Here is a 57,671-nt window from a genome sequence, read left to right on the forward strand (position 1 = left end):
CAACATGCGCGTGTACGACAAGATCGTCGCGGCCCGTCCCGGCAGCGAAGAAGCCCGACTCGCATCGGCGCTCCGCGCGCGCGAGGAAGAGCGCGGCGAGGTCGAGGAAGCCGTCGCGGCAGTCATCGCTGGCGACACCGGCAAAGGCTTGCAGGCGTTGCGGTCGCACCGAAACACGATGCGCAAGCCCGTCTGGTCGTTTGCCTTTGCGCTGTGGCGTGTCTTTCCCCGGCTCGCGCCGCCGATGCTCGCCTGGCGCCAGAAGCGGCACGCCACGACAATGACGCCGTCCCCCGAATTCCGCGCGGGCTGATCCGGGCATGTCGGTCCGCAAAGCCATCGCCTGGGCGAGCGCCAGCAAATTGCTGAGCTTCACGATCGCGTTCGCGAGCAGCATCGTCGTCGCGCGGCTGTTCCTGACCCCGGCCGAGGTCGGACTCTTTTCGATCGCTTTCGCGGCAACCGCGCTGATCGCCGTGCTCCAGGAATTCGGGCTCAACCGCTACATCGTCGGCGAAGCCGAGCTCGGTGAGGAAAAGCTCCACACCGCTTTCTCCGTGTCGCTCGCCGTGGCGTGGGGCGTCGCGCTGGTGATTCTCGCGGCCGCGAAACCTCTTTCCTGGCTCTACGGCGACCCCAAGCTTTTCCCGCTGATGCTGGTGATCGGTTCCTCTTATCTGTTCGTGCCGCTGGCGATCGTGCCGACCGCGCTTCGCCAGCGTGCGATGGATTTCCGGTCGGACTTCATGATCGAGGTCGCCGCCGCGATCACCAATGCGGTCGTGACGATCAGCCTTGCCGCAGCGGGGAAAGGTCCGATGGCGCTCGCATGGGGAGCGCTCGCGCAGCAGGTCGCCCGCGCGCTCGTCAGCCAGTGGCGCAACGGCTGGATCTTTCCCTGGCCGCTGCGCTTCGCCGGCGCGTCGCACGTGCTGCGTTTCGGCGGCGGGTCGACCTTGCTCCAGATATTCGATTCGGTCGGCACGCGCTCGCCCGATCTGATCGTCGGCGGCATCGCCGGCAACACCGCGGTCGGCCTGTATTCGCGCGCGAGTGGGCTCGCGGTGCAGCTCGTCAATCTGATGACCGGCGCGGTGAACAGCGTCTTCTATCCCGCGCTCGCGCAGATGCGGAACGAGGGCAAATCGCTCGCCGAACCCTATCTGCGGCTCGTCGGCGGCTATACTGGGATCGTCTGGCCAGCGCTCGCCGGGCTCGCTGTCGCATCCTATCCGTTGGTGAACGCCCTGTACGGGCCGCGCTGGACCGCCGTCGCGCCGATTCTCAGCCTGCTCGCGATTGCCGAGATGATTTTTGTCGCGCTGCCGATGAGCGTCCAGGTTCCGATCCTGCTCGGCCGCCTCGACGGGGTGCTGAAGCGCACCGGCATCGCGACGGTTGCCGCGGTGGTGCTTCTGTTTGTCGGCGCGCGCTATGGCGGACAGGCAGCAGCTGCGGCCTATGTCGCCTATGCCGCCTTCTGGTTCTGTATCTATGTCGTGTTCCTGCGCGGCCTCACCGGGTTCCGCTGGCGCGGCTTGCTTGCCGACTATGGCCGCAGCCTGATCGGCGCCGCTGCAGCGGTCGCGCCGCTGCTTGCGTGGTACCGCTGGATCACGCCGCCGACCGCGATGGGCTTTGCCGAATTGCTGGCGCCGGTCGGCACCGGCGTCCTGCTCTGGCTCGCCGCGCTGTTCGTGACGGGCAATCGGCTCGCAGCCGACGTCCGGCTGCTGATCGCCACCACGCTTGACCGAATCGGCGTGCGCCGAATCGCGTCCGAACACCCACTGCCCTGATCATGGAGCCATCGCCTGCCATGCAATTCACCGTTCTGATCGTGACCTATAATCGTGCCGACCTGATCGAACGCTCGCTCGACAGCATCGCGCGGCAGACATTTTTGCCTGCCGAAATCGTCGTCGTCGACGACGCCTCGACCGATAATACTGGCGAAGTGGTCCAGGCATGGGCGACGCGGAACTCGGTGCCGGTCAGGTATATCGCGGCGGAAAAGAACGGCGGCGAAGGCGTCGTTCGCAATATCGGCATGAAGGCGGTGACGACCCCGCTGATCGCCTTTCTCGATTCGGACGACGAGTTCCGCCCCGATGCGATGGAGCGGCTGATCGCGCCGCTGATCGCCGATTCGTCGCTCGCGGTCAGCTTTGGCGACGCCTTCGTCCTGCCCGAGCCCGGCCCCGGCCTGCCGCCGCGGCTCGTCGAAAGCCGCCTTCGGGCGGACGAGACAAGCCCGATGGAGGGCGCTCCCGCAGGAACGGGCTGGCGCCAGCTCAACGACCCGCAATCGACGCTGCTGCTGATCAGCATGATCCCGACCTGTTCGGCGATGTTCCGCCGCGACGCCGCTGAAGCCGTCGGCTGGTTCCCCGAATATCGCCGTGCCGGCGACTGGCTGTTCTGGCTCAAGCTCACCGATCAGGGCGGCTTCGCGGTCCAGTTCTTCGATGCTGCCAATGTTTATCGGCAGGGCGACAATCTGACGAGCGCCGGCACCGACGCGCTGTGGGCGCAGCAGATGCTGCACGTCTATCTGGGCCTGCGAGACGGTTCCATCCCGCTCCGGCTGACGTCGGCGAATCGGGCTCGGCTCGAAACCGCGATTGCCGAGAAGAGCGGCCATTATCGCTATTGGTATTCGCGCAAGGGATGGCGCGGCTATTGGCAGGCGCTCGGCGAAACCGAGGCGCGCGCGAGCGGAAGCCGCCTGACGCATTTGCTGCGGGACCCCAAGAGCGCGGCGCGCGCGCTCTATTCAAGTTTCCGGTCTTAGCGGATCAGGACGCGATATAATCGCGCATCGCCGCGGCTTCGGCCTCGATACGATCGATGCGATATTTGACGAGATCGCCGATCGACACGAAACCGACGAGCCGGCTGCCGTCGACGACAGGCAGGTGCCGGATGCGCTTTTGCGTCATCTGCGACAGCGCGCCCATCACCGCCATGTTCGAATCGCACGTTACCGGCGACTTGGTCATGACCTCGTCGAGCTTTCTGTCGAGCGCCTCGGGGCCATAGGACGACATGAGGCGAACGAGATCGCGCTCCGAAAAAATGCCGACGATGATATCGTCCTCGACCACCGGTACCGCGCCGATCCGATGTTGTGCCAGCAAGTCGATCACCGCGCGCACGGTGTCGGCCGGCCGCGCCGAAATCACCGCGCCTGTGCGCCCGTGAAGAATCGCTCCGATCGTCATAGGTGCCGCTCCCATTTCTTTATCCGTTGCCGGACGAGCCTATCATGATTCGCCGCCAAGCCAAAAGGGGCGGCTTTCACGCTTGGACTTGTCCGGCGGTTGGTTCATGGAGGCGCCCATGGTCAAACCCTCGCCCCTCGACGATCACCGCACATCGGATGTCGCCTGGGCGCGGTATCGCCGGCTGATGACGGGCATGGCGCTCGTATCGTTTGGCGCGGTCATCCTTGCGCTCGGCTGGCTGCGTTATACGCTCGGCGACCAGCTCACCATCCACATGATCATTGCGACCGCAGCGGGCGTCGGCCTGTCGGTGATGCTCGGCGCGGCATTGATGGGCCTTGTTTTCCTGTCGAGCGGCAGCGGCCATGACGAGGCGATCGAGGACCCTTTCGAAGATGATCCGGATATGAAACATGACCGATAAACTTGCCGACTGCCCACGCGAGCCGATCCTGCGCGTCGTTCCCGCGCCCGCCGACATCAACAGCAACGGCCACATATTCGGCGGCTGGGTACTGAGCCAGATGGACATTGCCGGGGGAATCGTCGCGGCGCGGATCGCGCAGGGTCCGACCGCCACCGTGGCGATCGAGGCGATGGAATTCATTGCCCCGATCCTGCTGCGCGACATCATCTCGGTCTATGCGAATCTCGAGCGGCGCGGCCGGACGTCGATGGGGATCCGGATCGAGGTCGTGGCGACGCGCGGACGCGGCGAAGAACAGGTCAAGGTCACCGAAGGGCTGTTTACCTTTGTCGCGCTCGACGAGAATCACCGGCCACGGCCGCTGCCGCCAGTCTGACGGGGCTTATTTTACGCGAAAATTTTGGACTAGCCGGTCGTTCGCGGGGACGCGCACGCGCCAGACCCAGCTGTCGCCGCGGCGCTCCCACCCTTCGGGCTCGGGATCGAGCTTGAGCGGAACCAGCATCTCGACTTCGGCATCGAACGGCCGCGCGTTGGTCAGCGTGACCTGCCACAACCGAACATCCTTGTTGGCGGGATCGACCTGGATTGCGGTCTGGACCTGGACCGCGGGGCTGGTTCCGATGTCATAATCGACGCGCTCGTCCTTTGCCTTGTCGCCGACCTTCGCTTCGCCGACGAGCAGGCGGCGGTCGCCGATCGTCTCGAACACCGTGACCATGCCCGCAGGCAGCGCAAAGCCGAGCCCGTCCGTTTCGCGATTCTGGACACGCAGCCGCGTCATCAGCGGCACGGGGCTGCCCCCATAGTTCTGATAAAGCGTACCCGCGTAAAGCTGTTCGACGGCAACCCTGTTGCTCGCCAGCAGCGCGACCTGCTTTTGCCCTTTCGCCGACACATCGACGCGGAACGGGACGCGATAGAATTTGAGATCGCCCAAATCTTCGGGCGGCGGCGGCGGCGGCGGCGGGGGCGGCGGTGCGGGCGCCGGAGGCGGTGCCATCGCATAGCCGCGGTTGCGGCGACTCGCGGTCACGACGACGTCCTGCATCGATTCCTCGGCAAACGCCTCTTCGAACGCAATGATCGGCGGCAGTTCCCACAACGGATGCGTGCTGGTGATGTCCATCGGCCAGCAGCGGAGGACCAGCGCGCCCGGCGTGCTGCGCGGCAGCGGCGGGCTGTACATCTTGTTGAGGCGACCGGCGATCACGTTGAGCTGTGCGTTCGGAAAGCTTGTGACGCCGCCATTGGCGACAGTGATCCAGCCGGTCAGCCCCAGCGTCTTTCCGTCGGCACCCCGATCAGCAACATAGTTCGCCGCCCAGTCAAACCCCTCGGCGAGATAGAGAAGCTGCACAGTGACCGTCCGCGCAGCCTTGCTTTCGACCAGCACCGACAGAGTCGGTTTCGCCGAAAGGTCTTTCGGCAAGCGGGCATAGAGCATCCGCTCGGGAAGCCCTGAGCAACCAAGCGCTTCATAGCCTGTGGCGGTCTGAAGGATCACACCGCCGTTGGGGCCAGCCTGGATCAGCGCTTCCTGTTCGACGACCTTTCCCGTCGCGCGGTCGGTACGGCGCACGGTCACGCTGCGCTTGAGATAGGCGTCGACCAGCCCCGCGGGCGAGAGAAGCCGCGCGTCGCGATTCTTTTCGATCACGCCCTCGGGCAGGCCGCTCACGACCGCGGTTTCGGGAAGCAGTCCTTCGGCCACCCCCTCGAAGCGCAATATCGACACGCCCGCGGGCAAGGTCACCTTTCGCGTTTCGGTTATGAACGCGAAGCCTTGCGGCCAGTTCGGGTTGATTCCTCCGCCACCGCGATCGGGCGCGCGGTAGACGGTGACGGCGGTGTTGGCGATCGACGACGAAACGACGACCGGCGGTTCGGCCTGGGCATGCGCCAACATCGGCGCAAGCAGCGCCGCGACGAACATCAGCAGGGGCCAAGCCCGCGCCACGGCCGCGTCTCAGTAGCGCGTGTCGAAAGTGGCGGTCAGTTCGACCTTGCCGTTGGCGGGCACCGGCACCTGCCATTCGACACGGTCGGCCGAAACGCGTTCGCTCTTCAGGCTTTCGTCCGTGATCCGAACATCGCCATAGAGCCCGTCCTGTGCGACCAGCACGGTCGCCGCGTCGGGCCGCGCGTTGGTGACGACATATTTCATCTTCGTCACCCAGCGCGAATCGCCCTTGCGCGTCCGCGAGACGACGGTCGTCTGGACCTTCACGTCAAAGGCGTCGCCGGTCCGCAGCGACATCGCCGAGCCGATGGGGGTGTGGGGGATGCTGTTTTCTCCAATGAACTGCGGATCGCCGCGCGCGTCGCGCATGTAGACGCGGATCGTTCCCGCGGGCAGCTGGTCGCCGAGTCCGCCCTGTTTCGACGTCGAAAAGCGCAGCACGCTCGCGGTGCTCACCGGATCGGTGCTGCTGCCGAGCCAGCGGTTGACGAACTCGTATGTCGAACGCGCAGGCGCGCCTTTCACGTCGAGAAAGCTGACCTGCTTCTGCTGTGCGTTGGCGATGGTCGTGCGCTCGGCAAGCGGATAGAGGTAATAATCGCCCAGCCGTTCGCGATTGTTGCTCTCGGTCCCGGCCGAATCCATCGCGCCGCCGAGCTGGCGGAAACCGCCGCCCCCGCCAGGGTTGCCCGCGACCAGAAGCGTGCGGGCATTGGCGAACGTCGTGCCGGTGCTGTTGGTCAGCGTCACCCAGCCCTGAATATCCATCGCGCCCTTCGCGGCGTCGAACAGGGCCACATAGTCCGCGGTCCAGCCGAGGTTGGGCGTGAGATAGGATAGCCGCGCCGGAATCGTCCCCGCATCGGCCGCATCGACGGTCACCGACAGCGTCGGGCGCGCGCGCAAATTGGGCGGCAGGCGGTCGAACACCGCGCGCACCGGCAGGCCGTCGTCGCGCAGCACCTCGATCCGCTCGCCGACCTGCAGCACGATACCGCCGTTCGCCGCGAGCACTTTGGCGCGCTCGCTGCGTTCGACGCCGGTGGCCGGATTGGTGCGGATGAGCGTGATCTGCTGACCGACCGCCTTGTCCATCAACTTGTCGGGGGTGAGCAGGTCGAAGTCGAAATTCTGTTCGACGATACCGATGCCGGGACCCGACAGCGTCACCGTTTCGGGGCGGATGCGCGCCGAGACGTCGGGAAATTCGATGCGGTTGCGCCCGCGCGTGACGCTGAGTTGCCGGTCGTCCTGAACGAGCGACTGGCCATTGTTATAGATGGTGACGGCGACGTCGCCCTGCGCGTTGCCGAACGCGCTTTCCTGCGCCGCGAGCGGGGTGGTCGCCGCCCCGCCGACAACCAAGCAAATCATTGCCAAAGCGCGCATAATTACCTCCCCGCAAGCGTGTTGCGGGGAGGCTATGTCATGTCGAATCCAAAGGCTAGCCGAAAACGAAAGCCCTATTCGGCCGCTTCGACTCCGGGACCGCGCGGAGCGAGCGTACGGCGGGTGCGGCGCGCCTTGGGCGCCGGTGCATCGTCGTCTTCGCTCGTCTCGGGTTCGGCCGGACGGCCGATCGCCGGCGGCAGGACCGAGGTGTCGATGCCGGCATTGCCGCCATCGTCATTCGCATCGGCTTCGGGACGCGCGCGGCGCGGACCGCGACGATTGGCACGCGGTGCCGGCGCCGCTTCTTCGGCGACCACGTCGGTCTCGTCGCTTTCATCGGCCTCGACCGCATTGCCGCGATCGTCGTCGCGGTCGCGACGGTTGCCATTGCCGCGCGGCTGGCGATTGCCGCGATTTTCGTCTTCGCCGCGGCCACTGCCGCTGCGCTGGCCACCGCCGTCGCGCTCACCACGTTCGTTACGATCGCGGCCGCCATCGCGGCTGTCTTCGTTACGCTCGGGTTCGATCTCGGTGTCGAAGCCGCTGTCGTCATGTCCGTCGAAATCCTCGACGCCGCGAACGTCGCGCTGGCGGTCGTAGGGACGTTCCTGTCCGTTCTGCGCGGCCTTTTCTTCCTGCCGGATGCGGAAATCGCTCACGACGCGGAAATAATGGTCGGCGAACTGGAGATAATATTCGGTCTGGACCCGATCGCCCGCAAGCTGCGCATCGCGCGCCAGATTACGGTATTTCTCGATCATCTGTGCCGCATTGCCGCGGGCACGGCTGTCGATGCGGTTGGCCTGATCGACTCCGCCGCGTCCGCCACCGGACTGCGAGCGATTATTGTTGTTGCTGTTGTTGTTATTATTGCGGCCGCGACGGCGACCGCTCTGTCGGTTGTTCATGTTCAACTGAGACATCCTGTCGATAAGCTAATAAGCTACGCCAACCCCTTTTGGCCGACCGCGCTTGTCTAGCGCGTCGCGCCCGCGCCTCGCGCGCGGTTCTTGCCCTTTACCGCTTGCGCCGAGCCAAGGCCCTGCACCAGCATCGTAAGTGGGAAGCAGACCAGCCGGACCAATAAAGGTACCCGTGCCGGGTCTGTGAGCCGCCCCTACAGCGCTTTGCTGCGGAAACCAAGCAAATTCTTGTGCGGGCGATCAGGGGCGGGTCAGCAAAAGCGCCCTGTCGCGGCCGCCCAGATCCTGGCGGCAGGCAACGGAAAATCCCGCTGCTTCGGCAATCCCGGTCACCGATATGCGTTGCCGATGGCCGATTTCAACGACGGCCACCCCGTTCGGCGCCAGAATATGCGGCAAATCGGGGATGATCCGGCGGTAGTCGCCCAGGCCGTCGGCGCCGGCGAAAAGCGCGGCGGCGGGTTCGAAATCGGCGACGTCGGGCATCAACGCTTCGCTGTCGGCGATATAGGGCGGATTGCAGAGAATGAGGTCGAAGCGCCGATCGAGTCCCGATGCCCAGTCGCCCGGCCTGAATTCGGCGCGATCCGGCAGGCCCAACGCGTCGGCATTGACGCGCGCGCAGGCCAGTGCCGCGTCGCTGGCATCGACACCAAGGCCGCTGGCATTCGGCCATTCGGAAAGCGCGGCGAGAAGCAATGTCCCCGGCCCGGTACCCAGGTCGAGGATGGACGCAGGGCCGACCGCGCCGAAATATCCGACGGCCGCTTCGATCAGCGTCTCGCTGTCAGGACGCGGGATCAGCACACCGGGGCCGACAGCCAACCGGATCGTCCAGAAATCGCGATAGCCGACGATATAGGCAATGGGTTCGTGCGCGAGCCGCCGCTCGACAAACTTCGCAAAGTCGTCAGGCACCGTAAAGCGCGCGGAATCGAGCAGCAGCCGATCGCGCTCGACGCCGAGCGCATGCGCCATCAGCAATTCGGCATCCAGGCGCGGCGTTTCGGATATCGCGGCTAGCCGCCTCGCTGCTTCGCGCAGGGCGACGCCAATTCCCCGCTCTCCTTCAGGGGAGGGACCGGGGGTGGGGTCTAGAAGCATGGTGCCGCACCTCGACACCCCGCCCCAACCCCTCTCCTGAAGGGGAGGGGCTTTTCAGCCATCACCCAGCCCCGCCAGCCGCTGCGCCTGATCCTCGGCGATCAGCGCGTCGATCAGCTCGTCCATCTGTCCTTCGATGATTTCGGGCAGGCGGTGGAGGGTCAGGTTGATGCGGTGGTCGGTGACGCGCCCCTGCGGGAAATTATAGGTGCGGATGCGTTCGGAGCGGTCGCCCGACCCGACCATCGACTTGCGCGCCGATGCCTCGGCGCTGTGGATCTTCTCGCGTTCCAGGTCATAGAGCCGGGCGCGCAGCACCTGCATCGCCTTCGCGCGGTTCTTGTGCTGGCTGCGCTGGTCCTGCTGGATCACGACCAGGCCGGTGGGCAAGTGGGTGATGCGGATCGCGCTGTCGGTGGTGTTGACGTGCTGGCCGCCCGCACCCGACGCGCGATAGATGTCGATCTTGAGGTCGCCGTCGTTGATCGCAACGTCGACTTCCTCGGCCTCGGGCAATACCGCGACGGTCGCCGCGCTGGTGTGGATGCGGCCCTGGCTTTCGGTCGCGGGGACGCGCTGGACGCGGTGGACACCGCTCTCGAACTTGAGCTTGGCGAAAACGCCCTGCCCGCTGACCGACGCGACGACTTCCTTGTAACCGCCGACTTCGGTCTCGTTCGCCGAGATGACCTCGACCTTCCAGCCCTGGCCGTCGGCATAGCGGCTGTACATGCGGAGCAGATCGCCCGCGAACAGCGCCGCCTCGTCGCCACCGGTCCCGGCGCGGATTTCGAGCATCGCGGCGCGCTCGTCGGCGACGTCCTTCGGCAGCAGCTTGATCGCGAGGTCATGTTCGGCGGCGGGCAGCGCTTCGTCGACAGCCGCGATTTCCTCGGCCGCCATCGCCTTCATTTCGGGATCGGCGAGCATGTCGGTCAGCGACACGCGTTCGCCGCGCAGGCGCACGACTTCCCGCGCGGCGATCGCCACGGGCTCAAGCTCGGCGAATTCCTTCGACGCCGCGACGAAATCGGCGGGCGCCATATCGCCCGTCGCCATGCGCGCCTGCAACGCGGCATGGCGTTCGATGATGGCGTCGATCTGCTTTTCGGAAACGGAGGTCATCTTGTCCAAAACGGTAATAACTACGTCATGCTGAACTTGTTTCAGCATCCATGGCGCCGCATAGAGGCCAACATGCCGTCGCGGCAACCCTGCACCTATATTCTCGCCAGCCAGAAGCAGGGCACGCTTTATATTGGCGTCACGTCCGACCTGGCGGCACGGCTGTGGCAGCATCGATCCGGCGTCGTGCCTGGTTTCACGCGCCGATACCGGGTTTATCGACTCGTACACGCCGAGTTATTCGACGACATGCACACTGCGATCGCACGCGAAAAGCAGCTAAAACGATGGCATCGCTCATGGAAAATCAATCTGATCGAGGCTGACAACCCCGACTGGAAGGACTTGGCCGTTGCCTGGGGCGTCGCCGATCCCATTCAGAAACCGTCATGCTGAACTTGTTTCAGCATCCATGGCGCGACGCCGAGACTTCAGTCCATGGACCCTGAAACAAGTTCAGGGTGACGATTGTGTGATCCATGCTCAGTGGCATCAAATATTCTTCAGAACGCTCTGCACTTTCTCGGCAATCTCGTCTGGAGTGGCCGACTGAGTTCGAACGACCGGTTGACCGTCAACCCACCGCACCGACATCAAAACATGAGCGTTGATTTTCGTCGCCTTGTCATAGCGTTTCCGGGCAGATCCGGTGGCAATCATGTCGGCCGACAATTTGTTCTGCCTCAAAGTTGCGGCGATCTTCTGCGCAGCCGGAATAGCGAGGTCATCCTCGACGGCCATTATGACATTCAAGAGTTCGGTTTTCGGCTCTTCCACCAACATCGCCAACCGCTCGATCCCGGCCGCCCAGCCGACTGCCGGGGTCGGCGGGCCGCCGAGATTTTCGATCAGCCCGTCATAGCGGCCGCCGCCGAGCACGGTGCCCTGCGCGCCCAAGCGGTCGGTGACGAATTCGAACGCGGTGTGGCGATAATAGTCGAGGCCGCGCACGAGGCGCGCGTTGCGGTGCCATGCGACGCCCGCGGCGTCGAGGCCCGCGGTCACGGCGCCGAAGAAATCCTGTGCCTCGCTGGTCAGATAGGCGTCGATATCGGGCGCGCTGTCGGCGATCGGGCGGTCTTTGGGGTCCTTGCTGTCGAGGATGCGCAGCGGGTTCTTGTCGAGCCGTGCGAGGCTGTCTTCGCTGAGGTCGCTGCGGTGCGCCTCGAAATGTTCGACGAGCGCCGCGCGCCATGCGTCGCGGCTTTCCGCGTCGCCCAGCGTGTTGAGCGTCAGCGTCACGCCCTCCGAAATCCCCAGCTCCTTCAGAAGCTGATCGGCGAAGACCAGCAGTTCGGCATCGGCGAGCGGGCTGTCGCTGCCGAGCACTTCGGCGTCGAGCTGATGAAACTGGCGATAGCGGCCCTTTTGCGGGCGCTCGTAGCGGAACAAGGGGCCATGGGTCGCGACCTTCAGCGGCGCGAACTGCTGCCAGCCGTTGGTCACATAGGCGCGCGCGATCCCGGCGGTGAATTCGGGGCGCAAGGTGATCGATTCGCCGCCGCGATCCTCGAACGAATACATTTCCTTCGACACGACGTCGGTCGTCTCGCCAAGCGAGCGCGCGAACACGGCGGTGGGCTCGATCACCGGCACCTCGACGCGCTTGTACCCGTAAAGGCGGCGCACCCGATCAAACGTGTCGACGACGTGCTGAAACCGGTCGGCGAAATCGCCGAGCATGTCCTGCGTGCCGCGCACGGCCTGCGGCGTCGGAATTTTGGCGGATTTGTCCTTGCTCATGCGCCGCGCGTCTAATGCTTTTTCGCCGAAAGGCAAAGCGGGCTTGCGCGGCTTTCGCTCTCGGCTAGGCTCGCGCCATGGCCCGCACCATCGGCAACCGCATCGCGCCCCCGCGCTTCATCGCCTATGCGGCGGGACTGATCGCCGCCGCGGCTTATGCGGCGGGCCAGGACGGATCGGCGCTGCGCGATTTCCTGATCGGCTTCGACATCGTCACCGCGCTGTTCCTGTTGTCGACGATCCCGCTGTTCCGCACCCGCGACCCGAAGGTCATCGCGCAGCATGCGGCCCAGAATGACGCCAATCGCGCCGCGCTGCTCGTCATTTCCTTCGCGGTCAGCGCCGTGGTGCTCGGCGCGCTGGCGCTGCTCGTCGCGGGTACCGGCCCCTATCCGAAACCGCTGGTCATCGTCACGCTGGCGCTGGCCTGGCTGTTCGCGAACCTTGTCTATGCGATCCATTATGCGCATCTTTATTACAGCCCCGACAAAGTGCACGGCGGCCATGCCGGCGGACTTGCCATCCCGAGCGCAAAGGCGCCCGATTATTTCGACTTCCTTCATTTCGCGCTGATCCTGGGCATGACCTTTCAGACCGCCGACATCGACATCACCAGCCGTGCGATCCGCCGCGTTTCGACGGGGCATTGCCTGGAAGCCTTCATCTTCAACATCGGCATTCTGGCTTTCTCGATCAACATGATCGCCGGGGGCTGACGGAGGCGCTTTGTCGAACAGCGCCGCCCGCTGGCAGACCGCTGGCTGGACCTCGCGCCATTTTGGCGGCAGAGATTGCCGATGAAAAAGACATTGTTCGTCGCATCCGCCCTGATCGCCGTCACAACCCCTGCCTTTGCGCAGGAGGGCAACAGCCGCCCGCAACCGGTGGTTCAGCCGCACAGCATCCCGCTGCCCGCCGACCGGCCCTATCCGGGGACGATGCTGCTCAAGGTCGATGCGAGCGATTTTGCGCGTGGCATCTTTCGCGTCCGCCAGACGGTCCCGGTCGCGAAGAGCGGCAAGTTCACGCTGCTCTATCCGCAATGGCTTCCCGGCAAGCACGCGCCGCGCGGGGCGATCGCCGAGATCGCAGGCTTCAAGGCAAGCGCGGGCGGGAAGCTGCTGACATGGATGCGCCAGCCGACCGACGTCTATGCCTTTGACGTCGACGTGCCTGCGGGGGTGAAGAGCATCGACGTCGTCTTCGACTTCCTGTCGCCGACCCGCACGACCGAGGGCCGCGTCGTCGTCACCCCGGCGATGATGAACCTGCAATGGGAGCAGGTGAGCCTGTATCCCGCGGGCTATTTCACCCGCGGCATTCCGGTGCAGCTCGACGTCACGCTGCCCGACGGGTGGACCGGCGCGGCGGCGCTCGACGGATTGAAAGTCTCGGGCAATCGCTACAGCTATGCGCCGACGAGCTATGAGACACTGATCGACAGTCCGATGTTCGCGGGGCTTCATTTCCGCAAATGGGACCTCGGCCAGAATGTCACGCTGAACGTCGTCGCCGACGAAGCCAAATTTCTCGACGCCAAGCCCGATCATATCGCGCGCCACGCCGCGATGGTCGCCGAGACGATCGCGCTGTTCGGGACGAAGCATTTCGACCGCTATGAATTCCTGCTCGCGCTCAGCGACGAGCTTGGCGGGATCGGCCTCGAGCATCACCGGTCGAGCGAGAACAGCCGCAACCCCGACTATTTCACCGAATGGGACGACAATGGGTCGGAGCGCGGGCTGCTGCCGCACGAATTCACCCACAGCTGGAACGGCAAATATCGCCGCCCCGACAAGCTGTGGACCCCCGATTACCGCACCCCGATGCAGGGCAATCTGCTGTGGGTCTATGAAGGTCAGACCAGCTTTTGGGACCTGGTTCTCGCTGGCCGCTCGGGCATGCAGTCGAAGGAGATGGTCCTTGGCGAATGGGCCAATCTTGCCGGCCTCTACAGCGTGCAGGCGGGGCGTGCGTGGCGCTCGGTCGAGGATACGACGCTCGATCCGGTGATGGCGGCGCGCAAACCCCGCCCCTTTCCGACCGCGACGCGCACCGAGGATTATTACAACGAGGGCTCGCTGATGTGGCTCGAGGCGGACATGATCATCCGCACCTCGACGAACAATGCGAAAAGCCTCGACGATTTCGCCAAGGCCTTTTTCGGCGGCAAGAGCGGCGACTGGGGCGAGGTCACCTATGATTTCGACGATGTCGTCGCGGCGCTGGATGCCGTCCACCCCTATGACTGGGCGAAGTTCCTCCGCGATCATATGCAGGCGCCCGGCCAGCCCGCGCCGACCGCGGGGATCGAGCGGGCGGGCTATCGGCTGCTGTGGCGCGACGCGCCGAACGCCTATGACCGCGACCGCATGGCGCAGGCCAAGAATTACGACCTCACCCATTCGCTGGGCATGGTGGTCGACAAGGATGGCAGCGCGGGAAGCATCCTGTGGGACGGGCCGGCCTTCAAGGCCGACATCGTCAACGGAACGAAGATCGTCGCGGTCGACGGCATGAGCTATAGCAAGGACCGGCTCGAGGCAGCGATCAAGACGGCGACCGACGGCAAGACGCCGGTGAAGCTGCTCGTCGAGCGCGGCGGGCGGTATCGCCAGGTCGATATCGACTATCATGGCGGACTGCGCTGGCCGCATATCGAAAAGGCGGGGGCCGGACCCGACTGGTTCGACCAATTGTTCGCGGCCAAGCGCCAGCTCTGATCCTGCGCCAAGCTTAACGGCCTCGACTTTGCGCCGGTTCCGGCGCTAAAGGCGCGCGCGATTCAAAAACACACAAGGACATCTCCCATGCGCATCGACCTGATCCCGGCCGGCGACAGCCCGCCCGACAGCCTGAACGTGCTGATCGAAGTGCCGATCGGCGGCGAGCCGGTGAAATATGAGTTCGACAAGGCGTCGGGGGCGCTGTTCGTCGACCGTTTCCTGCACACGCCGATGCGCTATCCCGCCAATTACGGCTTCGTCCCGCACACGCTGGGCGAGGACGGCGATCCGCTCGACGCGCTGGTCGTCGCGCGGTCGCCGATCGTCGCGGGCGCCGTGGTGAAATGCCGCCCGATCGGCGTGCTGCTGATGGAAGACGATGCCGGCGGCGACGAGAAACTGCTCTGCGTCCCGGTCAACAAGACCTTTCCCTATTATGCCGATGTCGCAAGCTACACCGACATGCCGCCGATCGTGCTCCAGCAGATCGAGCATTTCTTTACCCACTATAAGGACCTCGAGCCCGGCAAATGGGCAAAGCTCAACGGCTGGGGCGACGTCGACGAGGCCAAACGCATCATCGTCGAATGCATCGAGCGGGCAAAGAAAGTGGGCTTTTAGCCTCTGCGATCGTCGTCGCGGCGCGCGCCGCGACGGAGTTCAGGGGGTCGGCGCCGCGCTCGGCGTTCCCAATATCCGCACATCCTGCCGCGGATAGGGAATCGCGATCCCCGCTTCCTGGAAACGGTCCCAGATCCCGAGGAAGACCTCGCCCTGGATGTTGCCGAGCCCCGCTTCGGGGTCCGAAATCCAGTAGCGGAGTTCATGTTCGACCGCGCGTTCGCCGAAAGCCGTGATCCACACGGCCGGCTCGGGTTCGTCGAGGATGCGCGAATTGGCCTTGGCCGTTTCGACGATCAGCCGCTGCGCGAGGCGCAGGTCGCAGTCGTAACCGACCGGCACGCGCATCCGCACGCGCACCTCGGGGCTGGCATAGCTCCAATTCTCGACCGGTTGGGTCATCAGAAGCTCGTTCGGGATCAGATGCTTCTTGCCGTCGCGGGTGATGACGTTGACCGCACGCACCCCGATCTTGGCGACGCGGCCGACATTGGGCACGCCGCCGGGAAGCGCCGATCCGCCCATCGAACTGCCATCGCCGACGACGATGATGTCGCCGGGCTCGATCGAGCGGTCCATCAGCAGGATGATCCCCGCGATCAGATTGCCGACGGTCTTTTGCAGGCCGAAGCCGATCGCGAGTCCCGCCGCGCCCGAAAACACCGCGAGTGCCGTCAGGTCGATGCCGAGCAGGTCGATGCCGAAAAGCAGCGCGAGCGAGAAGAGCGCGATCGCGATCAGCTTTTCGGCGAGCAGCCGCTGCGTCGCGTCGATATGCGTGTTGCGGCGAAGCAGCCATTTGATCGCGCGCAGCGCCAGCTTGACCGCGATATAGAGCAGGACCGCGACGACGATCGTCGAAAAGAGGCTGTAGAGCGAGAGGCGATAGGCGCCGACATCGAGCCCGATCGCCTTCATCGCCGCGACCGTACCCTCGAACCCCTCGCGAAGACCGCCGCGGACGGTCATAGCGCGGCGAAGCCGCGTTCGAGATCGGCGATCAGGTCGGCCGGATCCTCAAGCCCGATCGACAGCCGGACGAGGGGATCGGGGTCGGTCCATAGCGTGGCAGAGCGGATCGTTGCCGGATCGCTGGGGACGACGAGGCTTTCATAGCCGCCCCAGCTGAACCCGATGCCGAAATGCGACAGCGCATCGATGAACCGCGTGCGCGCCGCTTCGTCGACGCCCTTCAGCGTGAAACCGAAAAGGCCGCTCGTGCCATTGAAGTCCCGCTTCCAAAGCGCATGGCCGGGATCGCCCGACAGCGCGGGATGCAGCACACGGCCGACCTCGGCCCGCGCTGCAAGCCAGTTTGCGACAGCGAGGCCGTTTTCGCCATGCCGCGCCATGCGCACGTCGAGCGTGCGCAGCCCGCGCAGCATCATCGCGCAATCGTCGGGCGAGACCGCCTGCCCAAGCTGATAGGCCGCGCTTCGCAGCTTCGGCCACACCGCGCGGGTCGCCGTCAGCGAGCCCATCATCGCGTCGCTGTGCCCGCCAGCATATTTGGTGAGGCTCATCATCGCCACATCGACGCCATGCGCCAGCGCGGGGAACAGCAAGGGTGTCGCCCACGTGTTGTCGAGCATCGTCACGATGCCGCGCCGCCGCGCGATCGCGGTGATCGCCGGAACATCCTGCACCTCGAACGTCAGGCTGCCGGGCGATTCGAGGAAGATCAGTTTCGTCTGGTCCGTCAGCAGGTCGGCGATGCCGGCCCCGATCAGCGGATCATAATAGGTCGTCCGCACCCCCATCCGGGCAAGCATGCCGTTGCAGAACGCCCGCGTCGGTTCATAGGCGCTGTCGACCATCAGCAGATGATCGCCCGGCGAGAGCAAAGCGAGCAGACCCGCCGAATTCGCGGCGACCCCCGACGGATAGAGCAAAGTCCCCTCAGCCCCGGGCTCGAGATCGGTCAGCGCGTCGGCGAGCGCCCACACGTTCGGTGTCCCGCGCCGACCATAATACAGCTTGTCGTGGGTCGCATGCCCGCGCGCCTTCAGGTCGGCGACATTGTCGTAGAGGATCGTCGATGCCCGCCACACCGGCGGATTGACGACCGCGCCGCCGAGCCGCGGATCACCCGTCCATTCGGGCCGCCGCCCGCCCTGCACGAGCCTGGTCGCGGGGCGGAGGCTCTCTTCGTCATTCTTGCTCATCGAGCCTTGTTAGCGGAGCAGGGAGCAAAATCCAGTGGCCGGGAACTACGCCCGCGCCGAGGGCCTTTCATTATCTCACGCAAAGACACAAGGATGGCAGTTCGCGCACACACGATATGCGCGAGAACTGCCATCCTTGTATCTTTGCGTGAGTCAAAATAGCGCTACGCGCGGGGGACTGAGCCGCCCCCCGCGTCACGCCACCCGGTTCAAGCCGCGCCGGTCGCTTTCGGCGTCGCGGCGTCGGAGCCCCATTCGAGCCAGCTGCCGTCATAGACCGCGACATCTTCCTTGCCGAGCAGATGCGCACCGAACGCGACCACGGTCGCGGTCATGCCGCTGCCACAGGTCGTGACGAGCGGCTTGTCGAAATCGACACCTGCCGCGCCAAAGGCCGCCTTCAACTCGTCGCCGCGCTTCCAGGTGCCGTCGGCGTTGAAGAGGTCGCCGAAGGGCAGATTGCGCGAATTCGGAATATGGCCCGGCGCAAGGCCCGGGCGCGCATCACGCTCTTCGCCCGTGAAGCGCTTGGCGTCGCGCGCGTCGACGACCTGTTCGGCGCCGCTGTCGATGTTGGCGAGAATCTGGTCTTTCGTGCGCACGGCCTTGGCATCGCGCCACACGGTGAAGTGGCGATGGCGCATCGTCTGCTTGCCCATTTCGAGCGGGCGGCCTTCGGCTTTCCACTTGGCAAGACCGCCATCGAGCAGCGCGACATCGTGCGCACCGAACAGTTTGAGAAGCCACCAGGCGCGCGCCGCGCTTTTCAGCGGGCTGTCATCGTAAATAACGATGCGGCTGCCGTCGCCGAGGCCGAGCGACTGCATGCGGCTCGCAAATTTCTCGGCCGGAGGCGCCATATTGTCGATCGCATTGTTCGCGTCGGCGAGTTCGGCGAGATCCATGAACACCGCGCCCGGGATATGGCCGGCCTCATATTCAGCGCGCGCATCGCGCCCCGCGTCAGCTGTGAATTTCGTTGCATCGACGACCCGCAGGTCCGATGCCCCCAGTTCGCTTTCCAGCCAGTCGGTTGAGACCAAGGCGTCCATGTCATGCTCCTGTTGCGACCGAGCGGAACCTGTTTTGCCTGTCCCGCCCCGGCCATCCTGCTGTGGCTCTGTTTTTCCTGGGGATGGCAAGCCTATGCCCCGGCGTGCCCTTTTTCAAGCACGGTGGCGTGCCTGCCTCAGCTAATGCTGCGCTGCAACAAAAAAGCAGCCGTTCGGATCGATTGGCTTACTGCGCGCGCTTGATCGCGGTCGTGCGCGCCGCCGGGCGGTTCACGACGAAAGTCGGATGGTCGAGCGGCAGGGGCGCCAGCTTGACGCTGCCACTCACGCCCTGCTCGCGGCCGAGCACGAAGGTGCCGGCATTCTGGCCGAACGCCTCGCCGTCGCCGTCCCAATGATAGGTGACGTCGAACGCGAGCACCGGAACGAGCATCGGCTTTCCGCCGATGATCAGCGGCTCCACGGCCACGCGCGGCAACATCACTTCGGTGCTGAGCTGCTCGCCCGCTCCCGCTTCCAGGACCATGTCGTCGCGCAAGACGCTGCCGCCGGCACCGTCGAAGAAGCGCGCCAGCACCGGCTCGGTCATCGCCGAACCCTGATTGAGCGCGATGCGCACCATCAGCCCCGTTGCGGCGACTGGCCCCTGGTTCATCAGGTTGAGCGAGAAAGCGACGACAAGCTGCTCGCGCGTCATCCGGATACCGCGAATGTCGAGCGCCATCGATACGATCGCACGTTGTTCGTCGGCGGGCCGCGTGACGAGCGGCGACGCAGGCTGCGACGCGGGTCGCGCGGCCGGGACAGGAGCGGCGCGGGGCGCCGGTTCGGCGGCGCGCGGCAACGGCTTCGGTAAAGGTGGCGGCGGCGTCGGCTCGGCATAATCGGCAGGCACATCGCCCGCGACGGCGGGTCGGCGGCGCCAATACCAGAGGCCCGCGCCAAGGGCGGCAAGGCCGGCCAGCAGCCACGCCCAGACCGGCGTGCCGTCGCCGCTCGCAGGCGTCGGTGCGGCGCCATCGTCCGCGACGGGCGCCGCGACAACGGGCGCGGTGGGATCGTTTGAAAAGCCGGGAGCGGCAGAAGGAGCCGCATCGCTGGCCGGAGCGGCCTCCGTCCCGGCCGGAAGGGCGGGCGCCGTGGTGCCCGGCACCGCGTCGATGGCGCGCGGCGCCGTTTGGGTCGTTGCCGTCGCGGGACGGCGAGCGGGCGCCGATCCGGAAGGCGCCGGCGCCGACGTCGCGGGCTGCGTCGCGACCACCGCCGGCGGCGACGGCGCGGGAGCGGGCGTCGGGCTCGGCTGGCCCGGCCGTTCGCTGGGTCCGAGCGGCGGGATATTATTGTCGGTCGGTCCCTGCACCCCCGGTGCGCGGCCGTCGTTCGCGGGCGGCAGGCGGAACGTCGACGACGGCGCGGGCGTCGGCGAAGCGGTGTCGGACTGTTGCGCCGCGACGGGCATGCTCAGCGCGAGCGACGCCGCCATCGCGCCCAGCGACAGCCGCGCCGTCTTTTCGTTCCGCCCGATTGTCCGCACCGTCATGTATGAATCCGCGATCCCGAAACTGCTCTTTTCCGGCTCTCGCGCTGAATTGGCGCTGAACCCGGCCCGTGCCATCACCCGCATCGCGCGGATGACAGAGGCCGCGCGCGTCCCTAGATGGTTTCCATGTCCGATTCTACCCCCGCGCCGCTCGCGCCCAAACATCTGGGCCAATCCAGCGAACTGCCTGCCTCGCCCGAGGCCGCTGTTCTGGACTATGTGCCCAACCCGCGTGCGGGCGAACTGTATCTCGTCCGCTTCGCAGCGCCCGAATTCACGTCGCTCTGCCCGGTCACCGGCCAGCCCGATTTCGCCCACCTCGTCATCGACTATGCGCCGGGCAAGACGATCGTCGAATCGAAGAGCCTGAAGCTGTTCCTCGGCTCGTTCCGCAACCATGCCGGATTTCACGAGGATTGCACCGTCGGCATCGGCCGCCGCCTGTTCGACGAGATGCAACCCGAATGGCTGCGCATCGGCGGCTATTGGTATCCGCGCGGCGGCATCCCGATCGATGTCTTTTGGCAATCGGGCGCCCCGCCCGCGGCACTGTGGCTGCCCGACCAGGGCGTCGCGCCCTATCGCGGGCGCGGCTGACAAGATTCATCTTTCCGTCACAAAATATTGACATTAGTGTCAGCGATATGACCGCAGCCTCGCACCCGCACGACCACGCCATCGCCGTCGGCGCCGACCAGATCGATTTCATGGGGCACGTCAACAACGCCCATTATCTGAGCTGGGTGCAGGACGCGGTGCTGTCGCACTGGCGCCATATTGCGCCGCCCGACGCCGTTGCGGCGCATCTGTGGGTCGCGTTGAAGCACGAGATCACCTATCGCCGCCCCGCCTTCCTCGACGATCAGGTCATCGCGACCGTGATCCTCGAGAAAGTCCAGGGCGCCCGCGCCTTCTATGAAACGATCATCAAGCGCGGCGAGGATGTGCTGGCCGAAGTCAAGTCAAGCTGGTGCTGCATCGACGCCGAAACGCTGCGCCCCGCGCGGCTTGCGAGCGACGTGATCGCGCGCTTTTTCCCCGGCGAAAAGGCCTAGCTCGACCCTTCGATCATCGCATCGACGAGTGTTTCCATGAATTCGCAGCTGTCCTTGATCCCGCGCAGCTTTTCGATGTTCGCGGGCTCGTCGGGTCGCTCGGCGAGTTTGCCGAACATCGCGATCTGCTTGTTGAGGTCCGCCTGGATCTGGTCCTTGTCCTCGTCGGCAAGAACGGTCGCAACGGCGAGGAATTTGGTTCCCGAAGCCGCAGCTTTCGGATCCTCGGGCGCCTTGTCGCCGCCGAGCCCGGCCATGATGCCGTAAAAGGCCATGCATTGGACGCTGTCGTCGTAAAGCTCGCGCTCGTCCGCGTCGATCGTCATCGCGGCAGCAGGCGCAGACGCGGCGAGCATCAGGGCCGCAGCAAAAGTCTGATATTTCATCGATTCTCTCACAAGAAATCGACCCACACCCTGCCTTTGCATGACGCCGGACGATCGCAAAGAGAAATCGATCACGCCGCCTCGAAGCGGATCGGCAGGCGTTTGAGCCCGCCGACGAAGACCGATTCGACGCGCGCCGGTTCGCCCGCGAGTTCGAGGTTTTTGATTCGCGGCAGCAGCTCTTCCATCATGATCCGCATTTCCATCCGGGCCAGATGCTGGCCGAGGCAGACATGCGCGCCAAAGCCGAAAGCGATCTGCTGGTTCTTTTCGCGGTCGGGATCGAACGCGAACGGGTCGCCAAACACATCCTCGTCGCGATTGCCCGATACATAGTTGAGCATCAGCCAGTCGCCTTCGCGGATCGTCTGGCCGCCGATCTCGACATCCTCCCTGGCGCTGCGCATGAAATGCTGGACCGGCGTCGTCCAGCGGATCGCTTCCTCGATCAGCCCCGCCTTGTCGCTATCGCTGCTGCGGAAGCGTTCGAACAGCGCCGGGTTCTTCGCCAGTTCCATGATCGCGCCGGCGGTCGAGGCGCTGGTCGTGTCATGCCCCGCGGTCGCGATGATCATGTAATAGCCGGCGAGTTCGCGGTCGGGGATCTGATCGCCATTGACGGTCGCATTGGCGATCACCGTCGCAATATCCTCGCGCGGATTGGCGCGGCGGTCGGCGGTAAGCGCGCCGAAATATTGCTCGAAATCGGCGATCACATAATGGAGCATCGCGATCGCCTGTTCGGCGCTGGTAATCGCTTCGCGGCTGCGGTTGAGATCGGGGTCGGTCGAGCCGAACAGCTGCTGCGTCAGCATCAGCATGCGCGGCTCGTCCTCCGGCGGCACCCCCAGAATATCCATGATCACGCGCAGCGGGTAATGCGCCGCAACGTCGCGCGCGAAATCGCATTCGGACCCGCCCGCCAGCATCTGGTCGACCGTGTCGCGCGCGAGCGTGCGGATGCGGTCTTCGACGATCTTGAGGTTCTTGGGCATGAACCAGCTCTGCGTGAGCAGCCGGTATTTCATATGGTCGGGCGCATCCATCTGGACCAGCGAGCGGATCAGATGGCCGTCGTTGTTCGGGGTTGCGGCCCGCGCGATCGCTTCGCCGTCGCGGTTAGTAAGGACGGTCGGGCGGACACCGTTCGCAAAGCGTTGCGGATCGCGGCTGATCGCCATGATGTCGGCGTGCCGCGTGACAAGCCAGAAGGGATCGACCTCGGGGTTTTCGGCGACCGCGAGCGGCGCGTTGACCCGCGCCCAGGCGAGATGCTGGTGCAGCGGCTCCCACGCGCCATAGGCGGCGGGATCGACAACGGCGGCGGATACCTCTCCAGGCAATATAGGTTTTGTCATGCAACCAAAGCTGCCTCATCGCGTGCCGTCTGTCGAGCCTCGACGACGGCCTGCCGAAAGGCGGCATCGCAGGGGCCGCGCCATCGGCCTTAGCCGGAGCCACAAAATCATACCGGGATCGCAACCATGACATTTTCGACACGCCATTTTCTCATTGCCGCCGTCTCGTCGCTCGGCCTCTCCGCCTGCGCAGCGCAGCCGGGGATCGAGCCTGCCGCCACTCGCGTCGCGGCCGCGCCCGCGCTGACCGGCGCCCCGCTCGATCCGAGCATACCGAGCCAGCTGCCGCGAATCGCGGCGCCTGTGCACTATGACGTCCGCGTGACGCCCGACGCGAAGGCGCTGACCTTCACCGCCGAGGCGGGGATCGACCTCGAACTGTACGAGCGGTCGACGACGCTGACGCTGAATGCGCTCGACCTCAATTTCGCGGGCGCGAGCCTGACGGGTGCCGACGGCAAAGCCATCGCGCTGACCGTCGCAACCGACGCCGCGGCGCAGACCGCCATCTTCACCGCGCCCGCGCCGCTCGCGCCCGGCAAATACCGGCTCGCCACCCGCTACGCCGGGGTGATCAACACCCAGGCGAACGGCCTGTTCGCGCTCGATTATCCGGACAAGGTCAGCGGCAACGAGGTGCGCGGGCTGTTCACCCAGTTCGAAGCCCCCGACGCCCGCCGCTTCGTCCCGAGCTTCGACGAACCGAGTTACAAGGCAACCTTCAGCCTGTCGGCGACGGTGCCCGCGGACGACCTCGCCGTCAGCAACATGCCCGTGATCAGCGAGACGCCCACCGCGGGCGGGCAAAAGACCGTGGTGTTCCAGACCTCGCCGAAAATGTCCTCCTACCTCCTCTTCTTCGCGACCGGCCATTTCGAACGGCTTGCCGCGAAGAGCGAAAGCGGCGCCGAAGTCGGCATCGTATCGCCCAGGGGATCGGGCGAGCAGGCGCGCTTCGCGCTCGACAGCCTCGGCCCGTTGCTGAGCTATTACCGCGACTATTTCGGCCAGCCCTATCCGCTGCCCAAGCTCGACAATGTCGCGGGGCCCGGCCAGTCGCAATTCTTCGGCGCGATGGAGAATTGGGGCGCGATCTTCACCTTCGAGCGCATCCTGCTCGACGACCCGAAGATCACCAGCGAAGCGACGCGGCAGGAAATCTACACGACGCAGGCGCATGAGGTCGCGCACCAGTGGTTCGGCGACCTTGTGACGATGGCGTGGTGGGACGACCTGTGGCTCAACGAAGGTTTCGCCAGCTGGATGGAAACCAAGGCGAGCGACCATTTCCACCCCGACTGGCAGCCCCTGCTCGACCGCGTCGGCGGCCGCGAGCGCGCGATGGCGCTCGACGCTTTCGCGACGACGCACCCGATCGTCCAGAAGATCCGCACCGTCGAGGACACCAACCAGGCGTTCGACACCATCACCTATCAAAAGGGCGAAGCGGTCATCACGATGCTCGAATCCTATGCGGGCGAGAATGTGTGGCGGGACGGACTGCGCGCGTACATGGAGACGCACAAATATGCGAACACCCGCACCGACGACTTGTGGAATGCGGTCGAATCGGCGGGGGCCAAGGGGCTGACCGCCATTGCGCATGATTTCACCAACCAGCCTGGCATTCCGTTGCTGCACGTCGGCGGCGTCGCTTGCGTGGGCGGCAACACGAGCGTCCAGCTGGTCCAGGGCGAGTTTTCGCGCGACCGCAAGGCCAGTGTCGATGCCGAAGGCCGCCGCTGGCAGGTGCCCGTTCTGGCGCGGGCCGGACAGGGCGTGGTGGCGCGGCAAGTGATCTCGGGCGGCGCGGGCACGCTGACCTTGCCCGGCTGCGGCCCGGTGCTGATCAACGCAGGTCAGGCCGGATATTACCGGACGCTCTATTCGCCCGCAGCGCTGGGCGCGCTGCGCAGCAGCTTCGCGGGTCTCGCGCCGATCGACCAGCTCGGGCTGCTCGGCGACAATTTCGCGCTGGCGAATGCCGGCTATCAGCCGATGGGCGCCGCGCTCGACCTGCTGGCCGCAACGCCGAAGGATGCGAACCAGAAAGTCATCGGCGATAGCGCCGGGCGCTACGAGACGCTTTACGGTCTGTTCGACGACCAGCCCGCCCTGCAGAAGCAGATCGTGTCGCGTGGCAGCGCGGCGCTGGCGCCGGCCATGCAGCGGCTCGGCTTCGACGTCCGCCGCGGCGAACCTGCGCTCGACAGCATCCTGCGCTCCGACCTCCTCGGCGCGCTGGGAACACTCGGCGATGCAAAACTGCTCGCCGAAGCGCGCCGCCGCTTCGCCTTGCTCGACAGCAATCCGGCCGCGCTCGACGGGCCGCTGAAATCGCGCTGGCTCGGCATCGTCGCCAGCAATGCGAGCCCGGCCGAATGGGACAAGCTGCGCGCGATGGCAAAGGGATCGAAGTCGGCAGTCGAACGCAGCGCCTTCTACACCTTGCTCGGCAATGCGAAGGACGCAGAGCTTGCGAAGCGCGCGCTCCAGCTCGCGCTCACCGACGAACCGGGCAAGACGGTCAGCGCCGCCATCATCGGTGCGGTGGCGCGAAGCCATGCCGAACTCGCGGTCGATTTTGCGCAGGCGAACCAAGCCGCGGTCGACCGGCTGATCGACGCCTCGGCGCGGGCGCGCTTCCTGGCCGGGCTGGCGTCTTCGTCGAATGATCCGGCGATGATCGCCAAGCTCGAACGGATTGCGGCGCCGCTGCCCGCCGATGTGCGCAAGCCCTATGACAAGACGATCGCCAGCCTGAAGGAACGCAGCGTGAGCCGCCCGCGGATCAAGGGCGAGGTCGCCGCCTGGCTGACGGCCCGGTAAGCGGATGCTGCGGCTGGCCGTTCATTCGGCCAGCTGCGGCGCTCCGGCAGGCATCGCGCTTTTCCATTCGGCGCGTGCCTTGCGGATCATCGCCTTCAGCGCATCGGCGTGGCGCTGCCACGCGGCGGCGGTTTCGGCGGTCCAGCTTGCCCCCGCCGCCGCGCCCAGTTCCTCGACCGTCATGTCGATGAAGGCGTCATATTCGGCGATCGGCAGCGCGCCATAGCTGCGATGGGTGAACACCAGTTCGGCGACGAGCGGCCAGACCCATGCTTCGCCCTGCGCCAACCCGAACATCATCTGCAGCGTCTCGTCGGTCATGCGCCGCGACGCGGCGTCGACCGATATGAAGCTGGGACGGCGCTCGGGAAAAGCGGCGAAGAAACGCTCGAACAGCGACAAGCGGATGTCGGCGTCGGCGTCGGCAGCGGCGATCAGGCTCGCCTCCATCAACGCCGCATCGTTCAAATTTGTGCCCCCACATGACCGGTCATCCCGGCGAAGGCCGGGACCTTTCCGTCGAGATCACGGCCTTTGCCGGGATGACGAACAGGATGGTGCGTCATTTGAACAGGCTGCCGAGGATGCCGCGCATCAGCTGGCCGCCGAACTTGCCCGCGACCTGGCGGCCGAGGTTCGTCGCCGCCGACCGCGCTGCCGACTGGACCATCTTCTCGGCAAAGCTCGGCTTTGCGGCCTCGCGCGCCGCGACCTTTTCCTGTTGCAGGCGTATACGCTCGTCGGCGGCCTTCTGCTTGGCTTCTTCCTTCGCGGCAATCGCGGCCTGCTTGTCGGCTTCGACCTGCGCCTTCGCTTCGACCGCTGCGGCCTGCGCCTGATCCGCCTTGGCGGCGAGCAGTTCCTCGGCGCTCTCGCGGTCGACGGCAGTGTCATATTTGCCTTCGACCGGCGAGATCGATTTGATGATCGCGCGTTCCTTGGCGTCGAGCGGCCCCGCGCGCGAACAGGGTGCCTTGATCAGCGTGCGCTCGACCGGCGAGGGCGCGCCGTCGGCCATCAGCAACGAGACGAGCGCTTCGCCGACCTTGAGTTCGGTGATCTCGCGTTCGACATTGACCTTCGGGTTCGGACGGAAGGTGTCGGCCGCGGCCTTCACCGCCTTCTGGTCGCGCGGGGTGAACGCGCGGAGCGCATGCTGGACGCGGTTGCCAAGCTGGCCGGCGATCGTTTCGGGAACGTCGATCGGATTCTGCGTGACGAAATAGACGCCGATGCCCTTCGAACGGATCAGGCGCACGACCTGCTCGATCTTTTCGGTCAGCGCGGGCGGCGCGTCGTCGAACAGCAGATGCGCCTCGTCGAAGAAGAAGACGAGCTTCGGCTTGTCGGGGTCGCCGACCTCGGGAAGCGTCTCGAACATTTCGGACAGCAGCCAGAGCAGGAAGGTCGCATAGAGCTTTGGGCTCGCCATCAGCTTGTCGGCGGCGAGGATGTTGACATAGCCGCGGCCATTTTCGTCGCAGCGGATCATGTCCTGGATGTCGAGCGCGGGTTCGCCGAAGAAATGTTCGCCGCCCTGGCTTTCCAGCGTCAACAGCTGGCGCTGGATCGTCCCGACGGTCGCTTTCGACACATTGCCGTATTTGGTCGTCAGCTCATCGGCATTCTCGGCGCACCAAACGAGCATCGCCTGCAGGTCGCCCATGTCGAGGAGGAGCAGATTCTGTTCGTCGGCGACGCGGAATGCGATCGCAAGCACGCCTTCCTGCACTTCGTTCAGACCCATCAGCCGCGCGAGAAGCAGCGGCCCCATTTCGGAAATGGTCGTGCGGATCGGATGGCCCTGCTCACCAAACAGATCCCAGAAGATCACCGGATTGTCGTGATAGGCCCAGCCGGTGTCGCCGATCTCGGCCGCCCGCGCCGCGAAAATCTCGTGCATCTTCGATGTCGGGCTGCCCGCCATCGCCATGCCGGCCAGATCGCCCTTCACATCGGCGACGAATACCGGGACGCCGACTTCCGAAAAACCCTCGGCGAGTCCCTGCAACGTCACCGTCTTGCCCGTGCCGGTGGCGCCGGCGATCAGCCCATGGCGATTGGCGCGCTTGAGCACCAGCGACTGGCGCGGGCCATCGGGAGCTCCGCCGCCGCCCAGGCCGATATAGATTTCGGTCGCTTCGCTACCGTCGCTCACTGTGTTTTTCCTCCGCTTGGGCACCTGTCCATCGGTCTAGAACGGCAGGGCAAGTCAGGCAATCGGCAAACCCCGGAGCGGCGTCGGCGTCCGATCGAAGAAGGAGCGGCGGAAAACTGCACAACTTCATTCGCAAATCGCATTTCGCGGCGATACGGGCGGACCACAACCCCGGGTGTTAAAGCCACAAAAGCCCCGCATGAACGGACCGAAATTGTGGCTTTTGCGGCTTTAGCGGGCGGGATCGGGAACGGCGCAGTTCCGAACGCGCGCATCGCGACAAGGGGAGGCCGGCGGGTCATCGTGCAGACTAGATCATGCCGCGATTTTATAGGAAAGGCTTTTCGCATGGCGACGCGGCGGAGGGCCGCCACTCCACCATCGGCTTCGCGGCAGCGAGCATCATCGCTCGTCACTCCGGGCTTGATCGGCGGTCAATTCCTTGAGGCAAGCAGCTGTTCACCGGCGAAGGCCGGGGTCCAGAGCTTTTGCAGGCAAACAGGGCAGTGTCGCGCTCTGCGCCCCGGCCTTCGCCGGGGAACAGATGCTTGCCCGATGGGTACAGACGCCGACTTGATCCGGAGTCCATGATTTCAGCGCTGCGGTGGATCCCGGATCGAGTCCGGGATGACGAAGGGATGAGGGATGCCGACGGGCTGAAAGATGACGAAGCGTTGAAGGATGACGACGCGTTGAAGGATGTCGAAGGGCTGAAAGCCACCCCGAAACCGAAGCCGCCGCCGGTCGCCCCGTCACCCCATGATGAAGGCGTTGAGCTTGTTTCCGTCGGGGTCGCGGAAATAGCCCGCATAGAAACCCTCGCCGCGCGGTCCCGGAGGGCCTTCGCAGGTGCCGCCATTGGCGAGCGCGAGGTCGTAGAGGCGCTGGACCTGCGCTTCGTCCCTGGCTTCGAGCGCGACCATGACGCCGTTGCCGACCGTCGCCACATTGCCGTCGAACGGCTTCGTCAGCCCGATACCCGCGCCGCCGCCCGGCTTGCCCCACGCGATGAAGCCGTCGAACTCCATCATCCGCGGCGTGTCGAGCTCGCCCGCGATCGCGTCATAGAAAACCGCCGCCTTGGCGAGGTCTTGCGTCCCAAGCGTCACATATCCGATCATGATCCATCTCCAGACTCGTGTTTATCGGAACATAGTAAGAACATTATGCCGCGCAGGCAAGAAAAAGGGCGCCGGACCGAAAGATCACGGCGCCCTTGTTCGAGCGGCAGAATAGCGCCCTTACGGCTTGATACGCAGCGCGACGTCCAACGACGGCCCGCCGCGGCGCAGCACCTCGATCAGCACCGCTTCGCGGCCGGCGGCCTTCGCGGCGGCGATCGCCTTCGACAGCCCGTCGCTGGTCGTAATCGGCGTACGGGCGTTGCCCGCACTCAGGATGATGTCGCCGCGACGCAGACCCTTGCGGCCCGCGTCGCTGTTCGCCGACACCGCGCCAATGACGAGGCCCTTCGTCGTCGCATCGACGCCGACCGCGCGCGCGATATCAGCGGTGAGCGGCTGGACCGCAAGTCCGAGCTGATTCTGGATCGCGGTATCGGCGGCGCCCTTTGGATCCTCGGGCATCGTCTGATCTTCTTCGGGGTCGAAGGTCGTGCCTGCAAGCTGCTCCTCGGGCGGACGTGTACCGACGACGGCGTAGAGCGTCATCGTCTTGCCGTCGCGAATGACCTCGAGCGGGATGCGCGTTCCGGGCTTGGTGTTCGCGACGATGAAGGACAAAGTCTGTGAGGGTGTCACATCCTTGCCGTTCACCTTGGTCACGACGTCGCCGCGCTTCAGTCCGGCCTTCTCACCCGCCTGGCCCTCTTCCAGACGGCCGATACGTTCGCCGCGATCCTTTGGCAGACCGAGCGCCGCCGCCATATCCTCGTCGACCGGCGCGATGCCGATGCCCAGATAGCCGCGCTGGATCTTTTCGCCCGACTTGAGCGAATTGATCACGGGGATCGCCGCTTCGGCAGGAATCGCGAAATTGACGCCGATGTTCGCGCCGACGGGCGAGATCAGCATATTGTTGATGCCGACGACATTGCCGTGCAGGTCGAACAGCGGACCGCCCGAATTGCCGCGGTTGATCGCGGTATCGGTCTGGATATAGCGATCATAGGCGCCGCCGCCGCCAAGGTTGCGCTGCACGGCGGAGATGATCCCCGCGGTCACCGTCGAGCCGAGGCCGAGCGGGTTGCCGATCGCGACGACCCAATCGCCGACGCGCGCCTGGCTGCTGTCGGCGAACTTCACGAACGGCAGGCCGGTCGCGTCGATCTTGAGCAGTGCAAGGTCGGACGCCGTGTCGCGGCCGACGATCGTCGCCTTATATTCCTTGCCGTTGGTCAGCGTGACCGCGACCTGGTTCACCGCCTCGCCGCGCGGGCCGCCGGTGACGACATGGTTGTTCGTAACGATATAGCCGTCGGCGGAGATCAGGAAGCCCGAGCCGCCGCCCTGCTGTTCCTGCGTGACGGGCTCGCGCGTCCCCGCGAAGGGGTCGATCCGTACGCCTAGCGTGACTTCCTGCTTGGTCGAGATGTTGACCACCGCGGGCTGGAGCTGTTCGACAAGGTCGGCGAAGCTTTCGGGGGCGCCGGCGCGCGGGACCGCTTTCGCAATCTCGCTGCGTTCATTCTGCGCGACCTGCGCGATGACGGGCGACTGGGTGACGAGCGCCAGCGCGGTGCCACCCACCAGCAAGGCCGAAGTGATGCCATAAACATAACGCACGATCGCAATTCCTTTTCTCTTGCGAAAATTCTAACCCCGGCAGGCCGCTATCTGCTCACCGCAGGCTGAACGACGTTTGAACATGAACGACGGTTGCAACCGCCGTTCATGTTTCTCAATTGCCGCGAAACTGGCGCAGATATTCGCTGTTCGGCGACAGGATGATCGAATTGTCCGCGCCCTTGGCGGCGTCGCTCAGGAAGGTTTGCCGATAGCTCTGCATCGCCCGGTAGAAATCATAGAATTGCGCGTCCTTGCCATAGGCTTCGGCATAGATGCGCGCTGCCTCGGCATCGGCGTTGCCGCGGATGATCTGCGCTTCCTTCTGGCCGAGCGCGCGGATCGCGACCGCTTCCTGCTCGCGCGCCGACCGCATGCGATTGAACGCGGCGTCAAGCGGGGTGCCGGTGGGCAGGTCGGCACGCTTGATGCGCACGTCGATGACCTCGGCGCCATAGCGCCGCGCCTCGCGGTTCAGGGCATTCTGGATGTTGGTCATCACATTGCCGCGCTCGGCCGACAGCAGCGAGGCAAAGCTGCGCTTACCCAGTTCGTTGCGGAGCGACGACCCGAGGATCGAGGTCAGCTGGCCCTTCAGATTCTCCTCGGAGCGGATCGAGGTATAGGTGCGCGAGGGATTGGTGATGCGGAACCGCGCAAAGGCATCGACTTCGAGCAGATATTGGTCGGTCGTCAGCACGCGTTCGTTCTGCATGTTCGCGCCGAGGATCCGCTTGTCGAAGAACACGACCGAGTCGAAGAAGGGAATACGCGCGACGAGGCCCGCGCCCGAACTGCCGAAGCGCTCGTTCGGCTTATACTGGTTCACGACGCTGTTGATCTGGCCATAGCGGATGATCAGCGCCTGCTTGTCTTCGGGCACGATCACCAGCGTCAGGCTGGCGATCACCAGCAAGACGACGACGGCGAACAACAGCCGCAGCGGGCGCGACAGGACGGTGTCGAAAAAGTTCATTGTCCGCCCTCCGTCACCGGCGCAGCCCGGCGCCGAAGCTCCGGAAGCGGAAGATAGGGCGTCACGCCGCCCGATTCGACAATCACCTTGTTCACCGGCGCCAGCACCTGTTCCATCGTTTCATAATAAAGCCGTCGCTTGGTCACCTCGGGCGCCAGCTTGTACTGCTCGTACAGCTTGTCGAACTCGGCCGCGGCACCGCGCGCACGCTCAAGCTGCGCGCTCGCATAGGCTTCGGCTTCGTTGATGTTCGATTCGCGTTCCTGCTGCGCCGCCGTCACCTTGTTGAAGGCATCGGTGACCTGTTCGGGCTGCACCGCGCGCTGCAACTGGATCGCCTCGATCGTCACGCCGGCGCGATATTTGTCGAGCAGCTGCTGCATGCGCGCGCGCACTTCGCTTTCGATACCGGCACGACGCGGGCCGATCGCATCGGTGAGCGTGTAATTGGCAACCGTCGCGCGCATCGCGCTTTCGGCGACCTCGCGGATGGTGTTTTCCTGATCGGCGATCTGGAACAGATATTGGTGCGGATCGCGCACCCGCCAGCGCACTTCATAACCCAGATTGATGATATTCTGATCCTGCGTCAGCACGAAATTCTGCGAATCATTGCTCGTCGCACCGATCTTGAGCTCGCGAATCGACTGCACATCCTCGATCTGAACGCGCTCGAACGGCTCGGGAAGCTTGAAATTGATGCCCGGGACCATCGTGCGCGAATAGCTGCCGAACGTGGTCACGACGCCCGCCTGACCTTCGCCGATCACCTTGACCGACGAGAAGACGAGCCAGACGAGCACCAGCCCGCCGATCCCCCATTTCCAGAGTTTCGCCGAATCGCCGAAGTTGAAGCCGCCGCCGCCACCCGAGCCGCCGCCGCCGAAACCGCCGCGCCCCTTGCGCAGCAGTTCGTCGAGCGCCGAAGGGCCGCGCGGCTTGCGCGGACGCGCCGGATCGGCGGGGTCTGGCGTCACCCACGGGTTGCGCGGGCCCGGACGTTCACCGTCGCCGCCCTTGTCACCCTTGCCGCCTTTTGGCCCCCATGGACTGTTCGCCATCAGGCTGATCTGGTGGAAAAAATGCCGCAATCCCCCCGGGGTGCGGCTTTCCATACTGCCGTCATTTTCGTTGCTCATGCCTGCTTTTATAGGGAGAGCGAGCGCGATTAACAGGGGTCGCAAAAAAATCACTGGCGAAAATGGCTGGCATTCATGGTCGCCATGCCTATCTGCCCCAGACATGACCGACACCGCACCTCTCGCCAGTATCGCCACCGACCTCAGCGGCGGCCGCACCTCCGGCCTGCGCTTCCTCGACGGCGACGGCACGCTCGCCATCGTCCTGGATGTCACGGGACTTGCCGAAGACGAGCGCAAACCGCTCGAGGAGACATTGCGCGCCGGCCTGCTCGCCCGGCCCGGCGTGACCTCGGTGCGCGTCGCGATGACCGCCGAGCGCCGCGGCCTGACGATCGTCGCGGTCGGCAGCGGCAAGGGCGGAGTCGGCAAATCGACTCTCGCCGCCAATCTGGCCGTTGCGCTCCAGCGCCGCGGCATGAAGGTCGGGCTGGTCGATGCCGACATCTACGGCCCGTCGCAGCCGCGCCTGATGGACAGCGAAGGCGTCAAACCCGAATCGCGCGGATCGAAGCTGGTCCCCGTTCCCAACGCCTATGGCGTCCCGATGCTGTCGACCGGACAGATCGCCGCGCCCGGTCAGGCGATCGCCTGGCGCGGCCCGATGGCCGGCAAAGCGCTCGAACAGCTGATCGACGCGAGCTGGGGCGACATCGACACGCTGATCGTCGACCTGCCGCCGGGAACCGGCGACGTCCAGCTCACGATGATCCAGAAGCACAAGCCCGCGGGCGCCGTGATCATCTCGACCCCGCAGGACCTGGCGCTGATGGACGCAACGCGCGCGATCGGCTTTTTCGAGCAGGCCGACGTGCCGCTGATCGGGCTGGTCGAGAATATGGCGGGCTATGCCTGCCCGCATTGCGGCGAGATCAGCGATCCGTTCGGCAGCGGCGGCGCCGAAGCGGCGGCAAAGGTGATGGGACTTGATTTCCTGGGCCGCGTGCCGCTGTCGATGGGCATCCGGCTGGCGAGTGACGGCGGCGTGCCGCCCGCGGCCGGAACCGACCCGCAGGGCGAACCGTTCCATGCGATAGCGGCCAAGGTCGCCGACTGGCTGGACGCACGAAAGGGCAAATGATGGCGATCAACGACGACCAGGACATCCGCGAGCTGCTGGGCCAGCCGCGCCGCATCGCCGTCGTCGGCGCTTCGCCCAATCCGGCGCGCCCCTCGAACGGCGTCCTCGGCTTTCTCGTCGCGCAGGGACATGACGTGATCGCGGTCAATCCGGGCCATGCCGGAAGCACCATCCATGGCGCTCCGGTCGTCGCGAACCTCGCCAATGTCGAGCCGCCGGCCGAGATCGTCGACATCTTTCGCAACAGCGCCGATGCCGGCGCCGCGGTCGACGAAGCGATCGTGCACGGAGCCAAGGCCGTGTGGCTGCAGATCGGCGTGATCGACGAAGCCGCCGCCAAACGCGCCGAAGCGGCGGGGCTGACGGTCGTGATGGACCGCTGTCCGAAGATCGAGATTCCCCGGCTGGGCCTTCTACGCTGATTTTCTTTGCGCCGATTCCCGCCGCTGACTATCAGCAGCGGGCATGACCGGCATCAGGGACAAAGTGGGGCAAAACCAGTCGCGACTGCCGCATGTCAGTCGCCGTTCGATCCTGGTGGGCGCGACCGCGGCGGGCGGTCTTGCGATCGCCTGGACACTCTGGCCGCGTGACTATCAGCCCAATCTGACCGCCGCGAAGGGCGAGCATGTCTTCAACGCCTTTCTGAAAATCGGCGACGACGGCCATATCGCGATGGTCGTCCCGCAATGCGAGATGGGTCAGGGCATTACCACCTTGTTGCCGCAGATCATGGCCGACGAACTCGGCGCCGACTGGCGCACGATTGCGGTCGAAACCGCGCCGATCAGCCCGCTCTATACCAACATATTGCTCGTCGACGAGGATAGCGCGACCTTCATGCCGCGCCGCTTCGTTCCCGATTTCGTATCCGACGTGCGCGGTTGGGCGCGGCGCGAATGGGCCGTACGCCACGCGGTGATGCTCACCGCGAACTCGTCGTCGGTGCGCATGTTCGAGGGACCCTGCCGCGCCGCAGCGGCGCAGACGCGCGCGCTGTTGATGATGGCGGCCGCGCGGCGCTGGGATACCGATTGGGAGCAATGCGACACGCAGGACGGCTTCGTCACATTCGGCAAGAAAAAGCTGCGCTTTGCCGAGGTCGCCGCCGCGGCAGCGCTGCTCGAACCGCCCGCCGAGCCGGTCTATCGCGCATCGAGCGCCGACCCGCTTTATGGCAAGGAACTGACGCGGCTCGACCTGCCCGCAAAGATCGACGGATCGGCCAATTACGCGGGCGACATCCGCCTGCCCGACATGGTCTTTGCCGCGATCCGCCAAGGTCCGCTGGGCGCTACGCGATTGAAGAGTATCGACCGCAAGGCGGGGATGAAATCGCCCGGCCTGCTCCATATCGTCGAGCATGAACGCTGGCTCGCGACGGTCGCGCGCAACTGGTGGGCCGCGAACAATGCGCTCGACCATTTTGCGCCGGTTTTTGAGACCAAAGGCGCGCCGATCGCCTCGGGCCGCATCGACAAGGCGCTGAAAGCCGCGCTCAAGGACGGTGGCTATCGCATCCGCCAGAATGGCGATGTCGCCGAAGCGATGGAGGGACGCTCCAGGATTTCGGCGCTTTATGCCGTCGCCCCCGCGCTCCACGCGCCGATCGAAACGCGCACGGCGACCGCGGCGCCCGACGGCAACCGCCTGCGCGTCTGGGTCGCGACACAGGCACCCGCGCAATGCCGCGATGCGATTGCACGCGCGACGGGACTGTCCGAATCGAGCGTCACCCTGTTTCCGATGATGGCGGGCGGATCGTTCGATGCATGCCTGGACCATAGCGTCGCCGTGCAGGCCGCGATCATCGCGCTTCAGGTGAAACGCCCCGTGCAGCTCGCCTGGTCGCGCGCCGAGGAAATCATGCGCGACATCCCCCGCGCCCCTGCGCGCGCGCGAATGACCGCTACGCTGAACGCCGCGGGCGGGATCGACGCGCTCGTCGCGCGCATTGCCGTGCCACCGAGCACGCATGAATTTCGCGACCGGCTGTTCGACAACACGCCCCCCGACGTCGCGCAGCGCGCCGCAGCGGGCGCGGCCGATGCCGTCGCGGTCGAGGGGCTCGCGACCCCCTATTCGATCAACCATTTTGCCGTCGACCATTGCCCCGCCGATATCGGTCTGCCGACCGGCCGTTGGCGCGGCAACGCCGACAGCTACACGGCCTTTTTCACCGAATGTTTCATCGACGAGATGGCGACGCGCGCCAGCAGCGACGCTCTGTCCTATCGCATGGCGATGCTCGGCCAGTCACCGCTGCTCGCGCGCTGCCTGCTTACCGCGACCAGCCTGGGCGGTTGGGAAGGCGGCGTTTCGGGCACCGCGCAGGGGCTTGCCTGCCATAGCATGCGCGGCAGCCATATCGCGCTGATGGCGACCGCGCGGCCGGGCGAGAATGGGCTGCAGGTCGAACAGCTGGTCGCGGTCGTCGATGCCGGTCGCCTGGTGAACCCGGCGATCGCGCGCCAGCAGATCGAAGGCGGCCTGATCTTTGGCCTTGCCGCTGCGGTGGGCGCGACCACCGATTATGAAGGCGGGATCGCGACGGCGCGCAAATTCGGTCAACTGGGCCTGCCGCGCCTGTCGCAAAGCCCCAAAATCCTGGTCGAATTCATCGACAGCGACCGCGACCCCGGCGGCGTCGGCGAGATCGGCGTTCCGGTCGTCGCCCCGGCCATCGCCAACGCAATGGCGGCCGCGACCGGGCGCCGCATCCGCCGCCTGCCGCTTTCGGCGCAGCCCCTGTGACCGTGCGTCCCGATGGCCACCCTGCGATCGCCGACCCGCGAATAGGCGTTCTGCTCGTCAATCTGGGCACGCCCGACGCGCCGACGCCGCAGGCCGTCCGCCGGTATTTGAAGCAGTTCCTTTCCGACCGGCGGGTGGTCGAGATCCCGGCCTTGATCTGGCAGCCGATCCTGCGCGGGATCATCCTGAACACGCGGCCGAAGAAATCGGCGCATGCCTATGCGCAGGTGTGGACCGACGAAGGCTCCCCGCTTGGAGCGATCACCCGCCGCCAGGCGCAGGCGCTGCAAGCGCGCGCCGACGGCATCGTCAGCGTCGCGCACGCAATGCGCTATGGCCAGCCCGCAATCGGACCGGCAATCGACGCACTGGCCGCCGCGGGATGCCGCCGCATCCTCGTCGCCCCGCTCTATCCGCAATATTGTTCCGCAACCACCGCGACCGTGGTCGATGCGGTCCATGCGCATCTGGCAACATTGCGCTGGCAGCCTGCCTTGCGCGTCCTGCCGCCGTATCACGACGACGCGTCCTATATCGACGCACTGAAGACGTCGGTGGAGGGCGGGCTGGCCACGCTCGATTTTGTCCCCGACGTGCTGGTCGCGAGCTTCCACGGAATGCCCGAGCGCACACTGCACCTGGGCGATCCCTATCATTGCCAGTGCCGCAAGACCGCGCGGCTTTTGTCCGATGCGCTCGGCCGCCCGGTCGAGGTCGCGTTCCAGTCGCGCTTCGGGCGCGCCAAATGGCTGGAACCCGCAACCGACGTCACATTGGCGCGACTTGGCGGCGAGGGCAAAAGCGTCGCGATCTTCGCGCCCGGTTTCGCTGCCGATTGCCTTGAAACGTTGGAAGAACTCGCGATCCGCGGCCAGGAACAATTCGTCGCCGCGGGCGGAACCCGTTTTGCCTATCTGCCGTGCCTCAACGATAGCGCGCCTGGCATGGCGATGCTGGAGGCGCTGGTCCGGCGCGAACTGGGCGGATGGCTTTGAAATAGCAGACGCTTACTTCCTGTTTAGGTCCTTCCGCTAGGATCGGCGGACGCGGCGCCGGGTCTGGCCGGATACCGCAATTGGAAGGACAGGCGATGAGCGATCTCAACAGCGCGGCGCTGACAGTCGGCGGCCTCTTGCTCGTGTGGGCGCTGGTCATGTTCGGGGTCTGGTGGATGCGCCGCCCGCGTCCCGAACCCGTCGCCTACAGCACGCCGCCGGCACCCCGCGAAAGCCGCATGCCGAAACTGTCGCGCAAGGCCGAACCCGAAGCGCCGCCGGTCGAAGTCTCGGCCGCGCGGATGGCGCGGATCAGCGGCAAATTTACCGTAGATCCGGCCGACCAGCCTTCGCTGTTCGACGAACCCGATGCGCCTGCGGAGCCCGCGGCCGCACCGGTCGCCGAAGAGGCCGCCGCCGAACCGCAATGGGCCGCTCCCGCTGCCCCCGAACTGGAACCGGCGGCTCCCGCCGAGCCCGAAGCAAAGGGGGCGCCCGAACCCGCGGCCGAGCTGCAACCGGCCCCGGAGCCTGCAATCGAACCGCCCGCACTCGACGAAGCGACCCTCGAATCGCTTGCCTCCGATGTCGAACAACAGGCGCGACTGATCGAACAGCCGACGATCGACACGCCGCCCGCCATCGAAAGCGCGCCGGCCATCGAGAAGGCCATCGTTCGCCTGGTCCCCCAGGTGCCGCCGCGCGATGCGCTGTTCCGGACCAGTTGGCTGGGCGGGCGTCCGCACCTGCCCGCCGCAACCGAATGGCCGCGCGTCGATGGCAGCGAGGGCGACTTTCTGGCGCAGATCGCCTGCACCGACCTGCCCCCTGCGCTGTGGGGCGGGCTGGGTCCGCGCACCGGGTCGCTCGCTTTCTTTGCCAGCCCCGATTCGGGCGCGGTGACTGCGCTGCACCTCATGCAGGACGGCGAGCCCCGCGATCCACCGCGTCCGGTGGGTGCCATCTATTTCCAGCCGCACGGCATCGATTCGGCCGATCTTGCTCCGCTCGCGATTCGCGCCTTTCCCGAATGGCCGGTCGACATCGTCACCGTCGAACCGGGCGCGGACGATCCGCGCGATGCCGTGACGGCCGATGTCGCCGCCTTGCTGGCGGCGGACTATGACATCGCCGACCCCGCGTTTCACCCGTTCGACTGGCCCAGCATGCTCGCGCTCGCCGACATTCTGGAGAGCCGGCTGTCGCAGCAGCCGCTGGACGGCGCCGCGCCCGACGATGCGAGCGACGAACTGGCGCAGACGATCGCCGATGCCGACGACCGCAACCGCGACGCGGTGCAACGCGCCGCCGAGATTGTTGCGATCATCCGCGAAGGCGCCGAGCATGGCGGCCATTTTCTGCCGCCCGACGCGACGGCGGTCATGGCCGGCCTCCACGCGATCCGCTGGACCCGCGTGTCGACCCATGTCGACGCGGAATCGGGCGAGGACCGGGTCGAAGAGGCGACGTTCCCGCTGACCCGCCATCGCCCCGACGGCGATCTGTGGGTCGACGCCTATCGCACGATCCTGTTCGACCATGCTAAGCACGCCTGGTGCCGGAACGCCGACGCATTGTCGGCGCCGGCGCGCGCGTTTTTCGAGCCGCTGTGGGAAGCGATGGCGGTGGCTGAAATGCCGTCGATGGGCAATTTCCCGTCGCTGCACGCCGTCGGCTTCGACGACGAGCGCGATGTCGTGCTGCTGGAATTTCCGGCAGGCGGGCTGATGAGCCGCGGCGTTCGGGCGGGCGGAAATCTGGTTCTCGCGATCCGCAAGGTCGACCTTGTCGCGGGCGACTTTTCCAGGATGCGCGCGCTCGGCAGTAACTGATTGTCGCGATTGCCCGATTGCCCGATGATTGACGTTCCGGTCAACTTGCGGGGCGCCGAGACGCGCCCTAAGCAAGGCCGAGAAACGCCTTTTGGGAGACTGGCACTATGGCACGTATCGCAATCGTCACGGGTGGCAGCCGCGGCATCGGGGAAGCAATCAGCCTCAAGTTGAAAGAGCAGGGCGTCACCGTCGTCGCAAATTACGGCGGCAACGACGAAAAGGCGCGCGAGTTTACCGAACGCACCGGCATCCCCGCCGTCAGATGGGACGTCGGCGATCATGAAGGCTGCCTGGCCGCGTGCGAAAAGATCGCGCAGGATTTCGGACCCATCGACATCGTCGTGAACAATGCCGGCATCACCCGCGACGGCACGCTGTCGCGCATGCAATATTGCGACTGGGACGATGTGATGCGCGTGAACCTCGGCGGTTGTTTCAACATGGCGAAGGCGACCTTCCCCGGCATGGTCGAACGCGGCTGGGGCCGCATCGTGAACATCGGGTCGATCAACGGGCAGGCGGGACAATATGGCCAGGTCAATTATGCCGCTGCCAAGTCGGGCATCCACGGTTTTACCAAAGCGCTCGCGCAGGAAGGCGCGAAGAAGGGCGTGACGGTCAATGCGATCGCGCCGGGCTATATCGACACCGACATGGTCGCCGCGGTCCCCGCCGCCGTGCTGGAAAAGATCGTCGCGAAGATTCCCGTCGGCCGCTTGGGCCAGGCGGACGAGATCGCGCGCGGCGTCGCGTTCCTGTGCAGCGAAGATGCGGGTTTCGTGACCGGATCGACGATGTCGATCAACGGCGGGCAGCATATGTACTGACGGTGGCCGGCGGTCTTCATCCTCCGGTCAAACGGTCGGTGACGATCGCCGGGCATCCGACCTCCATCAGCCTCGAGCCGATGTTCTGGGACGCCCTCGAAACCGAAGCCGCACGCCAGTCGCTGCCCGTCAACGCGCTCGTCGCGCGGATCGATGTCGAGCGGATGGACGCCGACGACCCGCCGAACCTGACCTCGGCGATCCGGCAGTGGCTGTGGCGACGCCGCGGCTAGATGGCTGCGTAGATGGCGCTGCCGAACGCCGCGCCCTTGTCGGGTGCATGGTGCAGGAACAGCGACGGCTCGATCAGTTCGAGTTCCATGATGTGGAGCGTGCCTGCTGCATCGCCGACCATATCGACGCGCGCATAGACCGGCGGAGCGGGAGCCGCGGCCAACGCTGCTTCGGCGAGCGCCTGCGCGGCGACGCTGGCCGTCCACGGCTCTTCGCGCCCGCCGAATTGCTCCTGCACGCGAAAATCGCCCGAGGCTGGGCGCTTGACGATCGCGTGGCTGAACCGGCCCGCAAAGTAGAAAAGCGAAAACTCGCCGGTGGTCAAAATGCCCTGCATCAGCGGCTGCACGAGGCGGCGCTGCCCGATCGCATCGGTGGGAACCGGCGCTCCCGACGCGATGCGGTGCGTCCCGTCGGCACCGCCCGATACCGCGGGCTTGATCACCACCTCGTCGGCGCCGAGCGTGGCACGGGCTTCGGCCAGGCTCGCCTCGTCGAGCGCGGTCGCCTCGACCGTCGGCACCACCGCCACATTCTTCGCGGCGAGCTGCGCCAGATAGGCCTTGTCGCTGTTCCAGCGTAACACCGCGACCGGGTTGACCACTGGCAAATCCTCGGCCTCCAGCCGGTCGAGCAGGCCGTACCATACCGCAACGTCGCGCTGATAACCCCATGCAAACAGCGGAAGAATCAGGTCATAGCCCGACAAATCGCCGGGATCGGTCCACACCCGCTGTTCGACGACCAGCCCCGCGCCCGTCAGCGCCGCCGCCTTGCGGGCGAAGGCCGGCTGCCATTTCTCGTAATAATCAGGCGCCGGGACGAGGATCGCGACGCGCGGCTGATAGGGCATCTAACGCCCCAGCAGCCCGCGCGCCTGCCCCGCAATGTGCGACAGCATCGCGCCGTTCGGGTTCGGGATCGTCCGCGCCCGGTCGACCGTTGCGCGGAACTGCACGACGCGCGCGCTGTTATCGGCGAGCCACTTCGTCACCGCGGTGTCGAGGTCGCCCTTCGGCAGTCCCGCAAGGAAGCTGAGGCGCATCTGCTGAAAATCGCGCGCGAGGCTGTTCACCAGCAGGCGTTCCCACGGATCGGCAGGGCTCATATGCGCCGCCAGCGTCTGCGCCCAGTCGAGGCCGAGCGCTTCGCCGAGATGCGTGAAGGCGTGCGTCACCGCAACCTCGTCATCGCCGCGCCGCGCCGCCAGGTCGACGATCCCGATCGCGCCGTCGGTCTTGAACAGCCGGACGACCGCCGAGGTCAATGTCTCGGGCGCGCCGGCGTCGAGCAGTTGCTGCGACAGCATGTCCCATTGGCGGCGCACCGAATCGCTGAGCAGCCCGTCGACGCGCGCCATCAGGCGGTCGACACCGGGTTCGAGCCGCGCGACCACCGGACCCGGCTGCGCGAGCGCCGACGTCACGCGCAGCAGGTCGGCCATCTGCGAGGTCATCGCGGAGGCGGCCTGGCTGAACAGCGAGAGGCGGATGCCTTCATCGATCTTCGCCGTGTCGAGCGCCGACCACACGTCGTTCATGCCGAGCAGCCGTTCGACCGCGACGAACGCCGCCGCGACATCGCCAAGCGAACAGCCTTCCTCTTCGACGAGTTCGAAGGGGTGCACGACGCTCATGCGGTTGATGATGCGGTTCGCCAGCTTGGTCGCGATGATTTCGCGGCGGAGCTGGTGCTCGGCGATCGCGGTGGCGAAATCGCGCTGCATTTCGGTCGGGAAAGCTGCGGCAAGGTCGCTCGCCAGCGCCGGATCGTCCGGCAGCTCGCTGTCCTCGATCGCATCCTGCAGCGCGAGCTTGGCCGTAGAGAGCAGCACGGCAAGCTCGGGCCGCGTGAACCCGCGGCCTTCCTGAGAACGGCGGAGCAATTCGTCGTTCGCCGCCAGCCCCTCGACCTTGCGGTCGAGCCGGCCCGTCGCCTCGAAATTCTCCATGATCCGCACGAGCGACGGCACCGCCGACGACCCGCCCTTTTCGGCGATCGACAGCGCGAGCGCCTGAAGCCGGTTGTCCTCGAGCACCAGCGCCGCCACGTCGTCGGTCATCCGCACCAGCAGCGTGTCGCGATCGTCTTGCGACAGCCGCCCCTCGATCATCTCGCGGTTGAGCGCGATCTTGATATTGACCTCGTTATCCGAGCAATCGACGCCCGCGCTGTTGTCGATAAAGTCGGTGTTGATCCGCCCGCCCTTTGCCGAGAAGGCGATGCGGGCGGCCTGGGTCACGCCCAGATTCGCGCCCTCGCCCACCGCGCGGACGCGCAGATCCTCGGCATCGACGCGCAGCGCATCGTTTGCGGGATCGCCGACTTCGGCATTGTTCTGGCTCGCGGCCTTTACATAGGTGCCGATGCCGCCGAACCAGAGAAGGTCGGCCGGCGCCTTGAGGATCGCCGAGATCAGCGCGCCGGGTTCGATTTCGGCCTGCGACAGGCCGAGCGCCGCCTGCACCTCGGCAGTCAGCGGGATGCTCTTCTGGCTGCGCGGGAAGATCCCGCCGCCTTTCGAGATCAGTTTTTTGTCATAATCTTCCCAGCTCGAGCGCGGCAGCGCGAACATGCGGTCGCGTTCCTTCCAGCTTTTTGCCGGATCGGGATCGGGGTCGAGGAAGATATGACGGTGGTCGAACGCCGCGACCAGCTTGAGCGCCTTCGACAGAAGCATGCCGTTGCCGAACACGTCGCCCGACATATCGCCGCAGCCGACGACGCGGATCGTGTCGGTCTGAACATCGACGCCGAGTTCGGCGAAATGCCGCTGGACCGAGACCCACGCGCCCTTGGCGGTGATCCCCATCGCCTTGTGGTCATAACCCTTCGACCCGCCGCTCGCGAATGCATCGCCGAGCCAGAAGTCGCGCTCCATCGCGAGGGCGTTGGCGACGTCGGAGAAGGTGGCCGTACCCTTGTCGGCGGCCACCACGAAATAGGCGTCTTCGCCGTCGCGGATCACGACGCCCTTCGGATGCACGACCTTGCCGCTGACCAGATTGTCGGTGATCGACAGCAAGGAACGGATGAAGATGCGATAGCATTCGGTGCCTTCGGCAAACCACGCGTCGCGGTCTTCGGCAGGGCTCGGCAGCGCCTTGGGATAGAATCCGCCCTTCGCACCAGTCGGCACGATCACGGCGTTCTTCACGCGCTGCGCTTTCATCAGCCCCAGAATTTCGGTGCGGAAATCGTCGCGACGGTCGGACCAGCGCAGCCCGCCGCGCGCGACCGGGCCGGCGCGCAGGTGGATGCCCTCGACGCGCGGCGAATAGACCCACACTTCGCGCCACGGCAGCGGCTTGGGCAGGCCCGGAACGAGCGCGCTGTCGATCTTGAACGCGAGCGCTTCCGTCGCGGCAGGCGCGAAAGCGTTGGTGCGCAGCGTCGCCCCGATCACCGCATGGAAAAGGCGCAGGATGCGGTCATCGTCGATCGACTTGATATCGGCAAAGCCGGCAAGGATTTCGGCGTCGAGCGCTTCGGCCCGCGCGGCATCGGCGGTCTTCGGATCGTGGAGCGCGCGGAAGTGCTCGACGAGAGCAGCGGTGAGTTTCGGCGCATGGCGGAGCGCTGCAACGACAGTGTCCATGCCATAGCTCGACCCGCCCTGGCGCATGTAGCGGAACCAGGCGCGCAACCAGACGATCGCCTGGGGATTCGTCTGCGTGACGAGCACCAGCTCGTTGAACGCGTCGTTTTCGGCGTTGCCGTCGAGCACTGCCGCGATCGCGCCTTCGACGGTCTCGACGAAGGGCATCAATGCCGCTTCATCGACGGACGCAGGCAAGCGCAGCGAGAAATCATGAATGAAGGTCGGCGTCTCGGGCGTGTCGTCATCCGCGCCAGCGCGGACATGGAGCTCGGTCGGGATTTCCTCGAGCACTTCGAATCCGAAATGTTCGAGCGCAGGGACGACGTCCGAAAGCGCGAGCGGACCCGCAGCGCTATAGACTTTCAGCCGCAGCCGGTCATCGCCATCAAGGCTCTTCTTGGCGAGCCGCACGCTGCGCGGCTTGTCGGCGTCGAGGTCCCGGAGCCGCAGAATGTCGCGCGCGGCTTCTTCGGGATTATAGAGGTTGCGATAGTTCGCCGGGAAAAGCGGTGCGAAACGCGAAGCAAGCGCCGCTGCGCGACCCGCGTCGCCGCGCTTGGCGAGCGCGGCTTCGACCTCGGGCTGCCAGCCACGGACCATCTGTTCGAGCTGCGCATTGAGCGCGTCGGTGTCCGGCACCACGCCGCCGCTGCGCAGGTCGAGCGTGTAGCGGAGCAGCGCCGCCCCACCATCTTCGAGGACCATCGTCCAGCCGATGACGCCCGCTTTCGCTTCACGCACCAGCAAGGATTCGACGGCGAGGCGGCGACCGGTCGATACTTCGTCGCGCGGCAGCCAGACGAAAGCGAACAGGTGCCGCCCAAGCGCGCTGCGGACCATCACGATCTTGGGACGCGGCCGGTCGGTGATCGACATCGAGGTGAGCACCAGATCCTCGAGCGAGGCGGTGTCGAACGCAATGAGCAGATCGTGCGGCAGCGCGGTGAGTGCATGCGCGAGCGCCTTGCCCGCATGGCCCGTCGGGTCAAATCCGAACTTCGCCATCAGCGCTTCCAGCTGCGCCCGCAACATCGGCACCCTGGCAGGCGGCGCCGACAGCGCCGCGCTCGTCCACAAGCCGGCGTGGATCGACAGGCGCTCGACCGTCTTGCCCTTGAGTTCGGGGACGATGACGAGGTCGAGCAGCACGCGGCGATGCACCGCCGACAGGCGGTTCGACTTGATGAGCAGCGGCGCGCCGCCGCCCTGGTCGAACCAGGCGAACGCGGCGTCGAGCGCATTGGGAGAGAGCAGCTGGCTGGCGCCGGTCGCCGAAATGCCGAGCGCATCGTGCACCGCCCCGTCGCGGGTGCGCCATTCGTGGCCGAGCTGCGTCATCGCGCCCCCCTCGAACCAGCGGAGGAGCTCGGCGGCTTCGCCGTCGGCACGCATCGCCGCATCGGCGAGCATCGCGGCGCGCATCGCCTTCCAGTCGACAACCGCAGCGCGCACGTCGGCAAGCGCGGCCTCGAGCCCGTCGAGCAAGCGGCGGCGCGCGCGCGCGTCGCCGCGTTCGAGTTCCATATAGATGACCGATTCGCGTCCCGCGCCGGTCCTGGCGGCATCGGCGCCGGTCAGCCGGCCCTTCGCATCGCGCTCGACCGAGACGACGGGATGCAGGATGCGATGAATCGCAAGTCCCTGCGCTCCAACGATCTGCGACACCGAATCGACAAGGAACGGCATGTCGTCGTTGACGACGACGAGCCGCATGCGGCGATCGGTGCCATCGACCGCCATCGGCTCGAGCAGCAGCGACGGCGTGTCTTCGCTGCGTTCGAGCGAGGCACGCGCGGCGAATTCGCCCGCGGCGGCAAGCGCCTTCGCGTCAAGATCGTCGCCTTCGCCGGGCAGCGCGCTGCCCTGAAGGGCGGCCTGATAGGCTTTGGAGATTTTGGCAGGTGCCTGGGCCGCCGGCGCGATGTCGGCTTCCGGCGTGTCGGTCAGATTTGAGGGCATAAGGGTGTTACATCCCGAACCAAGGTTGGCGGGCCTCTACCGTGGAACCGGCGGGCCCGTTCGCTATCGCCCCTATGCGCCTCTGGCGCGCGCGGTTCAACACCTCGCGCGCTTCCGCGCAAAAAAATTTCAATTCTTGGGTTGTCTATTGCGCGAGCGGAAGGATGGCAGCCAAGCCCGCGCCCCGCTACGTCCGCCCTTTCGCTCATCATGGCTGCGCCATGGGGCAAATTTCTTACGATGCGATCGGGATCGCCTTTTTCGCGAGCTTCGCGATCAGCGCCCCATCGTCAGCCGCCTTCGCGACGATGCCGATATGCCCACCGGGCATGGCGCGGGCGATCAGGACGACGAATTCGGCATCGCCAGCGTCATGTTCGAGGATGATCGCCGGATGCGCGCGGCGAAGCGTTTCGATCGAATCTTCGCCCTGATCGTTCGCCGCGTCGGGCTTGCGGCGCGCCCGCGCGTCCTTGACCAGCCCCTTCAGCCCGCCCGGATAGCGATCGAGATAGGCGGCGAGTTCGCCGCGACCGACGCTTTCGTCCTTCGCATGGCCGAGCACACAGGCATATTCGGCAAGGCGTGTCTTGTCGTAGCGCGCACCGAACACAAGCTTCACGACCGGGGTCATCGGCGCGCGCTCCTGCGGTGTGAGGCCCGCATCGGCGAGCAGTTCGGCAAAGGCGTCAGGTTGCGCGTCGGCAGCGATCGCAAAATCCCAGGCCTTGCCAACCGCCTGATAGAGCGCCGACCGGCTGCGGCTGTCGGCGGCGATCGCACGCTCGGCGGTTTCGCGCGCTGCAGCGAGCCAGTCGGCAAGCTCGGCGTCGGCATCCGGTTCGGGGGCAGCCGGCTCGGGCGCGGCTTCGTCCCCCTCTTCGTCGGTCGGGACGAGCACGTCGGTCAGCAGCATTTCTTCGTCATCGGCACCATCGTCAAGCGCGGTGAAGCCGGGAATCGCGTCCGCTTCGGTGTTCGCTTCGGCTACATCATCGTCGAGATGCTCCGAATCAGGGCCGTCAGCCCAGACGGGCACGGGAGCGCTGAGCGGTGCGGCGCTGCGCAACGCCTGCTCGACCGAAAGTTGCAGCTCCGCTTCCTGATCGGCGGGAACGCCTTCCTTCCAGTTGATGACGCCCATGATGAAGTCGATCGTGTCGTCGTCGGACGAGAATGGCAGCAGGATGCCGCGGTACATGATCGTCAGGCCGCGATCGTTGACGAACTCGGCCTCGAAGCCGATCGGCGCGCGGTTGGCAATGATCTGGAGATAATGGTCGGTCAGCCGCGACAGCAGCGAACGGCCGGGAATCTGGCTGATATAGTGGATATCGTCGTCGATCTGCGATTCTGCGCGCAGCGCCTCTCCGACGAACGACAGCCCGGGATTGTCGATGCCGGCGGTAAAGTCGAGCAGTACCGAATTCGCTCCGAAATCGGCGCCGTCGAGATCGAGATCCTCGACCGAGGGATAGGCCCGGTCGGAAAGCAGCGAGGCCCAGTAATTATAGGCCCGGACCTGCATCCGGCGTTCGTCGACACCGACCGAAGGGGGCGCATCGATCGCGCCGTCATCCTGGTCGTGGCTGCTCGAGAGCAGGCCGCGCAAGCTGTCCATCATATGTCCCCAGTCGCAAACATCGGGGAATGTTATGCACTGGAAGTGGTAAAGGCCGCGTAAACGATGTGCCGCGGCCGCCCCTTTCGCGCCGCTTTGGCAACGAGCGCCCGATCAAGCTTGCCCAAAGCCGCGCGCCTTGCTAACGGCCCGCCCGAGCGCCGCTTTAGCTCAGTTGGTAGAGCACATCATTCGTAATGATGGGGTCACAGGTTCGAGTCCTGTAAGCGGCACCATTTCCATATCGTCCGCCATCGGTCGCAAGCGGCCCTGACGCTAAACCCCCATCGCGACGAACCCCGGCTCGGCCGCGACCCGGGCGATCCAGCGCTGCACCGCGGGCGTGTCGTCCAGCGAAAACAGCCCGCTGTCCTCGGCGACATGCGTATAGGCATAGAGCGCGATGTCGGCGAGCGAGATGTCCGGCCCGGAAAGCCAGTCATGGACTGCCAGATGCTCGTCCATCAACGACAGCGCCGCCTTCCCGGCCTCCTGTTTTACCGGCACCAGCGCGCGCTGCACCTCGGTCAGACTGTCCACGCCGATCCAGCGCATCCAGAAACGCAAGGTCGCCACATTGGGTTCGTGATGATATTGTTCGAAGAACATCCAGCGCAGCATGTCGGCGCGCTCGAAGCGGTCGTGCGGGATGAGGTGCGTGCCGTCGGCGAGCCAGAAGCAAGCGGCGTTGCTTTCGGGCAGGAAGCGGTCGCCGATCTGCAGCACGGGGATGCGACCGTTGGCGCTCACATTCGCGAGGAAGTCGGCGGTGCGCGTCTCGCCCTTCATGATGTCATATTCGCGCCGCTCGATCGGCGTTTCGAGCAACGCCGCAGTCAGCCTGATCTTGTAGCAATTGCCGCTCGCGGCATATTCGTGAAGGATTGGCCAGTCGCTCATAACGCCCTCCCCTTTTGCTCTACCCCAATGTCAGCACGATCTTCCCGACATGCGCGCCGGCCTGCATCCGCGCGTGCGCAGCGCTGGCGTCGGCCAGCGCGAAGCTCTGGTCCATCGCAGGCTTCCACCCGCCGTCGGCGAGGCGCGGCCAGAGGGTGCGGTGGATTTCGTCGGCGAGCAACGCCTTGAACTCGGCGCTCCGCGCGCGAAGCGTCGATCCGGTCATCATCAGGCGGCGGCGCATCAGCTGCGAAATGTCGATCTCGACCTTCGCGCCGCGCTGGAATGCGATGGTCACATGCCGCCCGTCGTCGGCGAGGCACGCGAGGTTGCGCGGCACATAGTCGCCGCCGACCATGTCGAGCACGACCTCGACCCCCTTGCCGCCCGTGAACGCCTTCACCGCCTCGACATAATCCTCGCTGGAATAATCGACCGCCAGGTCCGCGCCCAATGCCCGCGCGGCGTCGCATTTGGCGGCGCTGCCGCAGGTGACGATCGTCCTGATCCCGAACAATCGGCACAGCCCGATCGCGGTCGTGCCGATCCCGCTCGTCCCGCCATGGATGAGCGCGGTCTCGCCCTCGCAGACATAGGCGCGCTCGAACAGATTGTGCCAGACGGTAAAGACGGTCTCGGGCAGCGCGGCGGCCTCCGCCATCGTAAAGCCCGCCGGCACCGGCAAGCAGCTGCCGGCCGGCGCGACGCAATATTCGGCATAGCCGCCCCCCGCGACGAGCGCACAGACCGCTTGCCCCAAAAGCTCGGGGTCGTCGCCCGGCCCGACCGCGACGACGGTGCCCGCGACCTCGAGCCCGGGCAGGTCCGACGCGCCCGGTGGCGGCGGATAAAAGCCCATGCGTTGCAGCACGTCGGGGCGGTTGACCCCCGCCGCGGCGACGCGGATCAGCGCTTCGCCCGGCCCCGGCTGCGGCACCGGGCGCTGTTCGGGAACGAGCACCTCGGGGCCGCCCGGCTCGCGGATCGCGATCGCGGTCATGGTCGCTGGCAGATTAGTCACGCTCTGGTCCCCCACTTGGTCGTCCGTCCCTTGTTTCGTCATGCCCGACTTGATCCGGCATCCACTTCCGGCGTCGCCGCAATGGACCCCGGATCAAGTCCGGGGTGACGACAGAATAGGACGCAATGTATCCCCCTGCCCCGTCTTATTGACAGAGGTGCGACACGGGTCAACAGTTGCGCGCTTTCCATCAGGAACCCGCGAGAGAAAGGACACGCCATGGACGATGATGACCTTCCCCGCCGCCGCGACGATGTGCTCGCCGCGCTGATCAAACAGCCGCTCGATCCGCTGTCATTGGACGAACTCGACGACCGCGTCGCGGTCCTGCAAGGCGAGATCGAGCGCGTGAAGGCGCACAAGGCTGCCGCGACGAGCCACAAGGCGGTTGCGGAATCGCTGTTCAAGAAGGGCTGAGGGGTACAGAGGCGACCGTTGCTGGCGCTATCTATCATCGTGATCCCGGACTTGATCCGGGATCCATGGACGCCACGGCAGCTGTGGACCCCCGATCAAGTCGAGGGGACGGAAGGAAAAGATAGCCGCTTGCCGCCCAAAGGACACGCCCCAAACCCCGAAATCGCAACCCCACGTTAACCATAGCGCAATCCTGTCATCGTAATTTCACAATGCCATCCGCTTTTCCCTTGCGGTCGGGCGGCGGCATCGCCACGTTAGTGTCCTAGGGGCGGCCTCTCCCCGGCTTCGTCCCCGCAAGGAGATGAAAGACATGCCGTCCTTTTCGGAATCTCTCGAAAAGACCCTGCACAACGCCCTGAAGGCCGCTTCCGAGCGCCATCACGAATATGCGACGCTGGAGCATCTGCTGTACGCGCTGATCGACGACGATCATGCCGCCGAAGTGATGCGCGCCTGCGGCGTCGCGCTCGACGACCTGCAATCGGCGGTCGTCCATTATCTCGACACCGAGCTCGACAGCCTGAAGGTCGAGGGGCACAGCGACCCTTCGCCGACCAGCGGGTTCCAGCGCGTCGTCCAGCGCGCGATCCTGCACGTCCAGTCGTCGGGCAAGGATGAAGTGACGGGGGCCAATGTTCTCGTCGCGCTCTTCTCCGAACGCGAAAGCTATGCCGTCTATTTCCTGCAGCAGCAGGATCTGACGCGCCTTGACGCGGTATCGTACCTCAGCCACGGCGTCGGCAAGGGCGGCAAGCCCTCGCCGCAGGCCGAGCCCGAGGAAAAGGAAGAGACGAAGGACAAGAGCGAAGGCAAATCCAAAAAGGAAACCGCGCTCGACCAGTTCACGGTCAATCTCAACGAAAAGGCGAAGGGCGGCAAGGTCGACCCGCTGATCGGCCGCACGGCCGAGGTCGATCGCACGATCCAGATCCTCTGCCGCCGCAGCAAGAACAACCCGCTCTATGTCGGTGATCCCGGCGTCGGCAAGACCGCGATCGCCGAAGGCCTTGCGCGCAAGATCATCGAAGGCGACGTGCCCGAAGTGCTGCTGCCCGCGGTCATCTATTCGCTCGACATGGGGGCGCTGCTTGCCGGCACGCGTTATCGCGGCGACTTCGAGGAGCGGCTGAAGCAGGTCGTCTCCGAACTCGAAAACCTGCCGCACGCGATCCTGTTCATCGACGAGATCCACACGGTGATCGGCGCCGGCGCGACGAGCGGGGGCGCGATGGATGCCTCGAACCTGCTGAAGCCCGCCTTGTCGGGCGGCGTCATCCGCTGCATCGGATCGACGACATACAAGGAATTCCGCAACCACTTTGAAAAGGACCGCGCGCTGCTGCGCCGCTTCCAGAAGATCGACGTGATCGAGCCGACGCTCGAAGACACGAAAAAGATCCTCGCGGGACTGCGCAGTGCGTTCGAAAGCCACCATCAGGTGCGCTATACCCCCGACGCGATCAACGCGGCGGTCGAGCTGTCGGCGCGTTACATCAACGACCGCAAGCTGCCCGACAAGGCGATCGACGTGATCGACGAGGTCGGTGCGATGCAGATGCTCGTCGCCCCGTCGAAGCGCAAGAAGACGATCACCGCCAAGGAGATCGAAGCGGTCATCGCCACGATGGCGCGCATCCCGCCCAAGTCGGTCTCGACCGACGACAAGGCGACGCTTGCGAGCCTGGAAACCGACCTCAAGCGCGTCGTCTTCGGCCAGAACACCGCGATCGAAGTGCTGTCGTCGGCGATCAAGCTGTCGCGTGCGGGGCTGCGCGATCCCGAAAAGCCGATCGGCAACTATCTGTTCAGCGGCCCGACCGGCGTCGGCAAGACCGAAGTCGCCAAGCAGCTCGCGTTGATCATGGGCATTCCGCTCCAGCGGTTCGACATGAGCGAATATATGGAACGCCACTCGGTCAGCCGCCTGATCGGCGCGCCGCCGGGCTATGTCGGTTACGATCAGGGCGGTTTGCTGACCGACGCGATCGACCAGAATCCCCACTGCGTGCTGCTGCTTGACGAAATCGAAAAGGCGCACCCCGACCTGTTCAACATCCTGCTCCAGGTGATGGACAACGGCCGCCTGACCGACCACCACGGCAAGACGGTCGACTTCCGCAACGTCATCCTGATCATGACGACCAATGCGGGCGCCAGCGACATGGCGCGCGAGTCGATCGGCTTTGGCAACTCGACGCGCGAGGATGTGCAGGAAGAAGCGGTGAAGCGCATGTTCACCCCCGAATTCCGCAACCGCCTCGATGCGATCGTGCCGTTCGGCTATCTGCCGCCCGAGGTGGTGACGCGCGTCGTCGACAAGTTCATCCTGCAGCTCGAGCTGCAGCTGGCCGACCGCAACGTCCACATCCAGCTCGACGATGCCGCGCGTCAGTGGTTGACCGGCAAGGGCTATGACAAGCTTTATGGGGCGCGTCCGATGGGCCGCCTGATCCAGGAAAAGATCAAACAACCGCTCGCCGAGGAGCTGTTGTTCGGCAAGCTCGTCCACGGCGGCGAGGTCAAGGTGAAGATGAAGGAAGGCGAGGATGCCAAGGTCGGCAACCCGCTGGCCTTTGAAATCACCCCCGCCCCGCCCAAGGCGAGCAAGGGCAAGGCAAAGACCAAGCCGGAAAAGGCGTCCAAATAGGCAAGCGTTCGAATATGAGGCGAGGCGGGCGTATCAGGTCCGCGACTTGATACGCCCGCCCCGCAGCGCTAGCCCAGCAGCGCCCTGTGGATCGACGATGATGGAAGAGCCGAAATTCTATCGCCTTTCGACCGCCGAAATACGGCCGCTCGTGATCGGCCGGGGCATTTGCATCGCGTCCGATCGCATCACGGTCGAGGGGCAGCCGATCCGGTTCATGTACCGCGAGATGCCGCGCGACGATCATGACAGCGGCTGGGCCTTTCTGTCGGGCACCGAAGAAGATGACTATTTGGCCAATCCCGACAATCACAGCATCTTCGACGTCAATGCGGTCGCCAACTATGACCCGTCGATCATCCCGCACCTCGACGCCGCGCCCGGCAGTGCCTTTACGAAGATGCCGGGCACGAAGGATTTTGCGCAGATTCAGGTTTGAGACGATCCTCCGGCAGCAAGTCGGCGGTCGAGCGGTTGCCCTCTCGCTTTTTTGCCGATCGCGCCCTATATCGGGGTCATGTACGACTATGTTTCCGTAAGCGCCGACGAAGCGGCCGCCCCTGCCCGCGTCCGCGACGGCACGATCAAATTGCATGACGAAGCCGGCTTTGCCGGCATGCGCAAGGCGGGACGGCTGTCGGCCGAAATCCTCGACGCGCTCGTCCCCTTCGTCCAGCCGGGGGTGACCACCGGCGCGATCGACGACCTGGTTCGCACGATGATGCTCGACGGCGGCGGCATCCCCGCGACGCTCGGCTATCGCGGCTTTACCCACAGCTGCTGCACCAGCATCAACCATGTCGTCTGCCACGGCATCCCCGACGACAAGCCGGTGCGCGATGGCGACATCGTCAATATCGACGTGACGACGATCATCGACGGCTGGCATGGCGACACCAGCCGCATGTATCTGGTCGGCGACGTGCCGATCAAGGCGAAGCGCCTCGTCGACATCACGTATGAATGCCTGATGCTCGGCATCGAGCAGGCGAAGCCTGGCAACCGCATGGGCGACGTCGCGCACGCGATCCAGACGCATGCCGAGCGGCACCGCTATTCGGTCGTTCGCGACTTCTGCGGCCACGGCCTCGGCCAGATGTTCCACGATGCGCCCGAGGTCGTTCACGCCGGCCGCCCCGGCACCGGCCCGGAACTGCGCCCCGGCATGTTCTTCACGATCGAGCCGATGATCAACACCGGCAAATATGCCGTGAAGATGCTTCCCGACGGCTGGACCGCGGTGACGCGCGACCGCAGCCTGTCGGCGCAGTTCGAGCATAGCATCGGGATCACCGAAACCGGCTGTGAAATCTTCACCGCCAGCCCCAAGGGCCTGAACGCACCGCCCTGGGCGTAAGCCGATCAGCACGATAGTTTATTTCGTCGTCCCGGACTTGATCCGGCATCCATGACGTCCAACGCAACCCTGGCGATGGTGGGCCCCGGATCAGGTCCGGGGTGGCGATTGGGACGGCGCCACCACATCAAGCCCCCTCCCCCACCCCCCATTTTCCCGCTTGCGCACCAGGCACTTCGCGCGCAGTCTTGACGTTAACGTCAAGCATAGACGTAGGGAGAGCATGGGATGGCGAAACGGGTCTTGAAGGCCGCGCTGCTGGGCGGCGCGCTGTTGGCATTGGCGGCATGCAACGCATCGAAGAATGACAGCATTTCGGGCGGCGGATCGCTCGACGAAGCCGAAAAGGCCAGCGAGGCCCTGCTCAAGACCGGCGGCAACGGCGACAATTGGGCGGGCATCGGCTACAGCTATGACGAACAGCGCTTCAGCCCGCTCACCGATATCAACGACAAGAATGTCGGCCAGCTCGGCCTCGCCTGGTTCGCCGATCTGGACGATGCGCGCGGGCAGGAAGCCACGCCGGTCGTCGTCGACGGCACCCTCTATGTCAGCCACGCCTGGTCAAAGGTCGACGCGTGGGACGCCGCGACCGGCAAGAAGCTGTGGTCGTTCGACCCCAAGGTCCCCGGCGAGCGCGCGGTCAGCGCCTGCTGCGACGTCGTCAACCGCGGCGTCGCGGTGTGGGGCGACAAATTGTTCGTCGGCGCGCTCGACGGCCGCCTGATCGCGCTCGACCGCAAGACCGGCAAGGAACTCTGGTCGACGCAGACCTTCGACACGTCGAAGCCCTATACGATCACTGGCGCGCCGCGCGTCGTGAAGGACATGGTGCTGATCGGCAATGGCGGCGCCGAGTTCGGCGTGCGCGGCTATGTCACCGCCTATGACGCCGACACCGGCAAGGAGCGCTGGCGCTTCTACACCGCGCCCAACCCGACCAAAGCCAAGGACGGCGCAGTCAGCGACGACATCTTCGCGAGCAAGGGCAATGCGACGTGGTCCGACAAGGGCGAGTGGCAGACATCGGGCGGCGGCGGCACCGTCTGGGACGCGATCGTCTATGACAAGGATCTCGACCAGATCTATCTCGGCGTCGGCAACGGCAACCCGTGGAACCACGGCACCAGGTCGAATGGCGAAGGCGACAACTGGTTCCTGTCGTCGGTCGTCGCGCTCGACGCCACGACCGGCCAATATAAATGGCATTATCAGGAAACGCCGGGCGAGACGTGGGACTATACCGCGACCCAGCCGATCATCCTTGCCGAGCAGGCGGTGGGCGGCAAGCCGACCAAGGTGCTGTACCACGCGCCGAAGAACGGCTTTTTCTTCACGATCGACCGCACCAACGGCAAGCTGATCGACGCCAAGCCCTTCGTCGACGGGATCAACTGGGCGTCGGGCTATGACATGGCGACCGGGCGCCCGATCGAAAAGCCCGAAGCGCGTTTCTACAAGACCGGCAAGCCCTTCATCGCGATCCCCGGCGCGCTCGGCGCGCACAACTGGCATCCGATGAGCTTCAACCCCGCGACGGGCCTCGTCTATATTCCCGCACAGCAGATTCCGCAGGGCTATCTGCAGGACATGACCGAACTCGACAAGCGCAAGATTCTGGGCTTCAACATCGGCTCGACGCTCACCGGCACGATGCTCCCCGACGACAAAGCCGCGTTCAAGGCGGCGGTTGCCGCAACCACCGGGCGTCTCGTCGCGTTCGACCCGCGCACCGGCAAGGTCGCCTGGGCGGTCGATTATCCTGCCGCATGGAACGGCGGCACGATGACGACCGCGGGCAATCTGGTGTTCCAGGGAACAAGCACCGGCCGTTTCCGTGCCTATACCGCCGACACCGGCAAGCAGTTGCTCGACCTCGACATGCAGTCGGGTATCGTGAGCGCGCCCTCGACCTTCCGCGTCGGCGGGGTGCAATATGTCGCGTTCATGACGAGCAAGGGCGGCGCCTTCCCGCTCGTCGCGGGCGTCGCTGGCGGCGTGACGCGCAAGGTCCCGAACCTGCCGCGGCTCGTCGTGCTCAAGATCGGCGGCACCGCAAAGCTGCCCGCGCTGGCGGCAAGCGCGCCGCTCGCGTGGAACCCGCCGCCGATGACCGCGACGCCCGCCGTTGTCGCTGCCGGCAAGGCGCATTTCGGGCGCTATTGCATCGTCTGTCACGGCGACAGCGCGATCGGCAACGGCTTCACCCCCGACCTTCGCGTCTCGGGCGCGCTAGCCAACGCCGATGCGTGGAAATCGGTCGTCATCGGCGGAGCGCTCAAGGAACGCGGCATGGTCAGTTTCGGCAATGTGCTGACCCCGGCCGATGCAGAGGCGATCCGTGCCTATGTCATCGAACGGTCGAACTGGACCAAGGCGAATCTGGACACCGACGCGGCACCGATGGGGCGATAGGGCGGGATAGAAATATCTCACGCGAAGACGCGAAGGCGCGAAGAAGGAAGCGGCCTCCTTGCAAGACCCGCTTCTTCATCGCGCGAGGCGCCTTTTAATCGCCTGCGGCGACGTGCGGCGTGCAGCGCTGGCGCGGCCTCTTCGCGCCTTCGCGTCTTCGCGTGAAACAAATTTTCACTGCGCCCGACTCCATCTGCCGCTTTTATAGGCATCGATTCCGTACCGTTGCACACCGCTTGGGCAGCGGCGCAACATGATGTCACAAATCTTACCGAAAGCTTGCGATTCGCCAATTGGCACGGCTTTTGATTGGTGCAACATGACGGGGCCTCGCAGCGACTCATGGAGGAGCAGACCGGACCAGGCGAGCCTGATCCGGCTTTGGCCGCGAGCACAAGGGAAAGACCCAGTGGGGGATAAGGCGCGTGAAGAAGATTGAGGCGATCATCAAGCCGTTCAAGCTCGACGAAGTGAAGGAAGCGCTTCACGAAGTCGGCGTCAGCGGCATCACCGTGACCGAGGCCAAGGGCTTCGGACGACAAAAAGGTCATACCGAGCTGTATCGCGGCGCCGAATATGTCGTCGATTTCCTGCCCAAGGTGAAGCTGGAGGTCATCGTCGAGGATTCGATGGCCGAGCGCGTGGTCGAAGCGATCGCCGCCGCGGCGCAGACCGGCCGCATCGGCGACGGCAAGATTTTCGTGATTCCGGTCGAGACCGCACTTCGCATCCGCACCGGCGAACGCAACGAGGACGCGCTTTAAGCCGTCGCTCTTCATCCTGTTCCACTAAACCCCGGCACGCCGGGACATCATCGCAAGAAGGAAGTTCAGACCATGGCCACAAAGCCCAAGGACATCATCGCACGGATCAAGGAAAACGACATCGAGTGGGTCGACCTGCGTTTCACCGATCCAAAGGGCAAGTGGCAGCATCTGACGATGTGCGCCGGCGTGATCGACGAGGACGCGCTCGAAGACGGGCTGATGTTCGACGGCTCGTCGATCGAAGGCTGGAAAGCGATCAACGAATCCGACATGATCCTGATGCCCGATCTCGACGCCGTCTATGACGATCCGTTCTCGGCAACCCCGATGATCGTCATCTTCTGCGACATCGTCGAGCCGTCGACCGGCGAAGGCTATTCGCGCGACCCGCGCACGACGGCAAAGCGCGCCGAGGCCTATGTCGCATCGACCGGCGTTGGCGACACCGTCTATGTCGGCCCCGAAGCCGAGTTCTTCATGTTCGACGATGTCCGTTTCGAAACCGGCTATAACAAGTCGGGCTTCGAGATCGACGATATCGAGCTGCCGACCAACACCGGCCGCAGCTATGAGGGCGGCAACCTGGGCCATCGTCCGCGCGCCAAGGGCGGTTACTTCCCCGT

The 57,671-nt window shown here is 65.5% G+C and carries 50 protein-coding genes and 1 tRNA gene (2 of these 51 running past the window's edge); 27 read left to right on the forward strand and 24 right to left on the reverse strand.

The window, feature by feature from the left end; all coding sequences use genetic code 11:
* The 3 genes in view from ACO055_RS10615 to ACO055_RS10625 are tightly spaced (at most 20 nt apart) and all read left to right on the forward strand, a layout consistent with a single transcriptional unit that may run on beyond the window.
* Nucleotides 1–313, forward strand: the final stretch of a protein-coding gene (locus tag ACO055_RS10615; RefSeq protein ID WP_422058838.1) for a glycosyltransferase family A protein. The gene continues 683 nt to the left of window position 1, outside the view; the window shows 313 of its 996 coding nt (coding positions 684–996); its start codon lies beyond the left edge, outside the window; it ends in the stop codon at nt 311–313.
* Nucleotides 314–320: 7 nt separating this feature from the next.
* Entirely contained in the window at nt 321–1,799 is a 1,479-nt protein-coding gene (locus ACO055_RS10620; protein ID WP_422058839.1) for a lipopolysaccharide biosynthesis protein, read from the forward strand.
* Between the two features lie 20 nt (nt 1,800–1,819).
* Nucleotides 1,820–2,794, forward strand: coding sequence for a glycosyltransferase family 2 protein (locus tag ACO055_RS10625; RefSeq protein ID WP_422058840.1), 975 nt, complete (start codon nt 1,820–1,822; stop codon nt 2,792–2,794).
* Between the two features lie 4 nt (nt 2,795–2,798).
* Here the strand turns inward: ACO055_RS10625 and ACO055_RS10630 are convergent, their stop codons facing one another.
* Complete coding sequence (locus ACO055_RS10630) at nt 2,799–3,224, reverse strand: CBS domain-containing protein (RefSeq protein WP_422058841.1); 426 nt, start codon at nt 3,222–3,224, stop codon at nt 2,799–2,801.
* Nucleotides 3,225–3,342: 118 nt separating this feature from the next.
* Here ACO055_RS10630 and ACO055_RS10635 point away from each other — a divergent pair, with 118 nt between their 5' ends.
* Nucleotides 3,343–3,651, forward strand: coding sequence for a hypothetical protein (locus ACO055_RS10635; protein ID WP_422058842.1), 309 nt, complete (start codon nt 3,343–3,345; stop codon nt 3,649–3,651).
* On the forward strand, nt 3,641–4,030 hold the full coding sequence (locus ACO055_RS10640; protein WP_422058843.1) for an acyl-CoA thioesterase: 390 nt from the start codon (nt 3,641–3,643) through the stop codon (nt 4,028–4,030). Before ACO055_RS10635 ends, ACO055_RS10640 begins: the two co-directional genes overlap by 11 nt.
* Before the next feature lie 6 nt (nt 4,031–4,036).
* Here the strand turns inward: ACO055_RS10640 and ACO055_RS10645 are convergent, their stop codons facing one another.
* The 5 genes from ACO055_RS10645 to prfA all read right to left on the reverse strand — a co-directional run bounded on the left by ACO055_RS10645 (nt 4,037) and on the right by prfA (nt 10,161).
* Nucleotides 4,037–5,590 carry a DUF4139 domain-containing protein gene (locus ACO055_RS10645; RefSeq protein ID WP_422062454.1) on the reverse strand — a complete coding sequence of 518 codons (1,554 nt, stop codon included), beginning with the start codon at nt 5,588–5,590 and terminating at the stop codon, nt 4,037–4,039.
* Between the two features lie 33 nt (nt 5,591–5,623).
* On the reverse strand, nt 5,624–6,991 hold the full coding sequence (locus ACO055_RS10650; RefSeq protein ID WP_422058844.1) for a DUF4139 domain-containing protein: 1,368 nt from the start codon (nt 6,989–6,991) through the stop codon (nt 5,624–5,626).
* Between the two features lie 89 nt (nt 6,992–7,080).
* A complete protein-coding gene (locus ACO055_RS10655) occupies nt 7,081–7,917 on the reverse strand; it encodes a DUF4167 domain-containing protein (protein ID WP_422058845.1) in 837 nt (278 codons plus the stop codon).
* Nucleotides 7,918–8,172: 255 nt separating this feature from the next.
* On the reverse strand, nt 8,173–9,036 hold the full coding sequence (prmC, locus tag ACO055_RS10660; RefSeq protein WP_422058846.1) for a peptide chain release factor N(5)-glutamine methyltransferase: 864 nt from the start codon (nt 9,034–9,036) through the stop codon (nt 8,173–8,175).
* A gap of 54 nt (nt 9,037–9,090) precedes the next feature.
* Nucleotides 9,091–10,161 (reverse strand): peptide chain release factor 1, encoded by a 1,071-nt coding sequence (gene prfA / locus ACO055_RS10665; RefSeq protein WP_422058847.1) that lies wholly within the window; start codon nt 10,159–10,161, stop codon nt 9,091–9,093.
* 27 nt (nt 10,162–10,188) lie between these two features.
* Between prfA and ACO055_RS10670 the strand changes: the two genes are divergently transcribed.
* A complete protein-coding gene (locus tag ACO055_RS10670; RefSeq protein WP_422058848.1) occupies nt 10,189–10,557 on the forward strand; it encodes a GIY-YIG nuclease family protein in 369 nt (122 codons plus the stop codon).
* A 96-nt stretch (nt 10,558–10,653) separates the two neighbouring features.
* Here ACO055_RS10670 and hisS read toward each other — a convergent pair whose 3' ends face one another.
* Nucleotides 10,654–11,904, reverse strand: coding sequence for a histidine--tRNA ligase (hisS, locus tag ACO055_RS10675; protein WP_422058849.1), 1,251 nt, complete (start codon nt 11,902–11,904; stop codon nt 10,654–10,656).
* A gap of 77 nt (nt 11,905–11,981) precedes the next feature.
* On the opposite strand from hisS, the gene ACO055_RS10680 reads away from it, so the two are divergent.
* The 3 genes from ACO055_RS10680 (at nt 11,982) to ppa (ending at nt 15,251) form a co-directional block, all read left to right on the forward strand.
* On the forward strand, nt 11,982–12,620 hold the full coding sequence (locus tag ACO055_RS10680) for a DUF1345 domain-containing protein (protein WP_422058850.1): 639 nt from the start codon (nt 11,982–11,984) through the stop codon (nt 12,618–12,620).
* Between the two features lie 81 nt (nt 12,621–12,701).
* Nucleotides 12,702–14,627 carry a M61 family metallopeptidase gene (locus ACO055_RS10685; RefSeq protein WP_422058851.1) on the forward strand — a complete coding sequence of 642 codons (1,926 nt, stop codon included), beginning with the start codon at nt 12,702–12,704 and terminating at the stop codon, nt 14,625–14,627.
* An 87-nt stretch (nt 14,628–14,714) separates the two neighbouring features.
* Complete coding sequence (gene ppa / locus ACO055_RS10690) at nt 14,715–15,251, forward strand: inorganic diphosphatase (RefSeq protein ID WP_422058852.1); 537 nt, start codon at nt 14,715–14,717, stop codon at nt 15,249–15,251.
* Between the two features lie 39 nt (nt 15,252–15,290).
* On the opposite strand, the gene ACO055_RS10695 is transcribed toward ppa, so the two are convergent.
* The 4 genes from ACO055_RS10695 to ACO055_RS10710 form a co-directional block, all read right to left on the reverse strand.
* Nucleotides 15,291–16,220, reverse strand: coding sequence for a mechanosensitive ion channel family protein (locus tag ACO055_RS10695; protein WP_422058853.1), 930 nt, complete (start codon nt 16,218–16,220; stop codon nt 15,291–15,293).
* The gene (gene metC / locus ACO055_RS10700; protein ID WP_422058854.1) at nt 16,217–17,416 is read right to left on the reverse strand and encodes a cystathionine beta-lyase; all 1,200 of its coding nucleotides are present in this window, start codon (nt 17,414–17,416) and stop codon (nt 16,217–16,219) included. Before metC ends, ACO055_RS10695 begins: the two co-directional genes overlap by 4 nt.
* A 209-nt stretch (nt 17,417–17,625) precedes the next feature.
* Nucleotides 17,626–18,468 carry a 3-mercaptopyruvate sulfurtransferase gene (sseA, locus tag ACO055_RS10705; RefSeq protein ID WP_422058855.1) on the reverse strand — a complete coding sequence of 281 codons (843 nt, stop codon included), beginning with the start codon at nt 18,466–18,468 and terminating at the stop codon, nt 17,626–17,628.
* A gap of 187 nt (nt 18,469–18,655) precedes the next feature.
* Nucleotides 18,656–19,969 (reverse strand): hypothetical protein, encoded by a 1,314-nt coding sequence (locus tag ACO055_RS10710; RefSeq protein WP_422058856.1) that lies wholly within the window; start codon nt 19,967–19,969, stop codon nt 18,656–18,658.
* A 126-nt stretch (nt 19,970–20,095) separates the two neighbouring features.
* Here ACO055_RS10710 and queF point away from each other — a divergent pair, with 126 nt between their 5' ends.
* Both queF and ACO055_RS10720 read left to right on the forward strand, forming a co-directional pair.
* The gene (queF, locus tag ACO055_RS10715; RefSeq protein ID WP_422058857.1) at nt 20,096–20,566 is read left to right on the forward strand and encodes a preQ(1) synthase; all 471 of its coding nucleotides are present in this window, start codon (nt 20,096–20,098) and stop codon (nt 20,564–20,566) included.
* Nucleotides 20,567–20,613: 47 nt separating this feature from the next.
* Nucleotides 20,614–21,024 carry an acyl-CoA thioesterase gene (locus tag ACO055_RS10720; protein ID WP_422058858.1) on the forward strand — a complete coding sequence of 137 codons (411 nt, stop codon included), beginning with the start codon at nt 20,614–20,616 and terminating at the stop codon, nt 21,022–21,024.
* Here ACO055_RS10720 and ACO055_RS10725 read toward each other — a convergent pair.
* Together ACO055_RS10725 and ACO055_RS10730 are read right to left on the reverse strand one after the other, a co-directional pair.
* The gene (locus tag ACO055_RS10725; RefSeq protein ID WP_422058859.1) at nt 21,021–21,410 is read right to left on the reverse strand and encodes a hypothetical protein; all 390 of its coding nucleotides are present in this window, start codon (nt 21,408–21,410) and stop codon (nt 21,021–21,023) included. The genes ACO055_RS10720 and ACO055_RS10725 overlap by 4 nt on opposite strands.
* Nucleotides 21,411–21,481: 71 nt before the next feature.
* A complete protein-coding gene (locus tag ACO055_RS10730; protein ID WP_422058860.1) occupies nt 21,482–22,768 on the reverse strand; it encodes a cytochrome P450 in 1,287 nt (428 codons plus the stop codon).
* Between the two features lie 126 nt (nt 22,769–22,894).
* Between ACO055_RS10730 and ACO055_RS10735 the strand changes: the two genes are divergently transcribed.
* Nucleotides 22,895–25,597, forward strand: coding sequence for a M1 family aminopeptidase (locus tag ACO055_RS10735; protein ID WP_422058861.1), 2,703 nt, complete (start codon nt 22,895–22,897; stop codon nt 25,595–25,597).
* 21 nt (nt 25,598–25,618) lie between these two features.
* Here the strand turns inward: ACO055_RS10735 and ACO055_RS10740 are convergent, their stop codons facing one another.
* From ACO055_RS10740 to hflK, 6 genes are all read right to left on the reverse strand, one after another.
* Nucleotides 25,619–26,065, reverse strand: a complete 447-nt coding sequence (locus ACO055_RS10740; RefSeq protein ID WP_422058862.1) for a hypothetical protein — start codon at nt 26,063–26,065, stop codon at nt 25,619–25,621.
* 94 nt (nt 26,066–26,159) lie between these two features.
* Complete coding sequence (locus tag ACO055_RS10745) at nt 26,160–27,755, reverse strand: helicase HerA-like domain-containing protein (protein ID WP_422058863.1); 1,596 nt, start codon at nt 27,753–27,755, stop codon at nt 26,160–26,162.
* A 752-nt stretch (nt 27,756–28,507) separates the two neighbouring features.
* Nucleotides 28,508–28,876 carry a VOC family protein gene (locus ACO055_RS10750; RefSeq protein WP_422058864.1) on the reverse strand — a complete coding sequence of 123 codons (369 nt, stop codon included), beginning with the start codon at nt 28,874–28,876 and terminating at the stop codon, nt 28,508–28,510.
* 120 nt (nt 28,877–28,996) lie between these two features.
* Nucleotides 28,997–30,499: a trypsin-like peptidase domain-containing protein gene (locus tag ACO055_RS10755; protein ID WP_422058865.1), complete on the reverse strand. Its 1,503-nt coding sequence runs from the start codon at nt 30,497–30,499 to the stop codon at nt 28,997–28,999.
* Between the two features lie 115 nt (nt 30,500–30,614).
* A complete protein-coding gene (gene hflC / locus ACO055_RS10760; RefSeq protein WP_422058866.1) occupies nt 30,615–31,475 on the reverse strand; it encodes a protease modulator HflC in 861 nt (286 codons plus the stop codon).
* On the reverse strand, nt 31,472–32,614 hold the full coding sequence (gene hflK, locus ACO055_RS10765; protein WP_422058867.1) for an FtsH protease activity modulator HflK: 1,143 nt from the start codon (nt 32,612–32,614) through the stop codon (nt 31,472–31,474). Before hflK ends, hflC begins: the two co-directional genes overlap by 4 nt.
* Before the next feature lie 103 nt (nt 32,615–32,717).
* On the opposite strand from hflK, the gene ACO055_RS10770 reads away from it, so the two are divergent.
* The 7 genes from ACO055_RS10770 (at nt 32,718) to ACO055_RS10800 (ending at nt 40,339) form a co-directional block, all read left to right on the forward strand.
* Nucleotides 32,718–33,695: an Mrp/NBP35 family ATP-binding protein gene (locus tag ACO055_RS10770; protein ID WP_422058868.1), complete on the forward strand. Its 978-nt coding sequence runs from the start codon at nt 32,718–32,720 to the stop codon at nt 33,693–33,695.
* Nucleotides 33,695–34,117 (forward strand): CoA-binding protein, encoded by a 423-nt coding sequence (locus tag ACO055_RS10775; protein WP_422062455.1) that lies wholly within the window; start codon nt 33,695–33,697, stop codon nt 34,115–34,117. The genes ACO055_RS10770 and ACO055_RS10775 overlap by 1 nt, the downstream gene beginning before the upstream one ends.
* Before the next feature lie 43 nt (nt 34,118–34,160).
* The gene (locus tag ACO055_RS10780) at nt 34,161–36,449 is read left to right on the forward strand and encodes a molybdopterin cofactor-binding domain-containing protein (RefSeq protein ID WP_422058869.1); all 2,289 of its coding nucleotides are present in this window, start codon (nt 34,161–34,163) and stop codon (nt 36,447–36,449) included.
* The gene (hemH, locus tag ACO055_RS10785; protein WP_422058870.1) at nt 36,446–37,444 is read left to right on the forward strand and encodes a ferrochelatase; all 999 of its coding nucleotides are present in this window, start codon (nt 36,446–36,448) and stop codon (nt 37,442–37,444) included. The genes ACO055_RS10780 and hemH overlap by 4 nt, the downstream gene beginning before the upstream one ends.
* 95 nt (nt 37,445–37,539) lie before the next feature.
* Complete coding sequence (locus tag ACO055_RS10790) at nt 37,540–39,276, forward strand: DUF1963 domain-containing protein (RefSeq protein ID WP_422058871.1); 1,737 nt, start codon at nt 37,540–37,542, stop codon at nt 39,274–39,276.
* A 107-nt stretch (nt 39,277–39,383) separates the two neighbouring features.
* Nucleotides 39,384–40,106: an acetoacetyl-CoA reductase gene (gene phbB / locus ACO055_RS10795; protein ID WP_422058872.1), complete on the forward strand. Its 723-nt coding sequence runs from the start codon at nt 39,384–39,386 to the stop codon at nt 40,104–40,106.
* Nucleotides 40,103–40,339, forward strand: a complete 237-nt coding sequence (locus tag ACO055_RS10800; RefSeq protein WP_422062456.1) for a ribbon-helix-helix domain-containing protein — start codon at nt 40,103–40,105, stop codon at nt 40,337–40,339. Before phbB ends, ACO055_RS10800 begins: the two co-directional genes overlap by 4 nt.
* Here ACO055_RS10800 and ACO055_RS10805 read toward each other — a convergent pair.
* The 3 genes from ACO055_RS10805 to ACO055_RS10815 all read right to left on the reverse strand — a co-directional run bounded on the left by ACO055_RS10805 (nt 40,336) and on the right by ACO055_RS10815 (nt 47,521).
* Nucleotides 40,336–41,193 (reverse strand): ATP-grasp domain-containing protein, encoded by an 858-nt coding sequence (locus tag ACO055_RS10805; protein WP_422058874.1) that lies wholly within the window; start codon nt 41,191–41,193, stop codon nt 40,336–40,338. The genes ACO055_RS10800 and ACO055_RS10805 overlap by 4 nt on opposite strands.
* A complete protein-coding gene (locus ACO055_RS10810) occupies nt 41,194–45,900 on the reverse strand; it encodes an NAD-glutamate dehydrogenase (RefSeq protein WP_422058875.1) in 4,707 nt (1,568 codons plus the stop codon). It lies immediately after the preceding gene.
* 235 nt (nt 45,901–46,135) lie between these two features.
* Nucleotides 46,136–47,521 carry a PAS domain-containing protein gene (locus ACO055_RS10815; RefSeq protein ID WP_422062457.1) on the reverse strand — a complete coding sequence of 462 codons (1,386 nt, stop codon included), beginning with the start codon at nt 47,519–47,521 and terminating at the stop codon, nt 46,136–46,138.
* Between the two features lie 160 nt (nt 47,522–47,681).
* Between ACO055_RS10815 and ACO055_RS10820 the strand changes: the two genes are divergently transcribed.
* Nucleotides 47,682–47,757 (forward strand) — tRNA-Thr (locus ACO055_RS10820).
* A gap of 40 nt (nt 47,758–47,797) precedes the next feature.
* Here the strand turns inward: ACO055_RS10820 and ACO055_RS10825 are convergent.
* Both ACO055_RS10825 and ACO055_RS10830 read right to left on the reverse strand, forming a co-directional pair.
* Nucleotides 47,798–48,421 (reverse strand): glutathione S-transferase family protein, encoded by a 624-nt coding sequence (locus ACO055_RS10825; protein WP_422058876.1) that lies wholly within the window; start codon nt 48,419–48,421, stop codon nt 47,798–47,800.
* 19 nt (nt 48,422–48,440) lie between these two features.
* A complete protein-coding gene (locus ACO055_RS10830) occupies nt 48,441–49,442 on the reverse strand; it encodes an NAD(P)H-quinone oxidoreductase (protein WP_422058877.1) in 1,002 nt (333 codons plus the stop codon).
* A 219-nt stretch (nt 49,443–49,661) separates the two neighbouring features.
* Here ACO055_RS10830 and ACO055_RS10835 point away from each other — a divergent pair, with 219 nt between their 5' ends.
* The 7 genes from ACO055_RS10835 to glnA form a co-directional block, all read left to right on the forward strand.
* On the forward strand, nt 49,662–49,859 hold the full coding sequence (locus ACO055_RS10835; RefSeq protein ID WP_422058878.1) for a DUF1192 domain-containing protein: 198 nt from the start codon (nt 49,662–49,664) through the stop codon (nt 49,857–49,859).
* A 313-nt stretch (nt 49,860–50,172) separates the two neighbouring features.
* Nucleotides 50,173–52,509: an ATP-dependent Clp protease ATP-binding subunit ClpA gene (clpA, locus tag ACO055_RS10840; RefSeq protein WP_422058879.1), complete on the forward strand. Its 2,337-nt coding sequence runs from the start codon at nt 50,173–50,175 to the stop codon at nt 52,507–52,509.
* Between the two features lie 97 nt (nt 52,510–52,606).
* Nucleotides 52,607–52,948, forward strand: coding sequence for a DUF2185 domain-containing protein (locus ACO055_RS10845; protein ID WP_422058880.1), 342 nt, complete (start codon nt 52,607–52,609; stop codon nt 52,946–52,948).
* A 78-nt stretch (nt 52,949–53,026) separates the two neighbouring features.
* Nucleotides 53,027–53,866, forward strand: coding sequence for a type I methionyl aminopeptidase (map, locus tag ACO055_RS10850; protein WP_422062458.1), 840 nt, complete (start codon nt 53,027–53,029; stop codon nt 53,864–53,866).
* A 228-nt stretch (nt 53,867–54,094) separates the two neighbouring features.
* Entirely contained in the window at nt 54,095–56,281 is a 2,187-nt protein-coding gene (locus ACO055_RS10855) for a PQQ-dependent dehydrogenase, methanol/ethanol family (protein ID WP_422058881.1), read from the forward strand.
* A 425-nt stretch (nt 56,282–56,706) separates the two neighbouring features.
* A complete protein-coding gene (locus ACO055_RS10860; protein ID WP_037518110.1) occupies nt 56,707–57,045 on the forward strand; it encodes a P-II family nitrogen regulator in 339 nt (112 codons plus the stop codon).
* Between the two features lie 72 nt (nt 57,046–57,117).
* Nucleotides 57,118–57,671: the start of a type I glutamate--ammonia ligase gene (gene glnA / locus ACO055_RS10865; RefSeq protein WP_422058882.1), read on the forward strand. 859 nt of this gene lie beyond the right edge of the window; only the first 554 of its 1,413 coding nucleotides appear in the window; it begins with the start codon at nt 57,118–57,120; its stop codon lies beyond the right edge, outside the window.

Origin of the sequence: Sphingopyxis sp., assembly GCF_965227415.1 — a bacterium.
Taxonomy (GTDB): Bacteria; Pseudomonadota; Alphaproteobacteria; order Sphingomonadales; family Sphingomonadaceae; genus Sphingopyxis.

Bases quoted from the DNA above. Each gene is read 5' to 3' on its own strand.
- ACO055_RS10620 (WP_422058839.1), top strand. From the start codon at position 321: ATGTCGGTCCGCAAAGCCATCGCCTGGGCGAGCGCCAGCAAATTGCTG.
- ACO055_RS10625 (WP_422058840.1), top strand. From the start codon at position 1,820: ATGCAATTCACCGTTCTGATCGTGACCTATAATCGTGCCGACCTGATC.
- ACO055_RS10630 (WP_422058841.1), bottom strand. From the start codon at position 3,224: ATGACGATCGGAGCGATTCTTCACGGGCGCACAGGCGCGGTGATTTCG.
- ACO055_RS10635 (WP_422058842.1), top strand. From the start codon at position 3,343: ATGGTCAAACCCTCGCCCCTCGACGATCACCGCACATCGGATGTCGCC.
- ACO055_RS10640 (WP_422058843.1), top strand. From the start codon at position 3,641: ATGACCGATAAACTTGCCGACTGCCCACGCGAGCCGATCCTGCGCGTC.
- ACO055_RS10645 (WP_422062454.1), bottom strand. From the start codon at position 5,590: ATGTTCGTCGCGGCGCTGCTTGCGCCGATGTTGGCGCATGCCCAGGCC.
- ACO055_RS10650 (WP_422058844.1), bottom strand. From the start codon at position 6,991: ATGATTTGCTTGGTTGTCGGCGGGGCGGCGACCACCCCGCTCGCGGCG.
- ACO055_RS10655 (WP_422058845.1), bottom strand. From the start codon at position 7,917: ATGAACAACCGACAGAGCGGTCGCCGTCGCGGCCGCAATAATAACAAC.
- prmC (WP_422058846.1), bottom strand. From the start codon at position 9,036: ATGCTTCTAGACCCCACCCCCGGTCCCTCCCCTGAAGGAGAGCGGGGA.
- prfA (WP_422058847.1), bottom strand. From the start codon at position 10,161: ATGACCTCCGTTTCCGAAAAGCAGATCGACGCCATCATCGAACGCCAT.
- ACO055_RS10670 (WP_422058848.1), top strand. From the start codon at position 10,189: ATGCTGAACTTGTTTCAGCATCCATGGCGCCGCATAGAGGCCAACATG.
- hisS (WP_422058849.1), bottom strand. From the start codon at position 11,904: ATGAGCAAGGACAAATCCGCCAAAATTCCGACGCCGCAGGCCGTGCGC.
- ACO055_RS10680 (WP_422058850.1), top strand. From the start codon at position 11,982: ATGGCCCGCACCATCGGCAACCGCATCGCGCCCCCGCGCTTCATCGCC.
- ACO055_RS10685 (WP_422058851.1), top strand. From the start codon at position 12,702: ATGAAAAAGACATTGTTCGTCGCATCCGCCCTGATCGCCGTCACAACC.
- ppa (WP_422058852.1), top strand. From the start codon at position 14,715: ATGCGCATCGACCTGATCCCGGCCGGCGACAGCCCGCCCGACAGCCTG.
- ACO055_RS10695 (WP_422058853.1), bottom strand. From the start codon at position 16,220: ATGACCGTCCGCGGCGGTCTTCGCGAGGGGTTCGAGGGTACGGTCGCG.
- metC (WP_422058854.1), bottom strand. From the start codon at position 17,416: ATGAGCAAGAATGACGAAGAGAGCCTCCGCCCCGCGACCAGGCTCGTG.
- sseA (WP_422058855.1), bottom strand. From the start codon at position 18,468: ATGGACGCCTTGGTCTCAACCGACTGGCTGGAAAGCGAACTGGGGGCA.
- ACO055_RS10710 (WP_422058856.1), bottom strand. From the start codon at position 19,969: ATGACGGTGCGGACAATCGGGCGGAACGAAAAGACGGCGCGGCTGTCG.
- queF (WP_422058857.1), top strand. From the start codon at position 20,096: ATGTCCGATTCTACCCCCGCGCCGCTCGCGCCCAAACATCTGGGCCAA.
- ACO055_RS10720 (WP_422058858.1), top strand. From the start codon at position 20,614: ATGACCGCAGCCTCGCACCCGCACGACCACGCCATCGCCGTCGGCGCC.
- ACO055_RS10725 (WP_422058859.1), bottom strand. From the start codon at position 21,410: ATGAAATATCAGACTTTTGCTGCGGCCCTGATGCTCGCCGCGTCTGCG.
- ACO055_RS10730 (WP_422058860.1), bottom strand. From the start codon at position 22,768: ATGACAAAACCTATATTGCCTGGAGAGGTATCCGCCGCCGTTGTCGAT.
- ACO055_RS10735 (WP_422058861.1), top strand. From the start codon at position 22,895: ATGACATTTTCGACACGCCATTTTCTCATTGCCGCCGTCTCGTCGCTC.
- ACO055_RS10750 (WP_422058864.1), bottom strand. From the start codon at position 28,876: ATGATCGGATATGTGACGCTTGGGACGCAAGACCTCGCCAAGGCGGCG.
- hflC (WP_422058866.1), bottom strand. From the start codon at position 31,475: ATGAACTTTTTCGACACCGTCCTGTCGCGCCCGCTGCGGCTGTTGTTC.
- hflK (WP_422058867.1), bottom strand. From the start codon at position 32,614: ATGAGCAACGAAAATGACGGCAGTATGGAAAGCCGCACCCCGGGGGGA.
- ACO055_RS10770 (WP_422058868.1), top strand. From the start codon at position 32,718: ATGACCGACACCGCACCTCTCGCCAGTATCGCCACCGACCTCAGCGGC.
- ACO055_RS10775 (WP_422062455.1), top strand. From the start codon at position 33,695: ATGGCGATCAACGACGACCAGGACATCCGCGAGCTGCTGGGCCAGCCG.
- ACO055_RS10780 (WP_422058869.1), top strand. From the start codon at position 34,161: ATGACCGGCATCAGGGACAAAGTGGGGCAAAACCAGTCGCGACTGCCG.
- ACO055_RS10790 (WP_422058871.1), top strand. From the start codon at position 37,540: ATGAGCGATCTCAACAGCGCGGCGCTGACAGTCGGCGGCCTCTTGCTC.
- phbB (WP_422058872.1), top strand. From the start codon at position 39,384: ATGGCACGTATCGCAATCGTCACGGGTGGCAGCCGCGGCATCGGGGAA.
- ACO055_RS10805 (WP_422058874.1), bottom strand. From the start codon at position 41,193: ATGCCCTATCAGCCGCGCGTCGCGATCCTCGTCCCGGCGCCTGATTAT.
- ACO055_RS10810 (WP_422058875.1), bottom strand. From the start codon at position 45,900: ATGCCCTCAAATCTGACCGACACGCCGGAAGCCGACATCGCGCCGGCG.
- ACO055_RS10815 (WP_422062457.1), bottom strand. From the start codon at position 47,521: ATGGACAGCTTGCGCGGCCTGCTCTCGAGCAGCCACGACCAGGATGAC.
- ACO055_RS10825 (WP_422058876.1), bottom strand. From the start codon at position 48,421: ATGAGCGACTGGCCAATCCTTCACGAATATGCCGCGAGCGGCAATTGC.
- ACO055_RS10835 (WP_422058878.1), top strand. From the start codon at position 49,662: ATGGACGATGATGACCTTCCCCGCCGCCGCGACGATGTGCTCGCCGCG.
- clpA (WP_422058879.1), top strand. From the start codon at position 50,173: ATGCCGTCCTTTTCGGAATCTCTCGAAAAGACCCTGCACAACGCCCTG.
- ACO055_RS10845 (WP_422058880.1), top strand. From the start codon at position 52,607: ATGATGGAAGAGCCGAAATTCTATCGCCTTTCGACCGCCGAAATACGG.
- map (WP_422062458.1), top strand. From the start codon at position 53,027: ATGTACGACTATGTTTCCGTAAGCGCCGACGAAGCGGCCGCCCCTGCC.
- ACO055_RS10855 (WP_422058881.1), top strand. From the start codon at position 54,095: ATGGCGAAACGGGTCTTGAAGGCCGCGCTGCTGGGCGGCGCGCTGTTG.